The sequence below is a fragment of the Dysgonomonas sp. UBA7710 genome (genome assembly GCF_002482385.1).
Taxonomy (GTDB): Bacteria; Bacteroidota; Bacteroidia; order Bacteroidales; family Dysgonomonadaceae; genus Dysgonomonas.
In genome coordinates this window covers 1-57,671 of the sequence record NZ_DLFW01000024.1, presented here as the reverse complement: position 1 = coordinate 57,671, position 57,671 = coordinate 1, and the positions used below count along the sequence as shown (strand labels likewise).

General features: G+C 41.5%; 45 protein-coding genes, 1 tRNA gene and 1 riboswitch (1 of these 47 running past the window's edge). Of the genes, 17 read left to right on the top strand and 29 right to left on the bottom strand.

Annotated features, from left to right (window positions below):
* The 14 genes from dnaG to B3317_RS08025 all read right to left on the bottom strand — a co-directional run.
* Positions 1–3,286 carry the 5' portion of a DNA primase gene (dnaG, locus tag B3317_RS08090; protein ID WP_291110437.1) on the bottom strand. 767 nt of this gene lie to the left of the window's left edge, so the window shows 3,286 of its 4,053 coding nt (coding positions 1–3,286); the start codon lies at positions 3,284–3,286; the stop codon falls past the left edge of the window.
* A 3-nt stretch (positions 3,287–3,289) separates the two neighbouring features.
* On the bottom strand, positions 3,290–4,105 hold the full coding sequence (locus B3317_RS08085; protein ID WP_291110435.1) for a DNA adenine methylase: 816 nt from the start codon (positions 4,103–4,105) through the stop codon (positions 3,290–3,292).
* An 11-nt stretch (positions 4,106–4,116) separates the two neighbouring features.
* Positions 4,117–4,434 carry a hypothetical protein gene (locus tag B3317_RS08080; protein WP_291110433.1) on the bottom strand — a complete coding sequence of 106 codons (318 nt, stop codon included), beginning with the start codon at positions 4,432–4,434 and terminating at the stop codon, positions 4,117–4,119.
* On the bottom strand, positions 4,406–5,404 hold the full coding sequence (locus B3317_RS08075; RefSeq protein WP_291110431.1) for a reverse transcriptase/maturase family protein: 999 nt from the start codon (positions 5,402–5,404) through the stop codon (positions 4,406–4,408). The genes B3317_RS08080 and B3317_RS08075 overlap by 29 nt, the downstream gene beginning before the upstream one ends.
* Before the next feature lie 116 nt (positions 5,405–5,520).
* Positions 5,521–6,453: a phosphoadenosine phosphosulfate reductase family protein gene (locus B3317_RS08070; protein ID WP_291110430.1), complete on the bottom strand. Its 933-nt coding sequence runs from the start codon at positions 6,451–6,453 to the stop codon at positions 5,521–5,523.
* Positions 6,454–6,761: 308 nt separating this feature from the next.
* Positions 6,762–7,157 (bottom strand): hypothetical protein, encoded by a 396-nt coding sequence (locus B3317_RS08065; RefSeq protein WP_291110429.1) that lies wholly within the window; start codon positions 7,155–7,157, stop codon positions 6,762–6,764.
* A 27-nt stretch (positions 7,158–7,184) separates the two neighbouring features.
* Positions 7,185–7,658, bottom strand: coding sequence for a hypothetical protein (locus tag B3317_RS08060; RefSeq protein WP_291110428.1), 474 nt, complete (start codon positions 7,656–7,658; stop codon positions 7,185–7,187).
* 18 nt (positions 7,659–7,676) lie between these two features.
* Positions 7,677–8,057 carry a hypothetical protein gene (locus B3317_RS08055; protein WP_291110427.1) on the bottom strand — a complete coding sequence of 127 codons (381 nt, stop codon included), beginning with the start codon at positions 8,055–8,057 and terminating at the stop codon, positions 7,677–7,679.
* Positions 8,058–8,087: 30 nt separating this feature from the next.
* On the bottom strand, positions 8,088–10,157 hold the full coding sequence (locus B3317_RS08050; RefSeq protein WP_291110426.1) for a DNA cytosine methyltransferase: 2,070 nt from the start codon (positions 10,155–10,157) through the stop codon (positions 8,088–8,090).
* Positions 10,158–10,568, bottom strand: a complete 411-nt coding sequence (locus tag B3317_RS08045; RefSeq protein WP_291110425.1) for a hypothetical protein — start codon at positions 10,566–10,568, stop codon at positions 10,158–10,160.
* Positions 10,569–10,570: 2 nt separating this feature from the next.
* Positions 10,571–10,849 carry a hypothetical protein gene (locus B3317_RS08040; protein WP_291110424.1) on the bottom strand — a complete coding sequence of 93 codons (279 nt, stop codon included), beginning with the start codon at positions 10,847–10,849 and terminating at the stop codon, positions 10,571–10,573.
* 108 nt (positions 10,850–10,957) lie between these two features.
* Positions 10,958–11,164 (bottom strand): hypothetical protein, encoded by a 207-nt coding sequence (locus tag B3317_RS08035; protein WP_291110423.1) that lies wholly within the window; start codon positions 11,162–11,164, stop codon positions 10,958–10,960.
* Between the two features lie 288 nt (positions 11,165–11,452).
* Positions 11,453–11,866 carry a helix-turn-helix transcriptional regulator gene (locus B3317_RS08030; RefSeq protein ID WP_291110422.1) on the bottom strand — a complete coding sequence of 138 codons (414 nt, stop codon included), beginning with the start codon at positions 11,864–11,866 and terminating at the stop codon, positions 11,453–11,455.
* Positions 11,863–12,117: a hypothetical protein gene (locus B3317_RS08025; RefSeq protein WP_291110421.1), complete on the bottom strand. Its 255-nt coding sequence runs from the start codon at positions 12,115–12,117 to the stop codon at positions 11,863–11,865. Before B3317_RS08025 ends, B3317_RS08030 begins: the two co-directional genes overlap by 4 nt.
* 160 nt (positions 12,118–12,277) lie before the next feature.
* Here B3317_RS08025 and B3317_RS08020 point away from each other — a divergent pair, with 160 nt between their 5' ends.
* Positions 12,278–12,709, top strand: coding sequence for a hypothetical protein (locus tag B3317_RS08020; protein WP_291110420.1), 432 nt, complete (start codon positions 12,278–12,280; stop codon positions 12,707–12,709).
* Between the two features lie 13 nt (positions 12,710–12,722).
* On the top strand, positions 12,723–13,061 hold the full coding sequence (locus tag B3317_RS08015) for a hypothetical protein (RefSeq protein WP_291110419.1): 339 nt from the start codon (positions 12,723–12,725) through the stop codon (positions 13,059–13,061).
* A 253-nt stretch (positions 13,062–13,314) separates the two neighbouring features.
* Here the strand turns inward: B3317_RS08015 and B3317_RS08010 are convergent, their stop codons facing one another.
* A complete protein-coding gene (locus B3317_RS08010; protein WP_291110418.1) occupies positions 13,315–16,206 on the bottom strand; it encodes a PD-(D/E)XK nuclease family protein in 2,892 nt (963 codons plus the stop codon).
* A 653-nt stretch (positions 16,207–16,859) separates the two neighbouring features.
* On the opposite strand from B3317_RS08010, the gene B3317_RS08005 reads away from it, so the two are divergent.
* The 3 genes from B3317_RS08005 to B3317_RS07995 all read left to right on the top strand — a co-directional run bounded on the left by B3317_RS08005 (position 16,860) and on the right by B3317_RS07995 (position 18,657).
* Complete coding sequence (locus tag B3317_RS08005) at positions 16,860–17,117, top strand: lipoprotein (RefSeq protein WP_291110417.1); 258 nt, start codon at positions 16,860–16,862, stop codon at positions 17,115–17,117.
* Between the two features lie 290 nt (positions 17,118–17,407).
* The gene (locus tag B3317_RS08000; RefSeq protein WP_291110416.1) at positions 17,408–17,674 is read left to right on the top strand and encodes a hypothetical protein; all 267 of its coding nucleotides are present in this window, start codon (positions 17,408–17,410) and stop codon (positions 17,672–17,674) included.
* Positions 17,675–17,997: 323 nt separating this feature from the next.
* Complete coding sequence (locus B3317_RS07995; protein ID WP_291110415.1) at positions 17,998–18,657, top strand: suppressor of fused domain protein; 660 nt, start codon at positions 17,998–18,000, stop codon at positions 18,655–18,657.
* 107 nt (positions 18,658–18,764) lie between these two features.
* Here the strand turns inward: B3317_RS07995 and B3317_RS07990 are convergent, their stop codons facing one another.
* Both B3317_RS07990 and B3317_RS07985 read right to left on the bottom strand, forming a co-directional pair.
* Positions 18,765–20,885 carry a S46 family peptidase gene (locus tag B3317_RS07990; protein WP_291110414.1) on the bottom strand — a complete coding sequence of 707 codons (2,121 nt, stop codon included), beginning with the start codon at positions 20,883–20,885 and terminating at the stop codon, positions 18,765–18,767.
* Between the two features lie 40 nt (positions 20,886–20,925).
* Positions 20,926–22,449, bottom strand: coding sequence for a lipopolysaccharide biosynthesis protein (locus tag B3317_RS07985; protein ID WP_291110413.1), 1,524 nt, complete (start codon positions 22,447–22,449; stop codon positions 20,926–20,928).
* A 225-nt stretch (positions 22,450–22,674) separates the two neighbouring features.
* Between B3317_RS07985 and B3317_RS07980 the strand changes: the two genes are divergently transcribed.
* Complete coding sequence (locus B3317_RS07980; RefSeq protein WP_291110412.1) at positions 22,675–24,486, top strand: AMP-dependent synthetase/ligase; 1,812 nt, start codon at positions 22,675–22,677, stop codon at positions 24,484–24,486.
* 58 nt (positions 24,487–24,544) lie between these two features.
* Positions 24,545–25,672, top strand: coding sequence for a radical SAM family heme chaperone HemW (hemW, locus tag B3317_RS07975; protein ID WP_291110411.1), 1,128 nt, complete (start codon positions 24,545–24,547; stop codon positions 25,670–25,672).
* An 80-nt stretch (positions 25,673–25,752) separates the two neighbouring features.
* On the opposite strand, the gene B3317_RS07970 is transcribed toward hemW, so the two are convergent.
* From B3317_RS07970 to B3317_RS07960, 3 genes are all read right to left on the bottom strand, one after another.
* Positions 25,753–26,343: a 30S ribosomal protein S16 gene (locus B3317_RS07970; protein WP_291110410.1), complete on the bottom strand. Its 591-nt coding sequence runs from the start codon at positions 26,341–26,343 to the stop codon at positions 25,753–25,755.
* A gap of 183 nt (positions 26,344–26,526) precedes the next feature.
* Positions 26,527–26,781, bottom strand: a complete 255-nt coding sequence (gene rpsT, locus B3317_RS07965; protein ID WP_006799499.1) for a 30S ribosomal protein S20 — start codon at positions 26,779–26,781, stop codon at positions 26,527–26,529.
* Between the two features lie 40 nt (positions 26,782–26,821).
* A tRNA-Glu gene (locus tag B3317_RS07960) sits at positions 26,822–26,893 on the bottom strand.
* 386 nt (positions 26,894–27,279) lie between these two features.
* Between B3317_RS07960 and B3317_RS07955 the strand changes: the two genes are divergently transcribed.
* Entirely contained in the window at positions 27,280–28,965 is a 1,686-nt protein-coding gene (locus B3317_RS07955) for a M23 family metallopeptidase (protein WP_291110409.1), read from the top strand.
* Positions 28,966–29,050: 85 nt separating this feature from the next.
* On the opposite strand, the gene B3317_RS07950 is transcribed toward B3317_RS07955, so the two are convergent.
* Positions 29,051–30,505, bottom strand: a complete 1,455-nt coding sequence (locus B3317_RS07950) for an NAD(P)H-hydrate dehydratase (RefSeq protein WP_291110407.1) — start codon at positions 30,503–30,505, stop codon at positions 29,051–29,053.
* Positions 30,506–30,858: 353 nt separating this feature from the next.
* Positions 30,859–31,521 carry a B3/B4 domain-containing protein gene (locus B3317_RS07945; RefSeq protein WP_291110405.1) on the bottom strand — a complete coding sequence of 221 codons (663 nt, stop codon included), beginning with the start codon at positions 31,519–31,521 and terminating at the stop codon, positions 30,859–30,861.
* A gap of 71 nt (positions 31,522–31,592) precedes the next feature.
* Positions 31,593–31,887: riboswitch (cobalamin riboswitch) on the top strand.
* A gap of 67 nt (positions 31,888–31,954) precedes the next feature.
* Between B3317_RS07945 and B3317_RS07940 the strand changes: the two genes are divergently transcribed.
* The 6 genes from B3317_RS07940 to B3317_RS07915 all read left to right on the top strand — a co-directional run bounded on the left by B3317_RS07940 (position 31,955) and on the right by B3317_RS07915 (position 38,064).
* The gene (locus B3317_RS07940) at positions 31,955–33,526 is read left to right on the top strand and encodes a cobyric acid synthase (protein ID WP_414647475.1); all 1,572 of its coding nucleotides are present in this window, start codon (positions 31,955–31,957) and stop codon (positions 33,524–33,526) included.
* Positions 33,519–34,535: an aminotransferase class I/II-fold pyridoxal phosphate-dependent enzyme gene (locus B3317_RS07935; RefSeq protein ID WP_291110857.1), complete on the top strand. Its 1,017-nt coding sequence runs from the start codon at positions 33,519–33,521 to the stop codon at positions 34,533–34,535. The genes B3317_RS07940 and B3317_RS07935 overlap by 8 nt, the downstream gene beginning before the upstream one ends.
* Positions 34,536–34,576: 41 nt before the next feature.
* Complete coding sequence (gene cbiB, locus B3317_RS07930) at positions 34,577–35,527, top strand: adenosylcobinamide-phosphate synthase CbiB (protein WP_291110403.1); 951 nt, start codon at positions 34,577–34,579, stop codon at positions 35,525–35,527.
* A 269-nt stretch (positions 35,528–35,796) separates the two neighbouring features.
* Entirely contained in the window at positions 35,797–36,399 is a 603-nt protein-coding gene (locus tag B3317_RS07925; protein WP_291110401.1) for a cob(I)yrinic acid a,c-diamide adenosyltransferase, read from the top strand.
* Between the two features lie 23 nt (positions 36,400–36,422).
* Positions 36,423–36,986 (top strand): bifunctional adenosylcobinamide kinase/adenosylcobinamide-phosphate guanylyltransferase, encoded by a 564-nt coding sequence (locus tag B3317_RS07920; protein WP_291110399.1) that lies wholly within the window; start codon positions 36,423–36,425, stop codon positions 36,984–36,986.
* A gap of 22 nt (positions 36,987–37,008) precedes the next feature.
* Positions 37,009–38,064, top strand: a complete 1,056-nt coding sequence (locus tag B3317_RS07915; protein ID WP_291110397.1) for a winged helix DNA-binding domain-containing protein — start codon at positions 37,009–37,011, stop codon at positions 38,062–38,064.
* Positions 38,065–38,068: 4 nt separating this feature from the next.
* On the opposite strand, the gene B3317_RS07910 is transcribed toward B3317_RS07915, so the two are convergent.
* The 6 genes from B3317_RS07910 to lepA form a co-directional block, all read right to left on the bottom strand.
* Entirely contained in the window at positions 38,069–39,028 is a 960-nt protein-coding gene (locus B3317_RS07910; protein ID WP_291110395.1) for a DUF3667 domain-containing protein, read from the bottom strand.
* 61 nt (positions 39,029–39,089) lie between these two features.
* Positions 39,090–39,842 carry a hypothetical protein gene (locus B3317_RS07905; RefSeq protein ID WP_291110393.1) on the bottom strand — a complete coding sequence of 251 codons (753 nt, stop codon included), beginning with the start codon at positions 39,840–39,842 and terminating at the stop codon, positions 39,090–39,092.
* A 64-nt stretch (positions 39,843–39,906) separates the two neighbouring features.
* Positions 39,907–41,799 carry a biosynthetic arginine decarboxylase gene (speA, locus tag B3317_RS07900; RefSeq protein ID WP_291110391.1) on the bottom strand — a complete coding sequence of 631 codons (1,893 nt, stop codon included), beginning with the start codon at positions 41,797–41,799 and terminating at the stop codon, positions 39,907–39,909.
* A 21-nt stretch (positions 41,800–41,820) separates the two neighbouring features.
* The gene (locus B3317_RS07895) at positions 41,821–42,285 is read right to left on the bottom strand and encodes a GyrI-like domain-containing protein (protein ID WP_291110389.1); all 465 of its coding nucleotides are present in this window, start codon (positions 42,283–42,285) and stop codon (positions 41,821–41,823) included.
* Positions 42,282–42,788: a flavin reductase family protein gene (locus B3317_RS07890; protein ID WP_291110387.1), complete on the bottom strand. Its 507-nt coding sequence runs from the start codon at positions 42,786–42,788 to the stop codon at positions 42,282–42,284. Before B3317_RS07890 ends, B3317_RS07895 begins: the two co-directional genes overlap by 4 nt.
* A gap of 10 nt (positions 42,789–42,798) precedes the next feature.
* Positions 42,799–44,586 carry a translation elongation factor 4 gene (lepA, locus tag B3317_RS07885; protein WP_291110385.1) on the bottom strand — a complete coding sequence of 596 codons (1,788 nt, stop codon included), beginning with the start codon at positions 44,584–44,586 and terminating at the stop codon, positions 42,799–42,801.
* An 848-nt stretch (positions 44,587–45,434) separates the two neighbouring features.
* Here lepA and B3317_RS07880 point away from each other — a divergent pair.
* A complete protein-coding gene (locus B3317_RS07880; protein ID WP_291110383.1) occupies positions 45,435–46,265 on the top strand; it encodes a Spy/CpxP family protein refolding chaperone in 831 nt (276 codons plus the stop codon).
* A 68-nt stretch (positions 46,266–46,333) separates the two neighbouring features.
* Here B3317_RS07880 and B3317_RS07875 read toward each other — a convergent pair whose 3' ends face one another.
* Positions 46,334–50,314 (bottom strand): hybrid sensor histidine kinase/response regulator transcription factor, encoded by a 3,981-nt coding sequence (locus B3317_RS07875; protein ID WP_291110381.1) that lies wholly within the window; start codon positions 50,312–50,314, stop codon positions 46,334–46,336.
* 444 nt (positions 50,315–50,758) lie between these two features.
* Here B3317_RS07875 and B3317_RS07870 point away from each other — a divergent pair, with 444 nt between their 5' ends.
* Positions 50,759–54,010: a S41 family peptidase gene (locus tag B3317_RS07870; protein ID WP_291110379.1), complete on the top strand. Its 3,252-nt coding sequence runs from the start codon at positions 50,759–50,761 to the stop codon at positions 54,008–54,010.
* A 487-nt stretch (positions 54,011–54,497) separates the two neighbouring features.
* Positions 54,498–57,242: a hypothetical protein gene (locus B3317_RS07865; protein ID WP_291110377.1), complete on the top strand. Its 2,745-nt coding sequence runs from the start codon at positions 54,498–54,500 to the stop codon at positions 57,240–57,242.
* Positions 57,243–57,671 lie beyond the last annotated feature (429 nt).

Here is a 57,671-nt window from a genome sequence, read left to right as displayed (position 1 = left end):
CAAATACGGTAAGATATTCTTTCTCGAACAGGTCTCGCAAAGAAAGGATCTCTGTAAGTGCATTACATAATCCAATATGCTCATGCTTTTTTAACCGCAGATATATTTCAGTCTCATGTTCTGAGAATTCTCCTTTATCCACATAAGGAACATCGCGCAATATGGACCTGTTACCGAGTGATCCGTCATCTTTCTGCGGTGCCTCCTGGCCAAGCAATACCAACGGAGAATTTATTTCCGTGCTTGTAGTTGTCTTGGTAGCCGTATCGGCAACTTTAGTACGTCCGACTCCATCCAATACGGCCGCCTTGAGTAACTGAAACTTTGTTTCATCAATCTTATCATTATATTCTTCCAGTACCACAGGTACATTTCGGAACTGTTCCATGATCATTGTAAGAGAAGCAAACGAGCCTGTATTGAGATTGAACAAAGGCATATCCGGGCTTACAAATAAGCTGCGGATACTGGTTGCAATCTGAGATTTACCGGAAGAAGTAGGTCCGATAAAGAACGGAGCTGTAAAGAACCGCCGTTCCCTGAAAATAAAGTCACGGAAGGCTGATGTGATGGCGTATAATATAGCCCACTTACCGTTGTTATTTATCTTGTATACTTCATCCATCAGGGCCGTCCATTGTGCAAAATCGATACGGTCTTTATCTGGTATTTCCTTGTATTTGAAATGCACAGCCTGTTTGTAGCTATCATCTTTGTCAAAGTCGGAAATACGGATTTCGGAGAATGCCGGCAGGTAAAAGTTTTCATTTTCATGGCTTACAATACCAATTTTATCAGCATAGGTGACCTGATATTTAGGTTTACCGGTTTCCGGATCTTTCACTTTGTGGAAAATGGCGTTACCAAAAGCAAACACATCGGATGTATGCTGCCCCATGATACGCAGTTCACGGCAGTATGTGAAATCGTAAGACATAGCTGCCCAGATATCGTTCCACTGGTTGTTTGTTCCCCTGAAATTGTACGGGCCTTCCTCTATCAGTTTTTCTTTCACCTTGGTGAGATTAGCCAGTGTGTTACTTTGCCATTCTACATAACGATTGTATTCAGGACGCATATGGCGAAGAAACACTACACGCTTGTTTGCCTGTGATATTTTATCATATACATGCAGCATAGGATCGATAACGAAGTCGGTGATACGGGTATAACCGTTTCCGGCCGTATTTTTATACATATAAGCTACATCTTCTCCCTGCTTATTCCGTAAAGGGTAATGATTATATAAAGAGTGTTTTTTGTTCAGTATATCATCCGTAATAACATACTCAGGTAATTCGGACGGGTCTACCGATGCAATGTCCGCCATCTCGGCCAGGCGTTGTTTTTCGAATGTGGAATTATCCTTTTTTGTAGCCAGGATAGGCTTTAAAATCTTATCGAGAGCTGTTTTATCTACACCCAGGCGTTTGGCATAGCTTTTTATCATTACTTCCCGTGCAGCAGCTTTGAGTTCGGCGATAACTTCGGCGCAGCGCTCTATCATATCCGATTTTAGCATACCGTTTGTTTCCCCGGCAATGAGATAACCATAGCCAACAATATAGAAGTTACAGAAATCATAATAAGAATCAGACGATACGAAACTCTCGCTATCTTCGTCCTCTTCATCATGCCGGTTCGAATTATATACAGATGCATCTATCTGAATATCAAAACCCTCTTTAAACAGTGTTTTTAAAACACTTATTTCAAGACTTTCATTAAATGAGGGAGTAATGTTTTCTTCATCGGCCGACAATCGGAAGCGGTTAACCTTAGTACGCAACGATTGGATATCGTATGTAGACGGATTGCCAAAAACATAGATCAATGGCCGTTCGTGGGATTCGGACATAAATAAATCACGGTTGAAAGTCAGTTCGCAAACAATAGACTTATCTTTTGCCAATAACGTAACAGCTTCTTCCACTCCATAGAATCCGGGCTTCCATTCTTCAACAACAACCTTATTTTTATTCTGTGCCAGAAGGCGCTTCTTTATATCCAAGCCTGACATCTTAAATAGTGAAGCTAAAGACGAAATATATTCTGATTGGAGATCACTATCCGGCATACAGGCAATGCATTCGCAGATAGCATCTAACCCTTCGATACGTTCCTCCTTTTCTTTATTTTCAATATCGAGAACGTCAAACATATATTTTTCGAACGATTGCTCGCCTTGTTGCATCTTCTGAGGCAGATATTCTTTACCCAGTTTCTTGGCCAGATCGTCGGGATCCATTCCTTCAGGGAGCCGGAAGCAACGTACAGTCATTCCATAGGATAAGAGTGTCTGTATTCGTTTCAGACTGGCTTTTACACCCGCTTTATCACCATCATAAACCAAAACAGCAACATCTGCAAATCGGTGTAGAATCTTGATCTGAGCTTCGGTGAAAGCTGTACCGGAAGCGGCTACTGTGTTTTGCAAACCATTCTGAGCAAAACTAACCGTATCCATTTGTCCCTCTACAATATAGACTTTACCAGTTTCGGAGATACGTTTCTTTGCCTGCCACAACCCCCATATGGCCGTGCTTTTGCTAAACAGATCAGTTGTGGAAGTGTTGAAGTACTTCCATTGATCTTCCACCTGCCCGGTCAGATCGCGTCCGGTGAATCCTATGACACGTCCCTGAAGATCATAATAGGGGAACATGGCCCGGCTACGGAAAGTGTCATAGTGCTTGCCGGATTCGTTTTGCTTGATGATATCTGCGGATAGCAGCACATCCGTTTTATATCCTTTAGATGGCATTAGCTTCATTAACTGGTTGCCTGCCGGTGCATATCCGATACCATACAGCTTACGGTAAGGTTCGGATACCTGACGGACCGTAGAGATATAATGCTGCGTGTCCTGCGAAGCAAGATAATTATCTTCGAATTGTTGCTGAGTAGCTGCCAAAGCTATATAAAGAGATTCGCGGCGCTTATCTCTGGCCTCTTCTTCGGGAGACAATTGTATCTCCGGTATATCGATATTATATTTCTTTGCCAGGAAGCGCACAGCCGCCGGAAAAGAAATATTTTCCATTTGTTCTACAAAATGGATTACACCACCTTCTCCTTTATCGGGTCTACCACAGGCAAAGCATTTACATATCTGTTTGGATGGTGACACATAAAACGATGGCGATTTGTCAGTATGGAACGGGCAAAGGCCAATCCAGTTGACACCGCTACGCTTGAGGGTAACATATTCGCTGACAACTTCTACAATATCGATATCGCTTACCTGATCGATTATATGCTGGGGTATGGTAGTGTTTTGGGACATAATTTATATAGAGAAGAGGGTTTTCTGTAACTCGTAATTATAAATGAGAATTTCGGTGCGGTATTCCGTGTGGGACTTCCCCAAATGAGTCAATTTTAAATTGAGTCTTTCGGTCCGGAAATTCCAACTGTATTTCATTACATGATATTTGAGTGTATGCGTGAAATACTGTGAAAGGATGAATTTTCCTTTAATTTTGGATAATACTTGTAAAAGATTAAATAAATCATTGTGGGTATAGCCTCTGTAATGACCCTGATAAGAGCCCGGATAGGGAGGATCTATATAAAACAGCGTATCAGGAGAATCCCTTTCTAAAATAACACGAATTGCATCACGACAAGAAATTTGCACATCTGACAATCTGATATGTAATTGCTCCGAGAATTCAAGACGTTTGTTTCTTACCATTATTGCCGAATGTGAACCTGACGAACCATTACACCATTTCCATCCGCCATGCATACTTCCTGCGAATGATCCGTTTGTTATCAGCCATATTGCCCAAGCTTTTTGCAGATCGCTGGACTCTATACGTTCATTCCAAATATCTTTTGCATGAAGATACATTGTTTCGGAATGGAGGGTGCTTTTAATAAGTTTTTGCAGTTCCGAAAAATTATTTTGTGATTGGAGGTAGAAATTAATAAGGCGGTTATCGATATCATTGATGATTTCTACTTTAGATTTTGGCTTATCAAAAAACACAGCTCCACCGCCGAAAAACGGTTCACAATATATTTTATGACTTGGCATCATTGATATTATTGTTTTCGCTAATCGCTGTTTCCCTCCGTAATATGTTATTGGTGTACGCATTCTATTGTTATTTATGTAAACACAAATGTCTTAGCACTTCCGGAATCAAACCGTTGCTGCTTTATTGTTGTCGTAAAAGGAAATTCTTCTTTCGGTATCTGATCCAGTATGCTTTTTATCCGCTTGGAATCGGTAAAGAACTTACATTCTTTGCCATCGCACCTTACTTTGACTATATACCGGTTATCTCCGTTGATCGTTTTTATACCACCTATGTAATCGAGCACCTCGATATTACAATTCAGGATATCGGTTATAGACACTCTGGGAACCATAAATATTGCTTTATCATCGATAGGCTTAACGCCAAGCTCCGAGAACTTCTTCATGTTTAATTATTGTTTTAATTAAGTTTTTAGAGTTGCAGTACTTACACCATCCTATCCAGGAACATATCTTTATCCTGTATTCCTTTGCCGTCAATGCCTTTTTGTTCAGTTTGGCTACACACCTGCAAAAGTTCTTTTTTATGCGTTTTCGCAGCATTGTATGTGTATGATAGAATACATAGCCTAAAAAGTCTATTCCGCGGGATGCTATAGGAAATACCTGATAGTTTTGTTTGAGTCTCAGATTAAGGTTTTCGGACAAATAATTATCTATGTCTGTCCGTAGCTGATGCAGGGCCTCTTTATTATCGCAAAGGATCACCAGGTCATCGGCATACCGGTAATAATATTTTACCCTTTTCACTTCTTTGAGCCAGTGATCGAAATAAGACAGATACAGGTTAGCCAGGAACTGCGAAAGATAGTTTCCGATAGGCATGCCCGGAGCAGAATCTACTATACCATCCAATAAGACCAGAAGCTTTGTATCTTTTATCTTCTTCCGGATGATCCGCTTCATAATGCTATGATCGATCGACGGATAAAACTTTGTGATATCCATCTTCAGACAATACATTGTTTTTTTCCGGTTCTTCAAATCCCGCCTGATATGTTTCCATGCACCGTGAATACCTTTCCCCTTGATACTGGAATATGAGTGAGAGATAAATACTGACGTCCAGATGCTTTCCAGTATATTCATAATGGCATGCTGTACAACCCTGTCGTGGAATGGCAAACTATAGATGGTACGTTCTTTAGGATCGCGGATAACGAAAATTTTATATTCTGATGTCGTATATGTTTCTTCCATCAGTTCTTTTTGTATCCGGAGTATGTTTTCGTCCAGATCCTTTTCGAACTGCAATACACCTTTTGTTTTAGATTTACCCTGCTTTGCTTTACTGTAAGCCAGATAAAGGTTATCCAAGTTGTATATTTTGTTGTATAAATTACTTATTCGCTTCATAATATTTATCTGTTATTCGCATAATCCGTAAAAACTCATACAACTTGTTGCTGTATTATCATCATATAGTTCTCCAGCATCATACTTACCCTTAGCATACTTTACTACATCGGTTATCAAAGGATACCCCCCCTATAGAATTTACGTGGTATCTTATCCGGGCCAAAGAATGAACTTTTGATTTCTAATTCATAATTTGCTATTTCGGCTATCCTTTCCGGGCATCGTATCGCAATCTGATGTATTTCCGATAATCCACTCATTATACAAGGAAAACAGCCTACACGCTTCATTCCCATAGAGTATAGAGGGTTTACATCTATTCCGTTTTCTAGAGAATATTCTATAACCGTCTGTGCACTCCAGTCAAAAACAGGACGTAAAACATCAGTAGCAAACTTTTTGCAATACGCTAATACTTCTTTTCTCCGGTATGTATGATATTTAGGGTCTTCCTTGCCTTTAGAGAGCCTGTCTTTAAGATGTTCTATTTGCTCTTTTAGCTTTAATATATTATCTTCCTCAGAATCTTCAAATTCTGAATCGGAGAAAATATTTAATTGACAACCAACACCATCCGAGTCTAAAGCGTTTAATTTATTTTCTAATTTTATAAGTCTTGTAGCATTAGTTTCAACCGGTTCCAGATAATACTTGAAGTAATTACACTGGGCTAGCATCTTTGAACGGCTTTCACTTTCCGCACCTCTTATGCCCTGAACAACAATAAAATCATCCTTTACTTCATCCAGTATATAATTTATCATTGGAATGGATTTTAGTTCAGAGGTGCAGAACCTGCGTTGCGATGATGGGAAACGCTTTTTCTTGCGTGCCAAATCTATCAGTCCGTCAAACTTATCAGACTTTAGAAACCTGAATTTAGTACCTGTTTTCTGTTGCAGATATTCTAAATAACTATATGTTATATCAGACTCCCAATTGGTATCACAAAAAACTATGTCACAGTTTTTATATCCGTGGTTTCTCATCCATATTAATGCAGCTACACTGTCTTTACCTCCTGAGCAGGTTATTATAATTCTCATTTTTATACAGCCTTTGTTTCTTATCGGAGCGTTCGGCTTCCCTACCAGCACCTTTTGAATTTTTATTTTTCGCCAAGTGGCGCGGTCTTTACCCTGATTTATTATTTTACAATTGTGGGAACCCGAGCCCGCATTCGCGTTCGTATTATCGTAATTCGAGTTCTTGAAAGCGAAGCCGGAAGGGCTACGGGTTCAGAGCAAACAACCTTATTTAATTACTAATGGTCTAATATGCCAATGTGCCAATTAAATACCTTGTCGCTTCGCGCCAATTGGCATATTGGCACATTTTCACATTGGCTAATTAATTACTTCAGTTGTACAGCTTCCCAAACTTCTAGGAACGTTTTGCCGATATGATCGGCCGCGATCTCGGTCAAAACGCGCAGGCGGGAACCCGAGCCCGCACCCGCGCGCGTAAAAACGTAACCCGAGCTCTCGAAAGCGAAGCCGGAAGGGCGCATCCAAAACCATGGTGCCCATTTTCGTTGGCTAGGATCTGCCCAGTCTATTTCACCAAGGCCACATTCACGTTCTATTTTGCGTGCAGCTTCTACGATCACTTTTGCATTATAGTCGCCTTCCTCATGTACCCGCATATTTTCCGGATATACTGTAAAATCCACTTTCGGGCGTCCTGCCTCATTATATGCAGCCTCTATAGAGGTTAATCTTTCTTCGAGTTCTTTCTTTAAATTTTTCATTGTATGTGTTTTTTTACTGATTATTAGTTATGATTCAAGCCATTCCCGGTATATATCTATATGCTTTGTACCGACAACCTGGGCCCGCTTATCGCTTTTTAAGGCGAGGCGGGAACCCGAGCCCGCACACGCGTCCGCATAAACGTAATCCGAGTCCCGGAAAGCGAAGCCGGAAGGGCCACCATTTGTTCTGAATACAGGATAATGACGGGCTACTTCACTGTTATAGATATTCATTCTTTCGCCTTCGTTATAGGCTTCTGTCATAACCACTACCCGATAGTATTTCTTAAAATGATCGCGTAGACGCTCCGGAAGTTCTGTGAATTCAGGTACGTCAGGTAGTCCGGTTTCTGCCATCATATCTTCCCATCCATCTATTCTTTCTGTAATATCCTTAGTAAAGAAATCCTTACCCAGTGCTGTTTCTAAAGCGGATTTAACTTCGTCAGATGATTTATGTAAACCTCTGATCTTCTGTTCTAATTCTTTTTGGTTCATTTTGATTGATGTATTTAGTTATGATAAATATTCTTTCCACAGTTCAGTAAACTGTCTACCCGAATAATCGCTCACCGCTTTATCGTGGTACGAGTGGCGGGAACCCGAGCCCGCAGCCGCGTGCGTAAATGCGCAACGCGAGTCCTGGAAAGCGAAGCCGGAAGGGCCTTCATACGTCCAAAACACAGGGTAGTATCTTGGTTCTCCGTTATAGATATCAGTAGGTTTACCTTCATTGAGGGCCAGTGTGATTTCTTCGAGTTCTATGCCTGCTATTTGTTTGGGCGTAACACCCGCCTCCAGTAGTTTCGATTCACTCAATGGTTGTTTGCCGTTGTACTTACATGCGTCTAGGTAAGACCTGATCTGATCGGTGATGTTGAGTTTCTTTTTTGCCATGATTTTTTTTTGTTTTTTAGTGATTAATATTTATGCTACATTTAAAAGTTTATCTACTGCCATGCTGAGACTTTCGCCGTTTACCTGGGCCTGTGTACATTCTACTGCATTGCCTATGAATTTCTTCTGATCTGCCTGCGTACCTATCAAAACATAATCTTCCGGAAACCCCATGATTCGCAATAGCTCTATGATCTTCAGCATACGCATCTTTATATCTACGATACCATAGAGTGCCATAAATTCCTTTATCGCCTTTGTCATAGGGGTATCGCTTTCATAAATTTCGTATATGTATATACCGTTTTCGAACCGGATAAATGAAGGTAGCGCATCGGTGTCACTTGCGGCTTCGACCAATGAAGGCGGCTTTTTATCCATTCGGGCAATCAGTGTAAAGCATGGAGCGTCTACACTTGCACCTTCTGAACTGTATTGAGGATTCACCAGATAGTGCCATTTGCGTCCGGCAGTAATAACCGGAGCAGGAACTTCCAGAGAAGTACCGGGGTTACTGAAATGCGGAGAAAGAAGCCAGTTGCACGAAATCAGGTTAAATTTCGGGTTTGCCGTCAATGATCCGCATGGCTGTAATACTGAGGCGGGCTTTGAACATCCGTATTGCTGATCAAGAAACTGCGGTTGCACCAAAGAAAAGTGATCTTTCGTCAGGACTGTCGGACATGGTTTATCTAAAGGCTTAGATCCTTTTTTGTCATTATAAGAACATAAAAAATAGGGGCTTACTAAAGAAAACCTGTCTTTTACTGTTACCGTTTTAGCCGATTCGTTTACTGGTGAGCAAAATCCGTTACCATAATATGCCGTTAAGAAACGCGGGCTAACCAGTGAAAAACAATCTTTTGTCCGTACTGTCGGTATCGGTCCTTTCACCGGGGTATTTATACCCGGACTATAATATGCGGAAATAAACTGATGATGATCTACCGTAGTAACCGAAGCTGCCGGACCATTTACCGGAATGTTTTTACTATCCGGATGTCCGGAAAAGGCTTTGGAAAGGAAACATACACCCAGCCTGTTTTGTGTGGCTACAGTAGGACATGGTTCATTGACACCGGGAGCGATATATTTACCACTGCGATTCATTGAATTATATTTCAACAGAAAAGCGTCTTTTCCTCCTGCTACAAAGCGAACCAGTCCGGAATGAACACGCGACAGAGTCGGTTCTTCATATGGTTTTGTACGTGCGAAGATGCTTGTTCCTTCGTCCGAAAAATCCAGTACATCTTTCACCTCTTTATATTTCTTTGTCCCTTTTCGTCCGTCCTTAGTGTGTGTTATGGCAGGGAATACGATCAGGCTGGGATCGGTAGCAAAATACCCGAAATAGCGGATACGTGAAGTGTAAGCACCATAATCGGCGGCATTTAGTAAGCGGTAGTCGTAATGATATCCGTATGATTTTATTTTGTCACGCCAGGCATTGTAAAATTCCGATACACATTCTTTGACCGGCACCCATACCGGAAGATAGCCATAGCGTGTTTTCTTCCTTTCCTTGCGGGCTTTACGCGCTTGTTTTTCAATCTCTGTTTCTTCGCGTTTCTTACGTTCCAGCGGACAATATAGTTCGTTCCCCTGCTTATCGGTTATAACCTTTATTTTCAGAGGTCCCCATTTTATGAACTCTTTTACATTCTCTACGCTGATAATATCCGGTTTCAATATCTCAATATAGCGGTATGCAGCTTCGGGCAGTGAACGGCTGTCAGCATCACGGCTCATTCCGCCTTTAGCAATGGAATGATGCGTACATTCGGCCGACATATGAAACATAAGCTTCGCATTGGGATATGAACGGCGTGCCTCTTCTATTATAGGTAAAAGCTGTAGTACATTTACCGACCGGAAATCTTCTATAAAACAGTGCGTATCCGGATGGTTTTCTTTAAAACTGAGTATCGCGTTCCTGTCGTGATTGATACCGATAATTACTTTTATACTCTGCTTACCGTTTACCTTGGCATTGCAGAAGCCGTAAGTGACGCCTCCGGCACCGCAGAAGCTGTCGATCACGATCAGGCGGACCTCAAGCGGGTTGATAGTATGTATGTGGCGTTGATCAGATTTCATCTAAAATCCCCCCCCCTCAAATGTTAACTGCAAAGAATCTACAAAGTCTGTATAGCGCAGTCCCAGATGGCGACAAACACGCTGACATTCTTCACCTGTCAGTTTTTCTAATCCTTTATATATCATCCAAAAGCGTTTCTGGCCGATACCAACAGCTTTGAAAAATACTTTGTTAGGCGAAAACAGAGCCGGATCCGAAAAACGTGCGGTAAGTATTCGTAGCAATACATTGTCTTTTACTATAGATTTAGGATTCTGGCGCTCACGGTGCATTTTTAGTTTTATAGCATTCTCATTGCGTCCGAGGTAAGCGCAAAGTTCCGTCATTGGCTTTGTGTGCATATTTTTTAACAGCCAGTCTTCTTCAGCCGCCGACCAGGGGCGTATATTACGTTTCGTTTCTTTTGCCATGGTTATATTCGTTTTATTGTTGTAAAATCGGGAGAGAATTGGTAATCTCCGTTTCCTTCCGAGATGAACAGACATACGGTTTTGATAAATAAGTCTCGTATGATGTCACTATTCAATAACTTGCTTAGTTCGAGGTTATATATCCATCCTCGGGGTTGTTTCATCAGCCATTTGTATCGTTCATTCAGCAGTTTCCAAAAAGCCTCTTTTCCCAGCCTTGACGAATACTCTTCCACCCATTGATAATTAGTCATTCGCATATGTCTGTAGTCCGCGTTCATAGCAATTCTATTATAAATTTTACAAGCAGATAAATACAATAATCAAATGATAACCCAAGTATAAGTATCATAGACCATACAAATACGTTGCAGGGCCACAGGCCATTCTTAGCTTTCATTACGATCAAAATTAAGATCGAGCCGGGAACATCGCGTTCCACTTCCCGCATAGCAAATACCGGACGCTAACCAATAATATTTTTGTCCCATATGGGACCCGAATGCGACAGAAACTTCTTTGCCGGTACTCCTGATACGATTCACCGTCACATTTTTGCCGAGTAAAGCTTTTTCAAATTGTTTTAGTGATGCCATAAAGTTTAAATTTAGCAACCCTCATGTTGCAGTTAATAATCGCGTGGTAGTGCAGCATTAGCTGCGAGTCAATATGTTTAATGAATTTCTCCCGACGCTTCGGGGAAAGGTTTTTAAGTTTCTTTACAAGCCGGGAGTTTATCGTATTCTTTGCCCGAGATCAGATATGTTTTAAAAAAGAAAGCATATGTGTGCTTATGAAAACAATACATTCCACAGCGTGCGCAATGATCAATCTTATACACACTATCGGGCATATGTCCGGGCCATTCTACATTTTTATTCCATTTATGCCGCATGATCAATTCCATTTTGAGGTATATAAAATATTGAGATTTCTTTGCGACGCCTGCGAGTCAAAGTTGTCGACAATTCAGTCCTTGATGTTTCTTCAGCTATAATTCGCCTGGTGCGTATCTGGGTATTGTGAATTCCGTCTATCGAAAACAGGGCTGTAATAATAATTGCCATGACCGAACTTTTGAATGCAGACACTTCGCTCGCTATTCCAAACTTGACGCCACAAAACCATAGGGTGAGATCAGATATTTTATTAAGCCCCAAATGGTCATATACATTCTTTATAGTGGTTTCAACCGTATACAGACTACGGTTGAGTGCGTCGGCAGCTTCTTTTTTAGAGCCATAATAAATTACCGACTCTACAATTTCAAATTCCCGGTCAGATATGCAACTTTTCATTTAGATACTACCCTTAAAGCCTTTGAAAAAATAGATTCTGAATTTTCCATCATAGAGATCGCTTTTTGCCATATGATTCGCTGACGCGGCGTAAGCTGATCTTCGCTAAGTATAGATTCATCAAAAGCATTATAGAATGTCGTTCTTGAAGAGAACTGAGCGTCGACCATCAACTGCGGCAGCAAAGCATTATCCATGATATAGGCTTTAATCTTGTCTCTGACTTTTTCAAATTCCGAAGATTCTGTCATTTTACCCATTTTTTTGTATTGATTTTGTTTATATTTACAGGTTACTTTGTGCAATAATTGTTCATCACTGAACTATTACGATACAAATATGGCATATATATTTACCATTTCAAAATATAATGGCATATATTTTATTCATTTTTGATAAATATTTTACACAATGCTGAAAGACAGGATTTTAGCGATAATAGATCATTACGGCATAACGGCAAACAAATTTTCCGAAAAAATAGGTATGAGCAGGGCATTTGTAAAAAACATGAATGATGAGATTAGCACAAAGCCATTGCGTAATATTTTACTCATGTTTCCTGATATAAATATTAAATGGCTTATAACCGGAGAAGGTGAAATGCTATTAGAAAACGCAAACCTAGACAAAAAAATAGAACTCACCGAAAGAATCCCCCCAAACATATTAATCGACTATTTAAAAGAAAAAGATAAAATTATTGGTGACTTAAGGGAAGAGATAGGGACTTTAAAGCGTGATCTGGAATCAGCCCAACAAGGAAAAAGAATCGATCCTATGGATATTAATATTAGAAATGTGGCGGAAGAACCAATAAATTACTCTCGGAAAAAGAAATGAAAAGATAGACAAAATGAGATTAAGAGATTTATTGAAAAAATATAACATCCAGCATAAAGTTATAGCAGATGCGCTTGGTATGAACCGGATCAATATTGATAGGTATGATAATCTTTATGAGCGAACGGTCAACGAAGTAATGTTAATATCAAAAGCTACAGGGATTAGTATTTCGGAGTTATTAGGACTGAACGACCAGGAGATAAAAAGAATAGATAAATTAAAATTCCCTGATTCACCAAAAGAGAAGGATAAAAACTTGATTACTTCCCTTAAGAAAACAATAGAAGTACAGGAAGAGACTATAAAAGCTAAAAACGAATTAATTGAAATGCTGAAAAATAAAGGATAGAAAGCTCTTTTACCCTGGGCAGATACGCGCCAAAGAATTCATTTTTCACATAAATGTAACATTGACTTACTGACACTTATGAACCGGATTTCGTGTAAATAAAATCCGGTCTCCGCAACTAAAGAAAAGCAATCAAAATATCGGTTGCTTTTTTCTTCCCATTATACTTGCTAAAACATGTACTTACTAGGATAAATCAGGAAACTCTGTCCCGGAAGAAAAAAATACCAATATAAAAGGAGCACTTATAATCCTACTTCTTGCATATATTCGTAAATATACACCATTTGCATGCCTCGCCTGTCGGTGTCTGACTAAACGGTACCTGCGGATCGAATATCTCTTCAAGACAGGCATCAAAATATTCTGTAAACTCCGCCCTGTATTCAGCAAAGTCCGTGATACGCCCGTCTCCCCTGTCCGATTTACTGATTACATCCGGGTCGAACTTAGTATCGAAAAGGTTTCGCAAATAATAAATACCCGGCTCCAGTATCTTGTCCGGATGGTCGAGCAGATATAGATGCGAATACATAAAGACCTGCATTACAGCTTTGGGACGGTCTTTCATTTCCTTGTCGAACAAATCCTTCATCTTCTTATAGCGGAGAACACCTTTTCCTGTCTTATAATCGATAATACGGGTATGACCTTTTACCTCGTCCACACGGTCGATAATACCTTTCAGCGAAACTACCTTACCCGAGGGCAAAAGATAGTCTTTTTTTACGCGTTCCTCAGAGTCGATATAGATGAAAGGTGTAAGTTTAGCGTCAGTGGCTAATACCTGCCTGATATATTTGCGTAAAACTTCTCCTGTCAGATAGTTCTGGCCTGTCAGCCGTTTTACTTTTTCGCTCTTAAAATAGTTTTCGGCAAACGACCGTTCTATCATTTCTGTCAGCAATTTATTGTTTTTGCTGATGTTGTGAAGCAAATCGGCTGTTATCATTTTACCTTTAAACGGCTCGTACAACCATTCCATTATAGAGTGAAATATAGTACCGAATGTACTGGCTTCAATCGTTTCCGCGATCTCGTCTTCTTCCTCCATGTTCTCCACTACGGAAAAATAGAATTGTAGCGGGCAATTCAGGTATGTATTAATAGAGCTGGCTGATAACCGTTTATCCCTACCTTGCAGAAAGACATTCATCTTCTCCATTATCCGGGGTGTTTTCTGTATGGAAATAGCAAGGCTTTCGGTAGACGATACTTTATATACAGCGAGTTTCTCGCGGATATCGAATGAGTCGTTATATAAATGCTTTATCTGGTTATAGTAGCGGCTGACTTCACCTGTCTGTAAACCTTCGGTACGGGTATCATAAAGCAGATAAATACGCTTTGCCCGGTTTATCATCCTGTAAAAGTGATAGGAAAAGATACTGTCCTGATGCTCGTATGTAGGCAGGTCAAAACCTTTGCGCAAATTATACGGGATGAACGAGCTGGCGGCTTTCTTCAACGGGAATATACCTTCATTCATCGACAGGATAATCAGGTTGTCGAAGTCGAGGGCGCGTGTCTCCAATACACCCATTATCTGCAATCCCGACAGAGGTTCCCCCCTGAAAGGTACGCTAATACCGACAATCAGTTTTCGCAACAGTTTGAAGTAAGTATCTACCGACATTTCGGGCGAAACATTTTTAAGAGCTTCGTCCATCTTGTTTATCGTTTTATAATACTCTACAATAAACTCGCATTCGATGTCGATGGAACGTGCATTTATGTTCTCTTCTTTTCCTTCGTTTTGCTCATTCACGGATAATGTCCTGTTTAATGCCGACAGTATCGACTGTAAATAATCAGGTATATCCTGCCAGTTGAACACCGGCCTGAAAATTAGCCGGAATAACGAATGACCTTGTAAGTCCTGAGATGAAACCGTTGTTTTATTATATTGGATAATATTTGTCCGTAACGCTTTGGCTTCGTCACTTGCCACATTGGTTATATAACGATGATTGAGTATCGCCAGTACCGGCTTGTAATAAAAGCCTGTATAATTTTCCGACCTGCGTATATTACGCTGCAATTCAAACACATGCTCCATCAATCCCGAAATAGAACTATTGCCGAGGTTGTAGCCCATTGTTACATTAATCTTATCTATCTCTCCGGGGATGGAATACAATGCCGGAAGCAGCAGGTTTTCGTCAGGTAAGACCAAAGCTGTATTCATGGCTTGGGTAGACGAAGTGATCTGTTTTTCATCCATCAGCGACCTGATGATGGAATGCACATATTTGGCCTGCCCTACAGCCGAAGGAATGCCTATCACCTCAACTACGGGCAGATCCATGCTTAATTCTTCGGGCTCTAAAGTCAGCTGTGTAGGGAAAAGCATCTTATTCCTGTCTATAAAGAATGAGGCTTTGTTTTTCGGGTCACGGACCAAAGGGGAGGAATAGTCCCAGTAGAAATCGGCAATTTTACGTTTATGCAAATACTTCAAAAGTGTTTCTTCCGATTTACTATGCCCGTTCAGTCCGACAAAAATCACTTTTTCGAAGGGTAACTTATAATCTGTATCATTCGCTAAACGTTCGGTCACATCACGGAAAATCATTCCTTCATAGGCCATTCCCCTGCTATGGAGCTGCTCGCGCAAAGAGGTGTACAATTGGAAAAGTACCTCCCACATCTCCAAAAAGTCCTTTTTCTTATCATTCTCCCCGATTGGCAGAAAGTTCGACCAAAAGCGGCGGATAGCTTCTATCTGGCTTTCGGTAAGATAATCGAATCCGGCATCAATCTCTTTCAGGTCATGTATATTACGAAATAGTTGCTGTGCGTCTACCAGATATTTATCTACATCGTCGAAGTCATTTAACAGCATTTCGCCCCAATAGAGGAACTCATCGAAGGTCTCGGTGGACGAGCTTACCCGTATATAAATATCATATAATAAGAAAAGCATCTCGATCCGGTCGGCTTTCTTATATGGGCTCAGTTTTTCGAAGAGGTCTGTAACAGTCAGGATTTCGGGCGAAAAAATCGGACGCCCTGCAATTTGCGACAAATAGTGCTGAAAAAATATCCCTGCCCTGCGGTTAGGAAATACAAACGTATAACGGCTTATCTCCTGTCCGTAAGATTTGTAATATGCCTGAGCAACATTATATAGAAATGGAATCATTTAATCAACACTGTTTTTATGAGTCATACAAAGGTAAAATTAATGTGCTAATTATCTAATATGCCGGTGTGCCAATTAAATTAGCAAATACGAAAATTAGCAGTTATAATTAAGTAACCAACAAAAAATGATGTAACAATTTTTCCCCATTACTTATCAGTTAGATTTGTATTTATTAACTATATAGTGTTAAAACCTGACACATCTGACAGTTTTTTCATTGTTTTTATCTTGTTATTTTTGTATCCGTTAACTATATATAGTTAAAAAGTAACAAAGGTAACAGATATATCAGTTAACAGTAAACAGTAAACAGTCATCAGTCAACAACTTGTATCTCGTGTCTTGTCTACCCGTATCTCATATAACTTTCAACTTACTACTTATCCCAATACTTCAAGGCCCTATCAGCTAACAGCTAAAGTTTATCAGCTCTAACTATATAGATAATTATTTTCAAGTCTGTTGACAAATTCCTTAGCAGTTGCCGGAGGACTTTAACAATAAATCCTTTATAATTCCGTTTCTAACTTAATTGAAAAAACAACCGGCCTATCGGTTTTTAGTGTAATTTTATATCTGAAAAAGTTTCGGTGAACTTATACCCGTTAATGGTTGTTTATCAAGTAAAATAAATACAAACTATATCGATTATGAAAAAATTCCTTTTCGTTTTATTTGCAGCGGCAATGCTTACAGCATGCGGGACCGCTTACAACACTCAGCTCAAACAAGTTCAGTTGGGCATGACTCCTCAGCAAATTGTGACATTGATGGGTGACAAATACACTGTGGTTGAACAGAAAGATAACAACAACCAGACTATCATGTACAAAGACAAATTCAAAAATGAATGGTATTTCCAGTTTGTAGACGGAAGCCTGTATAAATGGTATAAAGAAAAAGAATAAGCAGAAACTATTAATGCCAATGAGTAGTTGAAGTGATTATTGTAATATAAAATTGTTGGATTGTTTAATGCTACTCGCAATCACAGATTGCTTGTGTTCCTTTTGGCCAAAGCCCCAAAAGGAACCAAAAATGCTTTGACGCCCACTTTATAGGCCGACCCATAACGGACTCAAAGACTAAACGAAAAAACTCGCTCCGAATATTGTCTGATACGAATCGGCCGATAAGCTCAGACACGTTTTCGTTTTTTAGTCTTTTTCGCCCTATGGGTACCCCGTCCATAAAGCCTATGGCGTCCGCTGACGCACGACAAGGCTGGCGCATATTTGATCTAAGGGCTTTGCCTTCACTATGGCGTCAGCCTCTGCGCATTAGTTCCGCAGGCGGGGCACCCACACGGTACAGCCGGCGTAGAAAGGGACGGGGCGATAGCCCGTTCGTCACTTTCAGCCGGCAAACCGGTTGTGGGTCGCTGAGGAACGGAGCGCTAGCCTTTTGCTTACTTTTGGGCAATGCCAAAAGTGAGGGCAAGCCCGGGAGGGCGCGGCAGACATGAACCGAATGATAAAAGTTTTTACAAAGAACACTTACTAGGATTAGAAAAATCCAACATTTAAATCTAACTACTGATTCGCATTATTTATTATGAGGATTAAGGGTTAATATTCTATTCTTTTTGCATAATGACTATCCTGACTTGTATCGGAAACTTTCACCCATACCGGCTGCGCCCACCCGGGTTTGTCCTCATTTTTGTTCAAAAAGGAATGCAAATAATCCCTGATTGCGCATAGCTTAACAGATATCAGTTATCCTTCATAACTACAACTTTCAGAAGGCTATTATTTTTTATATCTTTAAACCATCAATTAAACGCACATGACACAGAAAGAATACAAAAAACTCTTCGACGAAGACGATGCCGTAGGCTGGTGGGAAATAGACAAAGCAATAGAGAAACTATACGGAGATGTTGAACCTCGTCATTATGCTCCCCAACTGCACTATATGGTCGGAGGGGAAGACCCTTTGGACGGAGTCAGTATTTTCGATTCCCGTAATCAGGAATTTCACCGTCATCTGGTGAGTTATGGTATGTCGGAGCTTTACTATAATGAAGAAGCTGCGGGTGGTGAGTTTAGTAAATGGGGTTTCGAATTTACTCTTCGTCTCAAGCCTTTCGAAGAAGACGGGGAAGACCCTACATGGGTTGTCAACCTGATGAATAACCTGGCGCGTTATGTGATAAAAAGCGGCCGCTGGTTTGAAGAAAATCATGTAATTCCTGCCAACGGTCCTGTGCGGGTAGGAGGGAAAAAGGAGATAGACATTGTGGGGGTTGCTTTTACGCTTGATCCCGAAATGGGGAAAATACAGACTCCGCATGGAGAAGTGGCTTTCTTGCAGATGGTAGGGCTTACCTCCAAGGAGATGGACCGGATAAAATCGAGTGGTTCGGCTTATGAAGAAGTGAAGAAAGTACTGGAAGAGATGAGGAGCAATAATCCGTTGATGATAACAGATTTAGACCGGAGATAGTAACGTGTATTCTCAGAAATGACATAAAACAGTCAAAACACCGGTTTGTATAAAATAGAAATGGCTGCCGATCATTTTCGGCAGCCATTTTTATCTTAGTATATCCCTTATTTTATAATTTTCAGTTCCTGAATCAAACGGGGACATTTCATTACTTTATCTATTGTATAAAGTACATAGCGAATATCCACGCTGATAGTACGTTGCACTTCCGGTTCAAATACAATGTCTCCGCTCAGTGCTTCCCAGTTACCGTCGAAAGCCAGACCGATAAGTTGAGCTTTTCCATCGAAAACAGGGCTACCCGAGTTACCTCCGGTTATATCATTGTTAGATAAGAAGTTTACATGCATCTTACCGTCCGCGTCAGCATACTGGCCAAAGTCACCTGCTTTCAGGTCGTTAAGGATATATTCCTGTACTGCAAACTCGGGATCATTCGGATTTTCTTTTTCCAGAACTCCTTTCGATGTAGAATAGTAATCGTATGTTACGGCATCGGCAGGCTTGTATCCGCCAATGGAACCATAGCTGAGGCGTTGGGTGAAGTTGGCATCCGGCGAGAATACTTTATTTGGTTCCATTTCCATCAGCCCGGCCATAAACAAACGTTCTCCTTTTTCTATTTGCACATGATATGGCGCAGAGTCTTTCTGAAGCAATTTCAGGCATGGTTCAAGCGATTTTGCCAGTTCTATCGCGGGATCTTTTTCTATATCTTTAGCTTTACCGCTGGTAATAAGGCTTACTATTCCGTCGAGGCTTGTCAGCTTCGTATTTTTATAGAACCAGTCGGCGTATTTATCATAATCGCCTTTGAACTTCTTGTTGATGGTTTCATATATGGCCGGTTGGTAAGCAGCAGGCACTCGTTCCGCGTATAGTTTCAGCAATACAGGCATTACCTGACGGTCGAGAGACGGCTCATAGTCTTTGTACGCATTAGTCATGCGGCTTCTTAATTCTTCGCCTTTATCTCCTTCGTCCATTTTGCCGACAAACAAGGCTGTATTGGCAAAACGGGTTATTTCTATACCGTTGTAGAATGTTTCGAACAGGTATGTCTGTATTTTTGCAGCATCCATTGTAGAAGTATAACCTTCTTTCAGCATCGGTAATACATCTCCGTATTTAGCCGGGTTGTTCGATGAGGATACCCATTGGGCAAATCTCGTTTCAAGGTCTTCTTTATCTTTTATTACATCCAGTTTTGCGATGGCTTCGTTCATACCCATTGCATTTTTCCAATAGTTTGAACTACCTGCATATTTGGAGGCATATTTGATGCGTACGGCGTCACTTGCGTTCATCGCTTTTCTCCAGATATCCTGTTTTGCTCCGCGTACTTCGATACGTGGCTTATGTTCCGATTCTACCATTTGGTTGATACCCCACGATGACATGTAGCGTTCAGTACTTCCCGGATAACCGATAGTCATGGCATAATCCTTATCCTTGAATCCCTGTATGGATACAGGAACGGAATATTTAGGCTTGTAAGGAACATTATCGGCGCTGTAGCGTGCGGCCTGATTGTCTTTGTTCGCGTATACGCGAAATACAGAGAAGTCGCCTGTGTGGCGCGGCCACATCCAGTTATCGGTTTCCCCTCCGAATTTACCTACGGATGAAGGCGGAGTAAAAACAAGTCTTACGTCGCGGAAGACATCATATATAACTGCATAATATTTGTTGTTGGAATAGAACGGTACTACCTGCGCACGTATGAATTCATTCCCTTTATATTTTTCTAAATATATATTCGATAACGAATCTATCTTCTGGTCGCGCACATCTTCGCTGTCATCAGGCAGTAAAGTGGAGGTCACGAAATCTGTGATGTCCTCTGTCTTTTGCAGGAAAGCAACCATTAATCCTTCTGCCGGTAATTCATCGGCAAATGCCTGACTGACAAAACCGTCTTTCAGGTAATCGTGCTCTACCGAACTAAGTTTCTGAATGTTTCCGTAGCCACAGTGATGATTTGTGAAGATCAATCCCAGATCGGAAACGGCAACTCCGGTACATCCGCCACCGAAGATTACCACCGCATCTTTCAGCGATGGGTTTGTCTCACTGTAAATACTATCGGCCGGGAATGAAAAACCCAGTTCTTTCATACGAGCCAGACTTTGTTTGTTCAGCTCTTTCAGCAACCACATACCTTCGTCAGCCTTTACTAACAGGGCCGAGAGGAAGAGGATTGAAAATAGAAATATCTTTCTCATTGGTTTATAATTATTATTGATTTATTGATTGTATTTTGTTTTATTTATTTTTCTTGAAGTATCTGTTGATAAGAGGTATTTCACTCAAAGGCAAATCCTTTTTAATCACAATCGCCGCAAAAGCGATGAGGAACAATGTACGGTATCCCATACGCAGCAATTCATTGTCTATCTGCGGATACATGGCGGCTATATAAAATACGGTTGCCAGAATGAAATAAAGGAATATATTTTTCAGGTCATATTTTATAGGGAAATACTTTTGCCCTATGAAGTACGATATGGCAGCTATTACCAGGTTGCACGCGAACGTAGCCCATGCACTGGCTATATAGCCGTAAACGGGAACAAGTACAATATTCATTACTACCTGTATGATGCATCCCAGTATGGAGAAATATGCTCCGTATTTGGTCTTGTCCGTCAGTTTGTACCATACCGAAAGGTTGAAATAGATACCGAAAAATATCTCACCCATCATGGCATACGGCAGAACGTCCAGCCCTATGGCATAATTACGGCCGATTTTATGCATAATGTACTGGATAATATCTATGTAGAACATCACTACCAGAAAAATCAGCAGCACAAATATGATGAAATATTTCATTGCGTCCGCATAAGACCTGGTATTGTCCTTCCCATCCTTGTTTTTCCCGAAAAAGAACGGCTCATAAGCGTAACGGAAGGCCTGGATGAACATAGATATTATGACCGAGAATTTGACACAGGCGCTGTATATTCCCAACTGGCGGTCGGCTTCTTCGACACTGTCAAAAGGAAGATAAGGATACACCAGTTGCGCTACGGTCTGGCTGATAACCCCTGCCAGTCCCAGCATGAGCAGCGGAAAAGAATATTTCAGCAGACGGCCCAGCAGGCTTCTGTCAAAGTCTATTTTCAACCCCTTCATTGTTGTTGGTATCAACAGGATTAATACAGCCAGCGTAGATATAAGATTAGCCAGAAATATATACCCTATACCTATATCCTGATGATAAAACTTATTGAGTATAAAATCGGGGTAAGCCTCTTTTATCCAGGGGCAAAATACTAAGAAGAACAGATTGAAAAATATATTGAAGAAAATAAAGGCGAGTTTCAGTGCGGCAAACCGTTTCGGCCTTTTTTGTTGTCTCAGGTATGCGAAAGGAATAGTCATAAAGGCATCCAGGGCAACCACGATTGCCATAATCATTATATGTTCCCTGTGATCCGTATATCTGAGCCATTCGGAAATAGGCGTAATGAAGCAGATACAGAACAATATAAAGAGCAGTGAGGTGCAGCCTATGGTTATCAGTGAGGTAGAATATACCTTATCCGCATTTTCTTCCTTTTTATTCATAAATCGGAAGAAACCCGTTTCCAGTCCGTAAGTCAGCAATACCAGAAACAGTGCCGTAAGCCCATATATGCGGCTAACTTTCCCATATTCTATAGTATTGGTGAAAATGCTGATGTGCAGTGGCATCAGAAACCAGTTGAGAACACGGCCGAGAATACTACTCAATCCGTAGATTGCAGTATCTTTCGCCAAACTCTTCATTCCACTACCTGCCATAGAAAATTATTTGGCTACAAAAGTAGTAAAATAAGTTATGAGTTATAAGCTATAGGTTATAAGTTTTTACCATGTTAGGGAAAACAAGATGTCAAACTGTTTATGGGTCTTAATTTGATTAATCTGACAATGGGTGTTTGTGCAACTATAAAAATTGCAATTACATAATATATTTTCCATATTTAAGACTACCTTTGCAAGAATTACGAATCAAAAAGAATTTCCATGAACTATTATCATTTATCTATTTTGGTGCATCGCCAAGCCATCAGATATGGGAAAAGAACCGCCCTGAAGTATAGGAACCCTTACGAAAAAAAATGGAAGAGTATTTCATGGAAGAAGTTTTCGGATAACGTAATGAAGACGGCATGGGCTATGGCCGAAATAGGTGTAAATGAAGGCGATAAGGTCGCGGTTTATTCCCAGAATATGCCTCAGTACCTTTTTGCCGATTTTGCTTCGTATGCCAACAGGTGCGTATCGGTACCTATATATGCGACCTCTTCACCTACACAGGTGGAGTATATAGTCAACGATGCGAATGTGGAATTGTTGTTCGCCGGAGAGCAGTTCCAGTATAATAATGCGTTTAAGGTGCAGCAGAGCGGATCTTCCGTCCTGAAAAGGATAATTGTATTCGATAACAAAGTAAAGTTCCATCCCGAAGATAAGACATCTATTTATTTCGATGATTTTATCGCCTCGGGAGAGAACTCCAATACGGAAGTTATTGTGCGTGTACGCATGAAATCGAGACAAGAAGACGATATCGCCTGCATAATATATACTTCAGGTACAACAGGCGAGCCTAAAGGTGTTGTGATACCTCACTCTTGCTTCTTGCAAGTATTCCGTATTCACGATATGAGGCTGGCTATGACATCCAACAAAGATGTATCGATGAATTTCCTGCCACTGGCACATATCTTCGAGCGGGCATGGACATGTTATGCACTTCACAAAGGTATGACTATTGCCATCAATCAGGATGCGAAGGAGATACAGAAGTCTATACAACAGATCAAGCCTTCGATTATGTGTAGTGTTCCCCGTTTTTGGGAAAAGGTATATGCGGGGGTGCAAGAGAAAATTTCTGATTCCAAGGGAGTCATGAAGTGGTTGTACACTCATGCGATCAAAACAGGCAAGAGGTATAATCTCGATTATAAGAACAATGGAATCCGTGCGCCTTTTGGTCTGAGGATCAAATTCTTCTTATATAATAATACTGTATTCCGCGTGTTGAAGATGGTGGTCGGTATCCAGAACGGTAATATATTTCCATGTGCCGGGGCACCACTGTCAGACTCTATAAATGAGTTCCTGCAATCGGTAAATATACCTATAATAATAGGCTATGGATTAACAGAGACCAGTGCGACAGTTAGTTTTTATCCGGAAAAAGGATTCAGAATAGGTTCCATCGGTACTATTATGCCGGAGGTGGATGTAAGGATAGATCCTGCAAACAACGAGATACTCGTGAAAGGGAAAACCGTTATGCGCGAGTATTATAAGAAACCGGAAGAAACGGCTAAAGTGTTCACCGAGGATGGGTATTTCCGTACAGGTGATGCCGGACGACTGGAAGGAAATGTCTTGTTTCTGACCGAGCGTATAAAAGATCTTTTCAAAACAGCTAACGGTAAGTATATTGCCCCTCAGGCGATAGAAACAAAAGTGTCTGAAGATAAGTTTGTCGACATGATAGCTGTTATAGCGGACGAACGTAAATTTGTGAGCGCCCTGATCGTACCGGATTATAAGGCCTTGGAAGATTATGCAGAGGCTCACAATATCCGGTATGATAAACTGGAAGAACTACTCTCCAATGTAGATATCCTGCGTATGCTCGACGGCCGTATCGAATTGTTACAGGCAAATTTTGCTCCTTACGAAAAGATTAAGAGGTACTGGCTGCTGCCCGAACCATTCACAATGGAAGGCGGTGAACTCACCAATACATTGAAGGTTAAACGTAAGTTTGTAGCAGAGAAGTATAAAGATATCATCGACAAGATGTATAAAGAATAACGCTGTTAGCTTTTAGCTGATAGCTATCAGCTAATGGCTATCGGCTATCGGCTAAAACATGGCAGGCATTTATATACACGTTCCTTTCTGCAAGACAAGGTGCATTTATTGCGATTTTTATACCCGCACCGATATGTCTCCAAAGCATAACTATGTATCGGCTGTATGCAGGGAAATAGAGTTGCGCAGAGACTACATCTCAAATGAGATAGTAAAGACAATCTATTTCGGAGGAGGAACGCCTTCCCAATTATCATACGGGGACTTCCAAAGAATATTTGATACCATCCGGGCTAATTTTACGGTTGCCTCTGATGCTGAAATAACAATGGAGGCCAATCCGGACGACCTGGATGCAAAATATATAGAAACGCTCCGGGGATTACCTTTCAACCGCCTGGGTATTGGTATCCAGAGTTTCGATGACAATGAGCTGAAATTCCTCAAGCGCAGGCATTCTGCCGAAAGGGCAATAGACGCGGTCAGCTTATGTAAGTCGTCAGGCTATAACAATATCAGCATCGATCTGATGTATGGCCTGCCAAATCAGACAATGGATATCTGGCAACGAAATCTGGAACAGGCTATAAATCTTGATGTACAGCATATTTCGTCATATCACCTTATTTATGAACAGGGAACACGGCTGTACCGTTTGTTCAGATTGGGCGATGTAAAGCCTGTGGATGAGGATTTGAGCGTGCAGATGTTTTCTACGATGATTGACAGCCTGAGCGATGCCGGATTCCAGCACTATGAGATATCTAACTTTGCCCGGAATGGGCTATATTCGAAACATAATAGTTCGTATTGGCTTGGAGAAAAGTATCTTGGATTAGGACCCGCGGCGCATTCTTTTGACGGGCAGAACCGCGCATGGAACATTGCCTCTATCTCTAAGTATACGGAAGGGATAGGGCAGGGGAGTCCGGCCGTAGAAACGGAATATCTTGATAAGAATACCGGTTATAATGACTTTATACTGACTGGCATGCGTACCATGTGGGGAGTAAACCTTGTTGTGCTGGAAAACCGTTTTGGTACATCAATGAAAGATTATTGCATGAAGAATGTACGGAAGTATATCAATCAGGGATTTGTAACCAATAATGATAATGTATTGAAACTAACCCGCGAAGGCATCTTTATCTCGGATGGCATTATGAGCGACCTGATGTGGGTATAATAATCTGCTATAATTATACCGAATAAAAAAGCTCCGGATTTCCGGAGCTTTTTATATGCTGTGATATTTCTTTCAATATATTATTCAGCACTTTTTTCTTCAGCCGGAGCTTCTGTTTCAGTAGCCGGAGCTTCTGCGACTGGCGCTTCTGTTTCAGCAACTTCTTCAGCCGGAGCAGCCTCTGCTTCAGCTTGTGCCTGAGCAGCATTTTCTTCAGCTTTCTTTTGTGCTACTGCTTCTGCTTTAGCCTTATTTGCAGCTTTTTCAGCATCTAAACGGGCTTTTGCATCAGCTTTAGCTTTTGTTTCGTTTTTGTTGATGACAGCCTGGGTTCCTTTTTCTTTCTCAGCTTTCCATGTTTCGAATTTTTTCTCTGCATCAGCTTCTGTAAATGCACCTTTAGCAACACCACCAAGAAGGTGTTTCTTTAACAATACTCCTTCTTCAGAAAGTATGTTACGAGTAGTGTCGGTAGGTTGAGCACCAACTTGTAACCAGTACAAAGCCCTGTCGAAATTTATAGTTATTGTAGCAGGATTTGTGTTCGGGTTATATGAACCAACCTTTTCAATAAATTTTCCATCACGTGGAGCTCTGCTATCTGCAATGACGATGTGATAAAAAGGATAACCTTTACGTCCTCGTCTTTGTAAACGGATCTTTGTAGCCATTTTTCTTTCTTTTGTTAATTATTAATTAATACATAATTGTTATTAGCGGGTGCAAAGATAAGAATAAGTTTTTGGAATACAATGGAATATTGTCTGTTTATTCTGCCGGGTGTAAATTTAAAAAAGGCCAAACTCCGTAGAGCTTAGCCTCTGTTTTATATTGACAGTTCTTATATTAGTATCTTATGCTAATGATTTAACGTGAGCAGCTAATTTAGATTTCAGGTTACCCGCTTTGTTTTTGTGGATAACGTTCTTTTTAGCCAGTCTGTCAAGCATAGAACATACCGAAGGATACAATTTTTGTGCTTCAGCCTTATCAGTCAGCGTACGGAACTTTCTAACTGCATTACGGGTTGTTCTTGCTGAATATCTGTTTCTCAAGCGTCTTACTTCTGCTTGTCTGATTCTCTTTTCTGCTGATTTATGATTTGCCATGTTGACTAATCCTTATTTTTTAATTTTTTATTTTATTTTGTAGCCCATAGGGGAGTCGAACCCCTCTTTCAAGAATGAAAATCTTGCGTCCTAACCGATAGACGAATGGGCCATCCTGCGGAGTTTCCGTTCTGTTTTTACAGCTGCTTTCTCCTTTGATTGCGGATGCAAAGGTAATTCATTTTTGATTACTTGCAAATGTTTGATACTATTTTTTTGAAATTAATTTTAGTTATTTTATTATGATATTGATTTTCAATGCTGTTTATTTATCGCGAAAATACAAATTCATTTGTGCAAAAACGAAATTTATTTAAAATAAAATTGTCAAAGAACGAAGAAAGGGGCTAAAAGAGTAAAAAACGAGAATAAGTTTAGAGATCTTACCTTTCCATATATAGATAAATGATAATTGGCTTTATGCAAAAAAAGGCTATTTTTGTATCTCACTTTTAGTAGCCGTTTAAATCCGGCCCTATTTTTTAATACGATTTACAAATGAAAAAGATTCTTTCGGTTTTACTCATTATATATACTTTTAACTTAAATGCCCAGAATACATACCGTTCACCCCTCGATATCCCGCTTATTCTTAGTGCAAATTTCGGGGAGTTGCGTCCTAATCACTTTCATTCGGGCATTGACCTGAAAACTCAGGGTGTGATTAATAAGCCTGTATATTCTATTGCAGACGGATACGTATCACGTATATCCGTCTCTCCTTTGGGCTACGGATTGGCAATTTATGTGGCTCATACCAATGGGCAGACAAGCGTGTATGGTCATATTGAGAAATTTGCTCCGAAGATTGCCGGGTATGTAAAAGAGAAACAATATGAGCAGGAGTCTTACAGGGTAGATCTTTCATTGGATCAATCGGTATTTCCCGTTAAGAAAGGAGATCTGATTGCTTATAGCGGTAACACCGGTTCTTCCGGCGGACCTCATGTACATTTCGAGATAAGAGATACAGAAAGCCAGTTGGCCCTCGATGCACTTGAGTATTATAGGGGTCAGATAGAGGATAATGTTCCACCTGTGGTAAAAGGCTTTGCTGTTTATCCCGTAGAGGGCAAAGGTGTGGTCAATAATGGTTATGAACCCTTTCGTCGTATTGTTGGAGCAACACCGGGGAAGAAAGGCGCGAAAGTAGTTCCCGATTCAATAAAGGTATGGGGAAAGATTGGTATAGGCGTTTATGCAAACGACCGTATGACGGGAACAAGCAATATATACGGGGTAAAGATTGTACGCCTGTTCTGCGACGGAAAGGAGATATTCTCTTCGGATATATCATCTGTAGACTTCAGAAATACGAGGATGATAAACAGTATGATCGATTTCGACTATTGGTCCCGTAAAAAGAGTTTCTATCAGAAGTCATTTATTGAGCCGGGCAATAAGCTGTCTATATATAAGACCGTCAATAACGGTTATATCGACATAAACGAGGAAAAGGTGTACAAGCTGAAATACGAACTCGAAGACCTCTATGGCAACAAGACGACTCATTCTTTCGATGTGTACGGCAAAAAGCAGGATATCCCCCGGCGGAAAGACTGTACACAACTAATGGCATGGGACAAGGATAACCATTATGAAGGCAATATGTTCTCTATTTCCATTGCCGGCGGGTCACTGTATAAAGACCTGTGCTTCAATCTGAAGAGAGCCGTGTCAAAGAATTATATGTCTGCCATCTATGAGGTCAGCGATAGTTATGTCCCACTTGATAAATCCTGCGATATAACCATCAAGATGACCAAAGACAGTATGACCAACAAATCTCAGTACGGTATCGTACGCATCACCGGCAGCCGAGAATCCTGGATAGGTGGTAAGTACAACAATGGCGCTGTTACCGTTCGTATCAGGGAATTGGGTGATACCTATGCTGTCGCCATTGATACCGAGGCTCCCACCATCACTCCTGTACTCCCTGCCAAATGGGTAGCTAAAGGAGAAATAAAGATAAGACTATCAGATAATAAAAGCGGTATTGCTTCTTATCGTGGAACTATCGACGGAGCGTTTGCACTGTTTGAGAATGATGTGAAATCTCCTGTTTATACCTACAAATTCGATCCGAAACGTTTGACACGGGGGCAAACCCATAAATTGGTATTCACCGCTACCGATGCCTGCGGGAATGAGAGTAGTTATGAATATGAATTCAAATATTAAGGGTTAATTTCAAGATTTCAAGTTTCAAGATTTCAAAATTACAGAAGAACTAATCTTGAGATTTTGAAACCTGAAATCTTGAGATTCATAAATATTTTATCAAATCCCTGCTATTCATTCCCTCCGTTCCATATTTTTTAGCCGCTTTATCTCCGGCCAGACCATGCATATATACGCCTAAGATAGCAGCGTGCTCACTACTATACCCGCGTGCCAGCAGGCCTGTAATATAACCGGTGAGTACATCGCCGCTACCGCCTTTTGCCATGCCGCTGTTGCCTGTAGAGTTGAAATAGCAGTTACCGTCCGGCAGGCAGACCATGCTATGCGCCCCTTTTACAATGATGACGGATTTAAGATTGGCGGCAAGCCTTTTCACCTGTTCTATTTTTTCCTCTTCACTGGTCCATTCCCCGATCAGCCTTTTCAGTTCTCCGATATGCGGCGTAAGGATAGAATCGGCGGGAATATGGTGCCTCATTTTGTAATGCTCCGATATAATATTCAGTGCGTCGGCATCTATTACAACCGGTTTATAAACCGAAACCAATAGTTGCTTGAGGGCGTCGGCTGTTTGCGGGGCTTGCCCCAATCCGCAACCGATCCCTATGGATGAATATTTGGAAGCATTTGCAGGCAGGCCGGAAAAATAAGATTCGTCATCCAGGCTTAATATGGCAGATGGATACACCATATTTACGGCATACCGTTCTTCGGCAGGAATGTGTGTGGTTACCAGTCCGCAACCTGAGCGCAAAGCCGCGCCTGTCGCCAGTATTGCGGCTCCGGCCATTCCTCTCGCCCCACATATGAGCAAAGTATGTCCGTAAGTTCCTTTGTGAGCGAATTTATCCCTTGTCAATTTTATTTTACCAATGAAACCGGGCGTTATATAATGATAGGAAGTTTCTTCATTGGATATGTATTGTGAACTGAGTCCAATCGGTAATATATTGATTTCTCCGCAGTATTCCCCGGCTTCGGGCAATAACATCGCCAGTTTGGGAAATTCAAGGGTCAGGGTTATGCCAGCTTTAATAATCTTTTGGTTTTTGTTTCCGTATTCACTTATCATACCGGATGGTAAATCAATAGATATAACCTTGCTTTGTAGAGAATTAACTTTGTCTATAATGGATAATAAGGGCTCTTTTATCGCTCCTTTTACTCCCGTACCCAGCAGGGAGTCGATAATGACAGTATTCCTGCTTATATTTTCTAAACCACTGCTGGCGACACCGGAGGGCAGGCGCTCCAGATTATATCTGCACTCCTCGGTGAGTTGTTCTTTATCAAATGCCATAGACACAGAACAGTTATACCCTGCATGGTATAATATACGGGCTACGGCCAATCCGTCACCTCCGTTGTTACCTTTTCCGATAAGGAAGAGCAGGGGATAATCTTTCTCTACATTGTTGCATATCCATTGTGCGATGGAATTGGAGGCTCTTTCCATTAATTCTATCGAACTGATAGGTTCATTTTCGATAGTATAGCGGTCAGTTTCTTTTATTTGTGCGCCTGTTAGTATTTTCATATATCAAAGGTTTATATTATCGGTTAACAGTCAGCAGTTAACCATAGCTGATGACTTATTATTTAAAATTTACGACTTGTTAAAAGCTGACAAACTTTACACTTTTTACATACTTTTGTACTTGTTCTTTTTATAAAAGGTAACAAAAGTAACACAGAAAGCAATTAATAATTAAGAATGAAAAATTAATAATTAGCTTGTCATGCTGAGCAGAGCGAAGCATCTCGTCAGTCATCAGGGAACAACTTGTATCTCGTGTCTTGTCTACTCGTATCTCATATAACTTTCAACTTTTATTTATATAACTTATTTAGTATAGATAAAGTTCTAAATGATTCCTTACAAAAAAATGACTAAAAGAAAATAACTTCCCCGCCATCCGAATCTGCAAAATCTTTCAGCAAAGATTGCATATATTTTACGGCTTCATCCAAACCCTCTTTTCCGCTATATCCGTTTATAATAGCCAGAAAACTTATTGTGCTTAGTTCTATCTTTGTCCGCTCATTGTCACTTGTCGGTGTTCCCACACCGCCGATAGCATCGCGATATACCGGGATTCCTTCAATATTCAGCATACCCCGCCCAATCCCTTCATAGGGTTCATCGGTCATCCCGACACCTAATGTCAGCGTGTTGCCTTTTATCTTATCGGCATCGAATCCTCCGATAGAATAACCTGTATGGATAGAAACCAGATTAATGAGGTCTACCAGTGTATCTATCTGATACAAGGGCAATTCTCTGACTATTCGGCGGCAAAGGGCTTCAGACGATGGACGGTAGCGGTTCGGGTCTTTTCCGAACTTTTTATATGCCGAACGGGTAGCGGCAATAGCCGGATTCTTCTTTATATCTTCTATCTGGTGATTTGCCTTGTATTCAGCGACACAGTTATCTATGAGCTTCCATAATTGCTCATTGTGAGGGGTATTCTTTACTTTGGCACAAATGGCTGCTCCGGCAAAAGCGGGGCAGGATTTCCTTATTTCCTCCGATACCTTTATTTCTACCATTTTAATAATATATCTCGATTAACAGAATTTCAAAGTTACAATTTTCGTATTGTATAACCTCAATAAAAAGCTATCTTTGTAACTGTTTTGGTGATGTAAACAGACACTCGTCTTTTACATGAAAAGGGAATCCGGTCAGAATCCGGAACAGTGCCCGCTACTGTGGTCTCTATTCAGTTAACAATGTTTCTGAAAAAAGTCTTTGAGCAATACCAAATACCACTGTTTCACAGTAATCAGTGATACAGTAATCAGTTAACAGTTTTTTTTGACTGTTTACTGATAACTGCTAACTGTTTACTGAAAATGGGAAGGCCGTTCAAAGATGGAGCAAGTCAGGAAACCTGCCGGACAAAATATTCGGTTTTTATATCCCCGGGGTCAGGGATATATTAAAATACATAAGAACTAAAATATCAGAGGATTTAAAATAATGACGAAACGGCTCAATCCCATCATGTTTGCGGGAACAGGCAGCGATGTAGGTAAAAGTATTATTACATCGGCCTTTTGCCGCATATTTCTGCAAGACGGTTATCAGCCGGCTCCATTCAAGGCGCAGAATATGGCTCTCAATTCATATGCTACCCCCGAAGGGCTTGAAATAGGACGTGCTCAGGCCGTCCAGGCCGAGGCTGCGGGTGTTCCCTGCCATACCGATATGAACCCTTTATTGCTGAAGCCTACGACTGATAAGGTCTGTCAGGTTGTGTTGAATGGCAAACCGGTGGGAAACCAGCATGCTTATGAGTATTTCAGGGTGGAAGGGCGCGAAGAATTACGGAAGGAAGTAAATGATGCATTCGACCGTCTGGCCCGGCGGTACAACCCTATTGTAATGGAAGGGGCAGGCAGTATCTCCGAAATCAATCTGCGGGCTGTAGACCTTGTGAATATGCCGATGGCGATACATGCCGGGGCTAATGTAATATTGGTAGCGGACATAGACAGGGGCGGAGTATTCGCTTCGGTGTATGGTTCTATAATGTTACTTACCGAGGAAGAGCGCAGGTATGTGAAAGGTATTCTTATCAATAAGTTCCGGGGTGATATCAGGCTTTTCGAATCGGGAGTGAAAATGATTGAAGACTTGTGCGGTATCCCTGTTATCGGGGTGGTACCTTATTATAAGGATATATATATTGAAGAGGAAGATTCAGTGATGCTGCAAACCAAGAATTTGCAGGCAACACATGGCAAGGTGAATGTAGCTGTTATCCTGCTTCGTCATTTATCCAACTTTACCGATTTCAATGTGCTGGAACGTGATCCCCGCGTACATCTATATTATACCAATAATACGGATGAAATAGAAAAGGCGGATATTGTGCTTGTTCCCGGAAGCAAGAGTACTCTATCCGACCTGTACGAACTGCGTCGCAACGGTGTAGCACAAAGTATTGTGAAAGCACATAAGAACGGAGCTACAGTAGTAGGTATCTGTGGTGGTTATCAAATAATGGGGCAGGAGGTATGTGACCCTCATCATGTGGAAAGCAATATTGAGCGTTTGCCCGGATTGGGCTTGCTACCTGTAACTACGCAGATGGAGGGGGAAAAGGTGACCCGTCAGGTGAAGTTTTCTTTTCTTGGTTCTGACACTGTTTGCGAAGGATATGAGATACATATGGGGGCGACTGTCCCTGTCGGGAATGCAGGTCTTTCGCCGCTGAATAAGTTGGAAGACGGCCGTACTGACGGCTGTTTCCTGAATGAGAAATGTTTTGGTACATATATACATGGTATTCTTGATAATGGGGCTGTCATAGATTATCTGTTAGCTCCTTATGCCGCAAAGTTGTCCGATGTGCCATTCGACTTCAAGGCGTTTAAGGAAGAACAATATAATAAGCTTGCGGACTATGTGCGCAACCATGTGGATATGGAGCTGATGTATAAGATAATCACCCCCTCCTGCCTCCCCCAAAATGGGGAGGTAACAGAGGATGGTATTGACCAAAAGCCCCCTCTGTCGGAGGGGGTTGGGGGAGGTGGCAATGATTGACGGACACGGCGATGATATATATACTCACGGAAAGAAGATTGTAAGCAATTTCAGTTCCAATATACGCAGCGGGCAGGATTTATCCGCCTTGCAGAATCATCTATGTGCTCATATCAGTGCTATACATTCTTATCCCGAACCCGACGCATCCTCTCTGGTTGAATTGTTTGCTGAGAAATACAAGGTTAATACGGGTAATATATGTGTAACCAATGGAGCGACAGAAGCTATTTATCTGATCGCCCAGGCGTTTAATAGCGTCAGGTCGGCTATAATATACCCAACATTCAGTGAATATGGCGATGCCACAACTATCAACAATCATACAATATACTGGTCTGCATCTCTTGATAAAGTACCTCAGGATGCCCGTTTGGTATGGCTTTGCAATCCGAACAATCCGACGGGTACGGTAACTGATAAAAATATATTGAAAGCATATATTGAAAATCATCCGTCTCAATATATTATTATCGACCAGTCATATGAGCATTTCACAATCAGGGACTTATTTAATATTGAAGAAGCTGCGCAATATAAGAATGTGATATTATTGCATTCCATGACAAAGCATTTTGCCATACCCGGACTGCGGCTAGGATATATTACGGCACATGCGGATACTTTGGCTCAGGTAGCAAAATACCGTATGCCGTGGTCTGTAAACGGATTAGCGATTGAAGCCGGAAAATTCTTGTTGAATCGTGGTCTGGAAACAATAAATATCAATGAATATTTGTATGAAACAAAACAATTGCAAGAATCTTTGAGGAAAATAGAAAAAATTGTTGTTCAACCTACTGATACACATTTCTTTTTGTGTAAATTTGAAGATGGGAAGGCATTCATCTTGAAAAAGTATCTCATAGACAAGTATGGAATACTTATCCGCGATGCTGCTAATTTTTATGGATTGGATGAATCTTGCTTTCGTATTGCCACACAGTCATTTGAAGAGAATATAATATTAATTAATGCAATAAAAAATGCCCTTACAGACCTCTCTTGAAGAGGGGCTTCCCCCTTTGGAGGCTAGGGGCCGTTACTTGTATGGATTTGAATCTGCTATATATTCTGCTCCCCCTGCTTTTGGGATGGATTATCGATAAACTTATCGGTGATCCTGCCTGGTTGCCGCATACAGTGGTCGCAAAGGGTAAGATAATAGCATGGGGCGAAAAAATATTGAATAAAGGGAAAAGCAAGATGCTGAAAGGAGGATTATTTTCCGTAGTCCTTATTCTTTCCTGTTATTTCCTTATTTATTTTATAATTGGGGGCCTAAATGATATTTACCCCTGGCTTTCCATCGTATTTTCTACAATCATTATGTTTTATTGCCTTGCCGGAAAAACGCTCATTGATGAAGTAAAGAAAGTGTTTATCGCAGTAGATTCATCAGTAGAAGAGGGCAGGATGCAGGTTGCACGTATTGTAGGACGCGATACATCTAACCTGTCGCCGCAGCAGATCCGTACGGCAGCATTGGAGACTCTGGCCGAGAACCTGAGCGATGGAGTTATAGCTCCACTATTCTGGTATATGATACTGGGAGTTCCGGGTATGTTTGCCTATAAGATGATAAATACGCTGGATTCGATGATAGGTTATAAGAATGAGCGATATAAGCGATTCGGTTGCTGGGCTGCACGGATCGACGATGCCGCCAATTATATTCCCGCCCGTCTTACCTCTCTACTGATGATTATAGTTAGCGGAAGACTTTCATTGTTTCCGTTTATCGAAAAGTTCGGAGGACAGCATGCCAGCCCCAACTCGGGTTATCCCGAAGCCGCTTTGGCTGGGATTCTGGATTGTCGTTTCGGGGGGCCCAATACCTATTTTGGAGAACTGGTAGATAAGCCCTATATAGGTTATAAAGAAAAAGAATTGACTACTGCCGATATGAAAAAGGCCGTACAGGTAAATATATGGACTGAAATATTGATGGTGGCTTTGATTGCAGCGATTGAAACTATTTATTATATAAATTTTAAGTAATTTAGTTGCAAGTTCAGAGTTGAAAATTTAAGGGCTTTGCCTGACTAAGGCGTCAGCGGACGCGCATTAGTGACGCAGGCGGGGCACCCAATCCGTTGAAGATGGCGTAGAATCAAACGGGGCGTTAGCCTATGTGTTTGATTCAGCCAGCGAAGCGGTTTTGGGTCGCCGAGGAACGAAGCGCTAGCCTTTTGGTTCGTTTTGGGCGATGCCAAAATGAACACAATAAAAAAACATATAGATCAGATAATAAATAAAACAATATAATTATGAAAATATATACCCGCGGGGGAGATAAAGGCAAAACCGGAATTTTTGGAGGGCAGCGTGTCGATAAAGATGATGTGCGCATCGAAGCCAACGGCACAATCGATGAACTCAACTCGGTAATAGGAATTGTAAGAGCCAATCTTCCGGCAGACCATGAATGGCAACCTCTTTTATTTAAAATCCAAACCGAAATGATGTCTGTAATGTCCCAGGTGGCAACCCCTTCTGCGATCAGGGATACTAATACAAATACATTGGATGAGAATTTGGATAAACTTTGCGAGGAATGGATGGATAGAATGACCGATGAGATGGGGCCCAGCGAAACTTTTATCCTGCCGGGTGGCACTATTGTCTCGGCACACATACAACTGGCAAGGGCTGTTGCCCGCCGGGCAGAACGCCGTCTGTGGACATTGAATAAGCAGGATGAAGTTCCGGCTGTTGTTATGCGATTTATTAACCGCCTGTCCGATCTTTTCTTTACTATGGCTAGATACGATATGTATAAGGCCGGAAATATAGAAGAACGCTGGAAAGACTTTTTGTACAAAAGAAAGAAAACACCCCCTCCAACCTCCCCAAAAAGGGGAGACATTTGATACATCTCCAAATAATATCTATAATGAAACAACAAATATCCCATTCGGACGCAGTACCCCCTCTTTTGGAGGGGGCAGGGGGAGGTGCCATCCTTATTACCGGAGGGCAACGTTCGGGAAAAAGCAGTTACGCGCAGAAGCTGGCATTGTCCTTGTCCCCAAATCCTGTCTATCTCGCTACTTCCCGTGTATGGGATGATGAACATCGTAAGCGTATCGAACGGCATAAAGCCGAACGGGGCTGTGAATGGACTAATATAGAAGAGGAAAAAGAACTGAGCCTGCATGATTTTACAGGACGGGTTGTGCTGTTAGATTGTGTGACCTTGTGGGCAACAAACTTTTTCTTCGATATGCAGGCGGATGTTCAATCCTCTTTACAAGCATTAAAAACAGAATTCGATAAACTGATAGGACAGGATGCCCGGTTCATCATTGTTACCAACGAGATAGGTATGGGTGAAATGTCGCAGAATGATGTGCAACGCAAGTTTGCTGATTTGCAGGGATGGCTGAATCAGTACATTGCGGAAAAAGCAGACAAGGTTTACCTGATGGTTTCCGGTATTCCATTGATGGTTAAGTGAATAAAAAGATAATAGGCAAACAATGAATATAGCGGATATCACTACTATGCGGCTTGCTAACCAGCAACTTGTTAAGACCAGATATAAAACTCCACGTGAAATAGTATCATGGATGGGCGCCATGCAGGCTCAGGATTTCAATATGGCAAAATGGGGTGTTGGAGTGCGGCTCCCCGGAATAACCGATAAGCAGGTGGAAAAAGCTGCGGATGACGGCGAACTTATCCGTACTCATATTTTACGTCCTACATGGCATTTTGTGTCACGCGATGATATACATTGGATGCTTCAATTAAGTGCACCCCGGGTAAAGTTGGCTATTCGTTCAAGTGATAGAGATTTGGAGCTTTCCGATGATTTGCTGAGGAAGACAAGCGCTATTATCCGTAAAGCATTGGAAAAAGAAAGTAACCTGACTCGTCAGGAACTTGGCACAATATTGAAAAAGGCGGATGTTGAGTGTGATAGCCGCCGTTTGAGTCATATTATGTATCATGCCGAATTAGACGGTTTGGTGTGTAATGGTGCGGTAAAAGATAAGAAACAGACATATGCCCTGCTGGAACAACGTGTGCCAAAGACTTCGAACTATAATGTCGATGAAACATTGTACCGTTTAGCATATAAGTATTTTCAGAGCCATGGTCCGGCAACAATACAGGATTTTATCTGGTGGTCGGGATTGACGGCTTCTGAAGCAAGAAGTGCTTTAGCATTGATAAAGCCGGATTTTATATTCGAAACGGCGGGTGAGCAAACGTATATATTTCATCAGTCTTCATTGGATTACAAGCACAAAGACCATGTTGTGCATTTCCTTCCGGCATTCGATGAATTACTGGTCAGTTATAAAGACAGGAAAGAAATTCTGGCTCTTATTCATCATAAAAAGGTGATAACAAGCAATGGTATATTCAAACCTGCTATTTTCTATAATGGAGAAATAATAGGTGTGTGGAAGAAAGTTCCCGGTAAGAACGGCGTATTATCCGAGACCGACTGTTTTTCACAACCTGACAGAGCTTTGAGCAAACTGATAAAAAAAGCATCGGATGACTTCGATGCTTATATGAAATAGGGTCTTAGTGGTGATGAACAAAAACCATATAGATTCCCAGAATAGCATACAGGGTGGTTATCAATATAATCATGAAGCTGTTTATCAGAACCAGAATTCCTGATTTCAGATTGGATATAAACCTGTTTTCGTCATAGAAACGGCGACATCCCCTGAAGAAATAGAACGTGATATAAAAGATCATAAATGTCCATAGCAGGCCTGTGGGCCATTCTGTACCTATCCAGTCAAAAAGGCAGGTGAAAATGTTGCAAATAGTAATAGATAACAATACTACAGAAAAGAAATGGAGGGTAAAGACACCACTATCGAAATAGAAGCGTTTTCTTTTATTATGAAACAACCACAGCCAGAAGGCAAATATAGGCATATAGATAAATAAAACCTTTGGCATATTGTGGATTAGAAATTCAATCGCCTCTTTGTTTTTTTGTTTATCCTTGGAGTTTTCTACTATTGCAAGCCCTGTTTTATACATTATGCCGTCAGGGGACAAGAACTGTTTTTCCTGAGGCAGAGCCTTGTATTTAGCATCTATTTTCTCTGCTGTAAGTTTACCTTGCGTATCGGTGGCGATAAGGCTGTCTCTCAGTTTCATTGCTTCATCCACTTCGGCTTCCACTAATATATTTTTATTGCTTTTGGAGGCATCCGGTAAAACAGATGGTATAAAAAACGTGATAAAGCTGATGAATATATAAAGGGTAAACGGATTGACATAAGATTTCCGTTTGCCGTTCATATATTCTATCGAAAGTTTTCCCGGGGACAGAAACAGGTACTTAACCGTTCTCCAGAAAGAACTGTCGTAATGAATAAAGTCGAATACGAAATGAGTAAACAGATGGTGAAAAGACTGGCGGCTTTCACTGTTCTCCTGCCCGCATTTAGGGCAATAATGAGTTTCTACAAAAGCTCCGCAGTTTAAACAAGTCTTCTTATGTCTGATTTTATGTTTACCCATATTCTATCCCAAAAAATAAGTAAGTAAAGGAATATCTGCCGGAAAGGTTGCAGCCCGTGTTTTATTTCTCTGTTGTTATCTCTACCGAAAACTCGTTTGTAGGTTTGGAAAAGATGGAGCCGCTATATTCAATTATGGCTGTTTTCCCATCTTGGGAGAATACAGCATCCGGATTGCTTATCTTTTCTATTTTCTTAGGAAAGTGATACTTAACGACCATCTTTCCTTTTTCTAAAAACATGCCGAACGGATTATTGCCTTTCAGTAGATTATCCATCTCACTTTCCGGCTCTATATCGTTATTTGGTTCTACCGTTCTTGTCATAACCGAACCATCCCATGTAAGTGACGTTAGGTTATATAGTTTATCAATAGAAAGGTTTTGGCTCAGGGCTTGTGCTTCATCATCTCTCGATTTAATCTTATCTTCCAGTTTTTTCATAGAAACGAAAGCCTTATTGAAAGCCCCGGCATCCTTGAAAGTGCCCGACAAGGAGATCCCAAGTTTCTTGTTTGCCACATCATTCTGCATTCTGATAGCTAACGGAGCAATATTTATCATGTCTTCTTTCATATCATCTGTGATATTCAGCGTATCTTTAATGATGTCGGACAGATAAATGACACTGTCTGCCGGTATTTTGTCAGCCATATTCATGTTCATATCCGATGTCATGGATAATATTTCACTGGCGTCGATAGACATATTATATTTTACACTTCCGTCTTCCTGAAAATATATATTTTCGTATACGGCACAGCCATTAAATAATACAGTAATGAGTAGTAAAAGAATTGATAAATATCTTTTCATAGTTTCGGTTTAAAAAACAATCCCCCTCCACATACTGATGGAGAGGGAATATAATAAAAATTGCTTATTCCAAATATGTGTATCCGTAGAGACCTGAGCGATAGTTGGACAGGAATTCCTTCCCTTCTTCCACTGTTATGGAACCTTGCTTCACACAGCTGGTAACCCATGTTTCCACCGTGCGTACAAGTTTCTTGGCATTGTACTGAGCATAGTCGAGGACTTCGGCCACAGTTTCGCCGTCTATCATTTGCTCTATCTTATAGCCTCCTTCGTCTACCGATATATGTACGGCATTGGTGTCGCCGAACAGATTATGAAGGTCTCCCAGTATTTCCTGATACGCACCTACAAGGAATACGCCCAGATAATACGGTTCGTTCTTTTTCTTTGTATGTACGGGCAGATAAGAAGACTGGTTGCCGTTAGAGATGAAATTATCGATCTTGCCGTCCGAGTCACAGGTTACATCCTGTAATGTGGCTGTACGTTCGGGCTTTTCATCCAGACGGTGAATAGGTATAATAGGAAATACCTGGTCTATCGCCCATGAATCGGGTAACGACTGGAATAAAGAGAAGTTACAGAAGTACTTATCCGGCAACAGTTTCGATAATTGCTTCAATTCTTCCGGCGCATGCTTCGACCGCCCTGCGATATGGAATATTTCGCGGGCAATGGAGAAGTATAAGCGTTCGACCTGCGCCCTTGTTTTCAGAGTAAGCAGTCCCAGACTGAATAAGTCCAGCGCCTCTTCACGGATTTGCTGGGCATCGTGCCATGCTTCCAGCATGCGTGACTGGCTGAGGTCGTCCCATATCTGGTAGAGTTCGCGAACCAGTTCGTGGTCATCGTCCGACAACTCTTCGTCTTCGTCCCATTCGGGCAAAGTAGCCGTTTCCAGAACTTCGAACACCAGTATAGAGTGATGTGCGGTAAGTGAACGTCCCGATTCGGTAATGATATTAGGGTGGGGGATATCGTTCTTGTTTGCGGCATCTACCATTGTGGCGATAGAGTCATTCACATACTCCTGTATGGAATAGTTGACGCTGCTTTCGTTGTATGATGAACGTGTGCCGTCATAGTCTACACCAAGTCCGCCACCGATATCTACAAATTCTACTTTGAAGCCCATTGAATGCAATTGCACATAGAATTGGGCGGCTTCTCGCAGAGCTGTCTTGATACGGCGGATTTTTGTGATCTGGCTACCGATATGGAAATGAATCAGGCGAAGGGATTCCTGCATATTATTTTTCTCAAGGTAGGCAAGAGCTTCAAGTAATTCACTCGAATTCAATCCGAATTTGCTGCCGTCACCTCCCGATTCTTCCCATTTGCCGCTGCCGGAACTGGCCAGTTTAATGCGGATGCCGATATTCGGCCTTATTTTTAATCGTTTGGCAACCTTGGTAATGAGAGTCAGTTCGTTCAGCTTTTCAACAACTATAAAGATGCGCTTGCCCATTTTCTGCGCCAACAGGGCCAGTTCAATATAGCTTTCGTCTTTATATCCGTTACATATAATCAGCGAGTCAGAGTCGGTATTGATGGCGATAACGGCATGGAGTTCCGGTTTAGAACCGGCTTCGAGGCCGATATTGAATTTTTTACCATGGCTGATAAGTTCCTCGACCACAGGGCGCATTTGATTTACCTTGATGGGATAGATGATATGGTTCTGCGCCTTGTATTCGTATTCTTCCGCAGCCAGCTTGAAACACGTCGATATCTTTTCAATCCTGTTATCCAGAATATCGGGAAAACGAATCAGTACGGGAGCCGATACATCGCGAAGTTGCAATTCGTCCATCAGTTCTTTTAAATCAACAGCCACTCCGTCTTTACGAGGAGTTACGACAACGTTACCTTTCTCGTTGACAGAAAAGTAATTAATTCCCCATCCCGGGATGTTATACAGCTCGGATGAGTCTTCGATGCGCCATTTTCTCATTCTTTCTTGTAAAGTGATAAATTATTTAATGGATAAAAATGTGGTGATTTTAGCATTGGCAGGATCTTTTGCTTCCTTACCATATACGTCAAAATCAGCCAGGTATCGTCTGTCTATATCCGATTGCCAGATGTGTGCCCATGTTTTACCAACGGCATATGGCAACTCACCTTCGGATATATATTTATAATATTTGCAGGAAGGTATCTCTTTGATAGTCAGGCTCAGGTTGGTAGGGATGCTTCCGGCGTCCGCGACCTTATAGCCCAGTACAGTGGTGTATTCACCTGTATAATCACTCTCGTAATCGGTGTAGATACAATAGATATCATCCGATACCTTCGGCATCGACTCCAAATAGCCGTTTCTCAGGAATATTTCCCACAATTTGGCGATATCATCCTGTGACTTGTAATCCTGATTGGTAGTCCTTACGGAGATGCCAACAACAGAGAATTTATCTAAGACTACTTCCTCTTGTTTCATTTTTCCAAAACTTTAGTTATTTCGGCAATATATAAATAATGGAAATCTTTTTCGGGATACCATCTGTCTATTATCTTTTTATCAAGGAAAGCCGCTTCTTCGATACGCTGTACGAAAAGTTTCTTTGCAAAGATTACCTTTTCTGCTTCTTCGAAGTAAGGTACTTCATTGTCCATAACAACGGATAGTCCTGCTTTTGCTATTTTGTCCTCATCTCTTCCCGATGCTTTTCCCAGATAAGCAAGAGCTTTTTTATAGCTGTCGTCGAAGAATGTCAGCGACAATGATTCTGAACTCTCTATGAATTCCCTTGTAAAACGCTGAGGACGTATAACAACAAAAACCACTTCTTTGTTCCACATGATGCCGAAACTGCCCCAACTGGCAGTCATTGTATTTACCGAACCATCGGGTTTGGCAGCGGAAATCAGCATCCATTTGTCTTTTATTTCAAATGGGTTTGGGGAGAAGTCTTTTATGTTTATTTCTTTGAAATCACTCATTATTATGCTCTTAATCCAGTTTTAATACTGCAAGGAATGCCTTCTGAGGCACTTCCACATTACCCACCTGCTTCATGCGTTTCTTACCTTCTTTCTGTTTCTCCAGCAATTTACGCTTACGGGAAATATCACCGCCATAACATTTGGCAGTTACATCCTTACGAACGGCCTTTATTGTCTCACGGGCTATAATCTTAGCGCCGATAGCCGCCTGTATGGCAATGTCGAATTGCTGGCGGGGAATCAGTTCTTTCAGTTTTTCGCACATGCGGCGTCCGAACGTTACGGCGTTATCCACATGAGTAAGTGTAGATAAGGCATCCACCGATTCGCCGTTAAGCAGGATATCCAGTTTGGCAAGTTTCGCTTCGCGGTAATCATGCATATGATAGTCGAACGAAGCATAGCCTTTCGATATGCTTTTCAGTTTATCATAGAAGTCGATTACAATTTCGCCCAGAGGTATATCGTAAGTGATTTCCACACGGTCGCCCGATATGTAATCCTGTTTCAGTAAGATACCACGTTTACCGAGGCACAATGTCATAATAGGGCCTATATAAGTCGTGTTTGTAATTACGGAGGCGCGTATATAAGGCTCTTCTATATAGTCGATCAATGTCTGGTCGGGCAATCCTGCCGGATTGTGCACCTCTTTCGTATTTCCTTTTTTATCGTGTACAATGTAGGATACGTTCGGCACGGTGGTTATTACATCCATATTGAATTCCCTGTCAAGACGCTCCTGTATGATTTCCATATGCAGCAGCCCGAGGAATCCGCAACGGAAGCCAAAGCCGAGAGCAACCGATGATTCAGGCTGGAAAGTAAGGGAGGCATCATTCAACTGAAGTTTTTCGAGTGAAGCGCGCAAATCTTCAAAGTCTTCACTTTCGATGGGATATACTCCGGCAAATACCATCGGCTTCACTTCTTCGAATCCGTCGATAGCCTCTTTACACGGGTTCTTGACATGAGTAATGGTATCACCCACTTTTACCTCTTTCGATGTTTTAATACCGGATATGATATAGCCGACGTCTCCGCATGTCACTTCATTGCGGGGCGACATTTCCAGTTTCAGGACTCCGACTTCATCAGCGTCGTATTCTTTGCCGGTGGCGAAGAATTTAACCAAATCTCCTTTACGGATTGTACCGTTTACCACTTTAAAATATGCGATAATACCACGGAAAGAGTTGAATACCGAGTCGAAGATCAGGGCCTGCAACGGCGCTTCCGGATCTCCTTTCGGCGCAGGAATACGTTCGATGATGGCATCGATTATATCATATACCCCTTCTCCGGTTTTTCCGCTGGCACGGATTATTTCTTCACGCTTTACGCCAAGTAATTCTATAATCTGGTCTTCCACCTCGTCCGGCATTGCGCTGGGCAGGTCTATTTTATTCAGAATCGGTATAATCTCCAGATCATTTTCTATAGCCATGTACAGGTTGGAAATGGTCTGCGCCTGTATGCCCTGTGCGGCATCTACGATAAGCAACGCACCTTCGCAAGCCGCTATGGAACGCGATACTTCGTATGAAAAGTCGACGTGTCCGGGAGTATCTATCAGGTTGAGGATATATTTTTCGTCTTTATATGTGTATTCCATCTGGATGGCATGGCTTTTGATCGTGATACCGCGTTCACGTTCCAAATCCATATTGTCGAGTACCTGCGCCTGCATATCTTTTCCCTCGACAGTGCGAGTGTATTCCAGAAGCCTGTCCGCAAGCGTACTCTTACCATGGTCGATATGTGCTATAATGCAAAAATTCCGTATTTTATTCATCTATATAATTTGATTCTTTTTAATCCTCTTCAAACCGGGATAGAAACACTATCCCAAATTAGAGTGCAAATATACAAAAGAAATATCAACTTTTAATTATCGGACATTGCAAGCTTAGGGTAAATGCATGAAATTTAATCTTTTTGAAAAAACTTTATCTATGTATATAGCTGATAGTCTTTAGCCGGCTGAAAGTTATATGAGATACGAGATGCAAGTTGTTGACTGATGACTGATAACTGTTGACTGTAAATAGTGTTACTTTTGTTACCTTTTGGGGCAGGGCTGTTAAGTTCTGATTTCTTATACCCTCTGTGTCATGTTGAACGAAGTGAATTGAATTGAAAATCGACGGAGTCAAAATCGCCGAAGCGAAGGCGAGGCAAACATCTCGTTTTTCAGGGTCGAGATCCTTCGTTACACTCAGGATGACAGCAGAAAATAACAGAACACAGTGGAGAACTTAACAGCCCTGCCTTTTGGGGAAGATACGAGTAGACAAGATACGAGTTGTTAACTGCTAACTGCTTACTGAAAAACTGTCAGAAGTGTCAGGTTTTAACATTATATAGTTAATGAATGCAAAAATATAACAGGTGAAAATAAAAAATGATGACACTGAGATACAGCGGGAGAAATCCTGTGAGACCAAAAAAAATAACAAGTGAAAAAACAGGAAAAAGTGTAAACTTTGTAAAGTTTTTAAACTCCTAAACTCCCCAAAGTCCTGTCTGCAAGGAGAGTATAATATGTATTCAAAATGTGATGAAAAGTTAAATAATAAGTATAAATTAAACCCCGGCTTTCTAATTGTATCTAAGCACTATAAAACATTTAAAATAAAGATTATGAAAAGATTACTTTTATCATTGGCTATAATAGCATCTATTTCCCTTACAGCATCGGTTAGTGCGCAGGGAGAAAAAAAAGACGGGAAACGTAGGGCGGATTTTCAGAAAGAATTGAATCTGACTGCAGAACAGAAAGCAAAAGTGGAATCTACCAATAAAGACTTTAAGGCTAAAATGGCAGAGCTAAAAGCTAAGTCCGATTTGTCGAAAGAGGATAAGCAGGCAAAAGCAAAGGAATTGAGGGCACAACATCAAACGGCAGTAAATAATATACTGACTCCCGACCAACAGACCAAAATGAAAGAACTCATAGCTAAGAGAGGAAACAGAGACATGAAAAAAGGAGGCAAGGAGTTGAGCATGCGTGGCAAAAAAGATGGACGCAACAAGGACATGAGAGCAGACAGAAGAGTCAACCGCATGAAGGATCTAAATCTGACAGACGATCAGAAACAAAAAATCAAAGCATTGAATGAAGACTTTAAGACAAAGTCGAGAGAACTGGCTAAACAACATCGTGAGGAATTGAATAAAGTATATACTCCCGAACAGCAAAGCAAACTGAAGGAATTCAGAAAAGATTTTAATAAAGACCGTCGTTTTGCATTTAATGGAAGGAGAGGGATGGCCAAACTTGATGAAGCAAGCAAGACTAAATTGAAGTCATTACGTGAAAACTTTGAAAAAGAGAAGAAAGCTGTAGAGTTGAGCCGTATTGCTCCTGATGCCCAGAAACAAAAAATTGCCGATTTACGTCAGAATTTCCGAAAGGAAAAGCAGGAGATAATCAAAGAAGCGCGTAAAGCTCAAAATAGCAAACCGGCATAACATTATATATTTTTAAGAAGGCTGTCATCAAAAGTAGGACAGCCTTTATTTTTATATTTATGGAGATTCTACTGTCTGCTTTGCTTTTCAAACTCTTTTGGAGTCATACCATATTGATTCTGAAATAATTTGATAAAATAGGATGGAGAGTTTATTCCAATAAGATAACAAATTTCATTTATTCTGTATTTCCCTTCCTGAATCAGTTGAGCTGCTTTTTGTAAGCGGACCAGCCGGATAAAATCGGTAGGAGTAGTATCTATCGTCGCTTTGATTTTCCGGTGGAGGCTCGAGCGGCTCATATGGATACGGTCGGCTAAGCCTTCAACATTGAAATCGGCATCTGTTATATTATCATTAATGATTTCTATCACTTTATTCAGGAATTCTTCATCGGCCTTATTCATGTTTGATTGGTGAATAGGCAGGAATGGCTTTTTCAGGAATAGCTCTATCTCCCGCTTCCTGTTGTTCATCAGGGAAGTCAACAGAGTTTGCAGGTATTGGAATGAAAATGGTTTCTCTACATAGGCGTCGGCACCTATTTCAAGACCTTTGATTTTGCTTTGCAGGTCGTTCTTAGCCGTAAGCAGAATGACAATTATATGGCTGTATTCTATATCGGATTTTATAAATTCGCATAACCCGAATCCGTCCATTTCCGGCATCATTACGTCGCTGATTACAATGTCGATACTTTTTACCTTTAATATCTTTTGAGCTTCCACCCCGTTTTTCGCCCGTTCCACAATGTATTGTTCATCCAGTTTATCGGCAATGAAATTGAGCATATCCGTATTGTCTTCAACAACTAAGACCGATTCTACATATCTTTTCCTGGTCGCGGTTGTTTCATGCTCTATAATATAGTCTGATTGAGATTCCGGTTCCGGAGGTAATTTGTCTTCTATCCCGGATTTCTGATGCAGAGGTATTTTTAATATAAATGTATTCATTCCCGATTGCGAACTATAGAATAAATACCCATCATGAAGCTCTGCCAGAGAGCGTGCAAGAGAGAGACCGATTCCGGAGCCGGAGGTTTCACGGAAAATAGTTTTTAGTTGGAAGAACGGTTCAAATATCTTCTCTTTTAATTCTTCAGGAATTAACGTTCCGTCATTTGATATCTGAAAAGTGAAATATGTTTTGTCACTGGAGAGGGAAATATCTATTGATGAGTCTGAATACTTGAAAGCATTTGACAATAGATTGGTTAATATTTTAGTTAATCCTTCTCTGTCTACCGATGCAAAAACAGGGTTATTGTCCGATAGTTGTATGTTGATCGATTTTTTAGCTGAAGAAAATTGTTCATCAAAGCGAGACAGTATTTCGTTTAATAACAAGGTTATATCTGTATTTCTGAAACTCAGCAGGAACTTATTGCTATCTACTTTTCTAAAATCCAGTAATTGATTGATAAGGTTGAGTAATTGCTTGGTGTTCTGCTCGATAATTGTAAGGTTTCGTTTAACTGATTCATTCGGAATGTCCATTTCTATAATAGATTCCAGAGGGCCGTTGATGAGAGTGACAGGAGTTCGTATCTCATGGGCTATATCAGTGAAAAAATCGACTTTGGCTTCATAAAGTTCCCTTTCTTTTTCTATTTCAAACAGCTTCTGCTTTTCGTTATTTCTTTTCTGATATTTCTTCAGAGAAAATCTCATGGAAAAATATAACAAGGTTATGAATAGTATGAAATATACGAGATAGGCAATATTTGAGGCCCACCACGGTGGTAGTATCACAATTTCCAGTGAAGCACCTTCTTCATTCCACAGGCCGTCGTTGTTTGTACCTTTGACTTTGAATATATATTTACCCGGAGGAAGTTTGGCGTAAGATGCGCTGTGATTATTCTTAGTATAAATCCATTCTGTATCTATATTCTCCATTTTGTATGCATACATATTGGCTTGGGGCGCAGTATAACTGAGCGATACGAAGTCGAGGATGATATTGGACTGGTTGTATGATAATTCTACCTTATCGGTATATAAAATGCTCTTTTTCAGCGGTGAACCTTTCATGTTAGAGTCTACTTCCTTATTGAATACCGAGAGCTTGGTAATATATACGGGAGGAATAAAATTGTTTGTTTTAAATTCTTCCGGCTTGAATGCGATCATTCCCTCCATACATCCAAAGTAGAGTTTACCCGAATTACTTACCAGCCCCGACTTATAATTGAACTGGTTGGATAATAATCCCTCATTCTGGGTGAAGATTCTTATTTCCTTCGTTTCAGGATTAAAGCATACCAGCCCCGAATTAGTTCCAAACCAGAGGTTATAATGCTTGTCTTCCAATATTTTATATGCAACGTCGTCGGGTAATCCTTCTTTTATCGAGTAAGATGTAAATCTTTTGTCTTTCTTATTGTAGACACAGATACCACCCCGGTCGGTAGAAAACCAGATTTGGCCCAAATGATCTTCAGTTATGCTGCTTACCGAATTGGAACTTAATTTGTTCTCTCCTTCTGCTTTGTGACGGATAATAATATCTTGTTTTGGGTCATATTGGAAAACCCCGTTACCCATTGTAGCGATCCATATATAGCCATCCGAATCCTCCATAATGTCGTATATGTAGCAGAGGCCAAAATCCGTCATATGCCTGAATTTCATACTTCCCTTGTCAGCAACAAATACGCCCCAGGCATTGCCCAGCCATATTCTGCCATTGCGGTCTTCACACAGGGCGTATATACTTTCTTCATTCAGTCCCATATCGAGGTGGGAGTAATGTTGTACATTATTTGACGGGCGGTGGATTATATCCAGTCCGTTTTTAAAGAAACCAACCCATGTTCTTGATTCCTGAACCAATAAAGCCAGGGTCTTATTGTAAGAAAGATTATTTACCGGTCTGAATTTTTGTATTTCCGGATTGAATATGGAGACGCCTGCATCTTCAGTCCCTATCCATATAGTTCCGTTTTTATCTTCTTTTATTTCCCGTATCCGTTTCGAGTTGAGAGAGCCGGATTCGCTGGTAGGGAAATATTTCTCGAATTTATTATTCCTGTTCGGAAGATAATTCACTCCGCCGAAGTTAGTTCCTACCCATATGCCACCCTCCTTGTCCTTATATATCTTTTCCACTATATTGTCGGAAAGGGAATGGCTGTTCAGAGGATCTTCTTTCACATGGTCTACAGTTTGCAGTTTTTCGTTGATAATGTATAGGCCGGCTTGTGTACCTACCCATATTTCCCCGTCATTGATCGTGGTCACATGCCTGATTATTTTATAGTTCACGTCGGGTATATTCATATCTTTCAGTACGTTCCGGCGTTTGTCGAGTTTTAATAACTTTTCTTCGTGTATACCGATAATAATATCATCATTATCATGGCAAATCGTATATATGTTTTTCCCGGCAAGGGTTACATTATTAACTCCATTACCCAGATACTGGGTAAAAGTATCATCGGAATCATTATATAGAAATACCCCGGACCCGTTAGAACCGATCCATACTCTTCCGTTTTTTTCTATGGCAATACATTGCGGATTGCTTATGCTGGGCTTAAATTCTTTCACAACCGTATACAAATATAATTTTCCGGTGGTGAGTTCATATCTGAATACACCCTGATTGGGTACTACGATCCAGATATTATTATTCTGATCCTGCTGTATGTCTGCGACCCATTCATCGATACCTGCTCCCTGTGGTGTTGTTAAATCAAAAGAATTGAACCTTTCTGTTACAGGATCGAATATGAAGACACCCTTATCTGTTCCCAGCCATAGTTTTCTGTCCTGGCTTTCAAATATTGCACTGATATTATTATTCCCTTTTTTAGTTATATGATCATAGCAGTTATATACTTTAATGGAAACTCCGTCGTAACGGTTGAGACGGTTCCGTGTGCCAAACCACATAAATCCGTGACTATCCTGATAAATGGATTTTACATTGTTTTGGGATAACCCCGTATTACCGTCGATTATAGAGAAGTAATAATCGCTTGCAGATATATTTATTGTGAAAGAAAGGAATATAAATATTGTAGCTAAGACTAAATTTTTCATGGGATAATATATGTAAAAGAAAGTATTTAATGGCACATTATTTAACCGTAACCGGGTGTTTTTATTACAGATACTAAAGAGAAAGACAGGTCTGCGACCAGAATAACAGATATTGTATTTGTAGCAAATGTACATATTCTAAAAATTACAACCGTTGCAATAAATATAACAAATGTCCGATTTTGGGTAAAAATGCTTTACTCCGAAAAAATGTCTTTCTTAGAGACTCTTTTTATTTTTATCCTATCACGAACAAATTTTTGTAACATTTTCATTTTTCTTTCGTCATATAGCTATATACTAGCTATATTTGATACGTTAAAATATAGGATATTCAGGTTTGGTGTTCTTTTTATTTTGTTTCAATACTATGATAATATCTATTGGACATAGTGGACCGCTACAATATTAAATGCTTATTATTACTTATTTAATTAAAATATTATGAGAAAACTTTTATTCATTGCTTTTTTCCTCTTTTTCATAGTTGGACTGAAAGCGCAGGAGACTCCTTTGTGGCTACGGTATTGCGCTATATCGCCCGATGGTAATCATATTGCGTTTTGTTATAAGGGAGATATCTATAAAGTACCTGTTACCGGAGGTCGTGCCATGCAGATTACAACTCATCCCGGATACGATACCCGCCCAGTATGGTCGCCAGATAGTAAAAGTATTGCCTTTGCTTCCGACAGGGAGGGCAGTCTTGATGTGTACCTCGTGCCGGCCGAAGGGGGTGCGCCCAAGCGTCTGACTACACACTCCGCGGGTGAATACCCCGTCGCTTTCCGCGATAATGACCGATTGCTTTATTCGGCCAGTATCATACAGGATGTGAAAGACGGAGAGTTTCCGTCAGGACTTTTTGCCCAGATTTATGAGATTAGCACGTCGGGAGGGCGTCCGTCTCTATTCTCATCACTGACAATGGAAGATTTATCTATAGACCCCAGCGGGACAAAGATTCTTTACCATGACAGGAAAGGATACGAAGACCCGTGGCGTAAACATCACCAATCGTCTATAACACGCGATTTGTGGTTATGCGATTTGAGTGGTGAGAGAACATATAAGAAACTGACTACTTTCAGGGGAGAAGACCGTAATCCGGTTTGGGCTGCGGACGGACAAAACTTTTATTACCTGAGTGAGCAAAGCGGCTCGTTTAATATTTATAAAAGCGGTTTGAACGTATCTGCACCGGCAAAACTTACGAGTCTGGAGAAACATCCGGTACGCTTTCTTTCATCAAGTAAGCAGGGAAAGCTTTGTTTCTCGTATGATGGTGAAATATATACGATGAATGAGGGACAACAGCCTCAAAAGGTGAACATTCAGATTGCTACCGATAACCAGGAAAATAAATTGAAATATATCAATTTCTCTACGGGAGCAAGAGAAATGGCAGTTTCTCCGAGTGGAAAGGAAGTTGCCTTTGTGATACGCGGCGACGTATTTGTTGCTTCAGTAGAATATGGTACAACAAGACGAATAACCAATACACCCGAACAGGAACGCAATGTATCTTTTAGTCCGGACGGACGTTCAGTGCTGTATGCTGCCGAGCGAAACGGATTGTGGAATGTATATCAGTCTACACTCACACACAAAGAAGACGAATCGTTTGTTTATGCAAAGGATTTTAAAGAAGAACAACTGACAAATTCCACTTTGGCCTCTTTTCAGCCATTATATTCGCCAGATGGAAAGGAGATAGCATATCTCGAAGATCGCACGACTTTGCGGGTGTTAAATCTGGCCAGTAAAGAAATACGCACAGTACTGGATGGTAAGTTCAATTATTCGTACGCCGATGGAGACCAGTGGTTCAGGTGGGCACCGGACAGTAAATGGCTTTTGACCCAGTATATAGGTATAGGAGGCTGGAACAGTACGGATGCCGCTTTGGTGAAAGCGGACGGCAGCGGAGAGCTTACCAATCTGACAGAGAGCGGCTATAGTGATGCTAATCCACGCTTTGTGCAGGACGGAAAGGCTATGATTTGGTTCTCAGACAGGGCTGGATATCGCAGTCATGGCAGTTGGGGTGCATACATGGATGCATATATTATGTTCTTCGACGGGGAAGCATATGACAAGTTCAGGATGAGCAAAGAAGAACTTGCTTTGCAAGAAGAGTTGGAAAAGAAAGATAAGAAAAAAGAAGAGGGAAAAGATAAGGATAAGAAAGACAGCAAGGGAAAGAAGGATGATAAAAAGGATGACAAGAAAGATAAAGAAGTCAAACCTCTGAAATTCAATCTGGATAACAGACGGGACTGGGTTATCCGCCTGACGCCGAATTCTTCGTCTCTGGCAGATGCCATGCTCAATAAAAAAGGCGATAAGCTTTATTACCTGACCCGATTCGAAAAAGGCTATGATCTGTGGGTTTATGACCTGAAAGATAAATCTTCGAAGATATTGGTAAAAGAAGCAGGAGCCGGCGAACTGAACACAGACAGCATCGGAAAGAATATCCTGTTGCTGGGAGGCGGCCAGTTGAAGAAAATAGATATGGAAAACGGAACCGTGACTCCTATTAAAATCAACGCGCAGTTTGAATATCAGCCCGAAGAGGAACGCAGCTATATTTTCAACCATGCATGGAAGCAGGTCAAAGACAAGTTTTATGTAACAGATCTTCATGGTGTGGATTGGGATGGATATAAAGCTGCTTATGAACGTTTTCTTCCTCATATCAATAATAATAATGATTTTGCTGAAATGTTGTCGGAAATGCTGGGAGAACTAAATGGGTCTCATACCGGGGCACGAAGTTCCGGACAGGGTTCTCCGATGCCTACGGCTTCTCTGGGGGCATTCTTCGATGAAGCCTATCTTGGAGATGGTATCAAGATTAAGGAAATCATTAATCAGGGACCGTTAACCAATGCGAATACGAAAATAGGAGAGGGGACAATTATATTGAAGATAGACGGCAAGCCGATAGTGAAGGGACAGGATTATTATCCTTTGCTGGTAGGAAAAGCCGGAAAAAAGGTGCTGCTTACATTTAAAACATCCGAATCGGGTAGTGAGATAGAAGAATGGGTAAAACCTGTTTCGTACGGGGAACAAAACAACCTGCTCTATAAGCGGTGGGTAGAACAACGCCGCCAGATGGTAGATAAACTATCGAACGGAAGAATCGGTTATGTACATGTGCGTGGCATGAATAGCGACAGTTTCAGGGAAGTATATTCTGAATTACTGGGCCGCTGTCGCAACAAAGATGCCGTAGTGATAGATACACGGCATAACGGGGGCGGCTGGTTGCACGACGATCTGGTTACTCTCCTCAGTGGAAAAGAATATCAGCGTTTCGAGCCTCGCGGGCAATATATAGGCAGTGATCCGTATAATAAATGGACTAAACCGTCAGCCGTATTGATGTGTGAAGATAATTATTCGAATGCTCACGGATTCCCGTGGCTGTATAAAGAACTGAAAGTAGGTAAACTGATAGGAACGCCTGTTCCCGGAACGATGACCGCAGTATGGTGGGAATCGCAGATCGATCCGGGTATTGTTTTCGGTATTCCGCAGGTAGCAGTGAAAGATATGCGCGGGCAATATCTGGAAAATCAGGAATTGCAGCCGGATATTGAAATATATAATGATCCTGCTTCCACTTTACAGGGAAAGGACAGCCAATTGGAAAAAGCTGTGGAAGTATTATTACAGGGAAAATAAGGAATAAATACTATACATTATAATTACAGAGTTGCAAGTGAGAATTTGTGACTCTGTTTTTTTGTATCTGCTTATTGGTGCTAATCAGTCGTTAAAGCGATTATTGTAGTATAAAATTGTTCTATTTTTTCTACTACGCGCAATCCCCCGCTCGCGCAGACGTCCCGTCTGTGTGTTGCGTAGCAAACATTTTGCCCTGTCAACAAGACTCGTAACTGGAAGTCCGCGCCAGCGGGGGTTGACCGTTGGTTGTCAAATTTTGATAAAAAAACGGTGATAAATCACTATTTATATACAGTGCATTTTAATATACTTTTGCCGGGTAAAATAATAATTGTATCTAATCATTTTTTCCCTAAGAAAAAGAAAGTTCCGTTTTTAGGGATTTGCAATATGGTTTTATAGTTTTTATTTACCACATATTCAATATGTGATGTATTCTGTTTCTTCATTGCAAAGACCTATGAAACTAACATACTAATAGATTATGAACATTAAAAGAACTTTACAACTATTAACAATCACAGGCGCTTTATGCCTTACGACTTCGCAACTGCACGGGCAGGTGACGATAGGCGCGGGGCTTGAGCCTGTTAAAGGGGCTTTATTGGACCTGAAAGAAAAAGATTCTAACGGAGACGTAACCGCGACCAAAGGGTTGAATCTGCCCCGGGTAAATCTGACCGTCCTGACAAAGCTTACGGGAGGCCCGTCCGGTAGTCCTGTAATAACTGATGTAACCGATGCAGAACCGGATAAATCTACTCACATAGGACTGACTGTTTACAATGTGGGCTATTGCCCCGGTGTATATGTCTGGACGGGTACGGAGTGGATAAAGTTGGGAGAACCCTGCGCGCCGGTTTCTCCTCCTTCTGCCCCTGTGAACGGCAGTTTCTGCGGGCCATCAGGTACGGCCAACCTGTCGGTGACAGCAGGCACAGACGAAACTGCGGACTGGTATGCCAACGCTACAGGTGGCTCACCATTGCCAAACGGTACGGGAACGACAACCTTTACCACACCTACAGTATCATCTACTACTATTTACTATGCGGAAACACGTAATACTATTACCGGCGCGAAGTCTCCCACACGTACACCCGTAACGGCCACATTGGTTGCTCCGGCTACACTAATCAGGGATACCGGCAAAGGCAATGCCAGCCAAACCATCATTGCCGGGAACAGCATAACTCCTATTGTTTACACCTATGGCGGAGGTGCGACCGGAGTAATGGTCACAGGCCTGATGCCTGCTAACTATACAATTGATGCAACTGCCAATACTGTAACCATCTACGGACAGATCGCTTCCACCACCATCTATATGGTGACCGCCACGGCGATATCGCCTTGCTCTGATGTACAAATGTCGGGTGTGCTCGATCACCTTCCTGCGCCACCTAAATTATTTGGAGACGCCGACTTCTGCGGGCCATCGGGTACGGCCAACCTGTCGGTGACAGTAGGTCCGGGCGAAACCGCGGACTGGTATGCCAACCCTGCAGGTGGCTCACCATTGGCAAACGGTACGACAACATTCACTACCCCAACAATAAACGCGACCACCACTTACTATGCGGAAGCACGCAACACAACTACGAATATAAGATCGGCTACACGTACGGCGGTGACGGCCACATTGCTTGCTCCGGCTACACTAATCAGGGATACCGGCAAAGGCGATGCCAGTCAAACCATCGCTTTGGGGAGCAGCATAACACCTATTGTTTATACCTATGGCGGAAGTGCTACCGGAGCAACGGTCACAGGTCTGACGCCTGCTAACTATACAATTAATACAACCGCCAAGACTGTAACCATCAACGGACAGATAGCTTCCACCACCGGCTATACGGTGATCGCCACGGCGACATCGCCTTGCTCTAATGTACGAACGTCGGGTACGATCACAGTTAATAACCTTCCTGCGGCACCTAAATCAGGTGCAGACGTCGATTTCTGCGGGCCATCGGGTACGGCCAACCTGTCGGTGACAGTAGGCCCGGGCGAAACCGCGGACTGGTATGCCAACGCTACAGGTGGCTCACCATTGGCAAACGGTACAGGAAAGACAACATTCACTACCCCAACAATAAACGCGACCACCACTTACTATGCGGAAGCACGTAACACGACTACGAATATAACATCGCCCACACGTACGGCGGTGACGGCGAAAATCAAATCCGCAGCAGACTTTAGTGTCTCAATATCAACCAACAGTGAGGTGGTGGTCTATACAACCGGGCAAGACAATGATATAAGCAACGATAAATTTGTAGCAAATACCATTCCTACGCTCAGTGTTACAGGAACAGGGACAGGATTAACCTATAAGTGGCAGAGCAAGAAACTGGAAGACGCCGGTTATAGAGATATAAACGGAGCAACATCCGCCAGCTACACTCCGGGTAGTCCCGGAACCGGTCAGGCCGCCTATAACTATCTGGGGCTATACCAGTATCGGTGTATCGTTCGTGATGCTTCCGGCTGTGAGGCAACAACAGCAAATATTGAAGTAGCCTGGGGATGCGGCGCCAAAACAACCTCCGGCGCCTGGCTGAAATTCATGTGCCATAACTTAGGCGCTGACGAGAACCTCGATCCTTTTACATGGAAATCGAACGGCGATAATGTAGGCAATGATATTAAGGGTGACCTATACCAATGGGGCAGGCGGAAAGACGGGCACCAGCTTAGAGCCAGCGGAACGACAAGTACATTGGCAACGACAAATACACCCAACCATGCGTTTTATATAACTTCGACCAGTACTCCATATGACTGGCGTTCGGGCGGAGAAAACGTTACTCGCTGGGGAGATGGCACTCAAAACAGTATAATGCCGAAAGCGGCCAACGACCCGTGTCCTGCCGGATGGAAAGTGCCGAGCATGGGGCAATGGAATTCCGTCTCGGGTATATATTCCGGTACCGAAATAAGAGATAATGCCAGCAGGTTTCAAAATGGATACACAATCGCTCCTTCTTTATATTTGCCTGCCGCCGGCGGCCGGGATACCCGTGGTACTTTGAGCGTGGACAGTACTGGCCGCTACTGGACTAGTACTATATCTCAACCAAGCACAATCAACATACACAACCGATATGACATCTGCTCATATGGTATGACTTTCGGACACTTAAACCCTGAAAACTTCAGCATTACCCCATATTCCAATATGGATCGTTCACAGGGACGTTCAGTACGGTGTATAGCAGAATAAGAGGCGGATTGTGAAATCCGATTGGAGAGAAAAGGCCGGATAAATGTCCGGCTGATACCTGTGCAGGAATATTTAAATTTGACTACGAATTTGAATAACCAATAAATGTAAATAACATGGAGTATGGCAAAAGTATCTAATGCTATACTCCATGTTGTTTTTTTGCCTTCTGTCTGAGTATACGGGCTGGAAGTCCGTGTCTTAAAGATGTTTGCTACGCAACACACAGACGGGACGTCTGCACGAGCGGGGGGTAGTATAAAATTGTTCTATTATTTTCTGCTACACTTCGTTTCGCTTGAATGTTCATTTTGGCATTGCCCAAAACGAACCAAAAGGCTAGCGCTTCGTTCGACCTCACCCCCCGCCCTCTCCAAAGGGAGAGGGAGTCACAATCGGTTTGCCGGCTGAAAGTGACGAACGGGCTAT

Bases quoted from the DNA above. Each gene is read 5' to 3' on its own strand.
- B3317_RS07940 (WP_414647475.1), top strand. From the start codon at position 31,955: ATGACGAAACGGCTCAATCCCATCATGTTTGCGGGAACAGGCAGCGAT.
- B3317_RS08065 (WP_291110429.1), bottom strand. From the start codon at position 7,157: ATGAAAAATTTAAAGAAAGAACTCGAAGAAAGATTAACCTCTATAGAG.
- B3317_RS08070 (WP_291110430.1), bottom strand. From the start codon at position 6,453: ATGAGAATTATAATAACCTGCTCAGGAGGTAAAGACAGTGTAGCTGCA.
- rpsT (WP_006799499.1), bottom strand. From the start codon at position 26,781: ATGGCAAATCATAAATCAGCAGAAAAGAGAATCAGACAAGCAGAAGTA.
- B3317_RS08005 (WP_291110417.1), top strand. From the start codon at position 16,860: ATGAAAAAATTCCTTTTCGTTTTATTTGCAGCGGCAATGCTTACAGCA.
- B3317_RS07950 (WP_291110407.1), bottom strand. From the start codon at position 30,505: ATGAAAATACTAACAGGCGCACAAATAAAAGAAACTGACCGCTATACT.
- B3317_RS07970 (WP_291110410.1), bottom strand. From the start codon at position 26,343: ATGGCTACAAAGATCCGTTTACAAAGACGAGGACGTAAAGGTTATCCT.
- B3317_RS07895 (WP_291110389.1), bottom strand. From the start codon at position 42,285: ATGAAACAAGAGGAAGTAGTCTTAGATAAATTCTCTGTTGTTGGCATC.
- B3317_RS07905 (WP_291110393.1), bottom strand. From the start codon at position 39,842: ATGAAAAGATATTTATCAATTCTTTTACTACTCATTACTGTATTATTT.
- B3317_RS07995 (WP_291110415.1), top strand. From the start codon at position 17,998: ATGACACAGAAAGAATACAAAAAACTCTTCGACGAAGACGATGCCGTA.
- lepA (WP_291110385.1), bottom strand. From the start codon at position 44,586: ATGAATAAAATACGGAATTTTTGCATTATAGCACATATCGACCATGGT.
- B3317_RS08015 (WP_291110419.1), top strand. From the start codon at position 12,723: ATGAGATTAAGAGATTTATTGAAAAAATATAACATCCAGCATAAAGTT.
- B3317_RS07890 (WP_291110387.1), bottom strand. From the start codon at position 42,788: ATGAGTGATTTCAAAGAAATAAACATAAAAGACTTCTCCCCAAACCCA.
- B3317_RS07985 (WP_291110413.1), bottom strand. From the start codon at position 22,449: ATGGCAGGTAGTGGAATGAAGAGTTTGGCGAAAGATACTGCAATCTAC.
- B3317_RS07910 (WP_291110395.1), bottom strand. From the start codon at position 39,028: ATGGGTAAACATAAAATCAGACATAAGAAGACTTGTTTAAACTGCGGA.
- B3317_RS08045 (WP_291110425.1), bottom strand. From the start codon at position 10,568: ATGGCAAAAGAAACGAAACGTAATATACGCCCCTGGTCGGCGGCTGAA.
- B3317_RS07980 (WP_291110412.1), top strand. From the start codon at position 22,675: ATGAACTATTATCATTTATCTATTTTGGTGCATCGCCAAGCCATCAGA.
- B3317_RS08075 (WP_291110431.1), bottom strand. From the start codon at position 5,404: ATGAAGCGAATAAGTAATTTATACAACAAAATATACAACTTGGATAAC.
- B3317_RS08085 (WP_291110435.1), bottom strand. From the start codon at position 4,105: ATGCGTACACCAATAACATATTACGGAGGGAAACAGCGATTAGCGAAA.
- B3317_RS08025 (WP_291110421.1), bottom strand. From the start codon at position 12,117: ATGACAGAATCTTCGGAATTTGAAAAAGTCAGAGACAAGATTAAAGCC.
- B3317_RS07865 (WP_291110377.1), top strand. From the start codon at position 54,498: ATGAACATTAAAAGAACTTTACAACTATTAACAATCACAGGCGCTTTA.
- B3317_RS07880 (WP_291110383.1), top strand. From the start codon at position 45,435: ATGAAAAGATTACTTTTATCATTGGCTATAATAGCATCTATTTCCCTT.
- B3317_RS08060 (WP_291110428.1), bottom strand. From the start codon at position 7,658: ATGAACCAAAAAGAATTAGAACAGAAGATCAGAGGTTTACATAAATCA.
- hemW (WP_291110411.1), top strand. From the start codon at position 24,545: ATGGCAGGCATTTATATACACGTTCCTTTCTGCAAGACAAGGTGCATT.
- B3317_RS08020 (WP_291110420.1), top strand. From the start codon at position 12,278: ATGCTGAAAGACAGGATTTTAGCGATAATAGATCATTACGGCATAACG.
- B3317_RS08080 (WP_291110433.1), bottom strand. From the start codon at position 4,434: ATGAAGAAGTTCTCGGAGCTTGGCGTTAAGCCTATCGATGATAAAGCA.
- B3317_RS07955 (WP_291110409.1), top strand. From the start codon at position 27,280: ATGAAAAAGATTCTTTCGGTTTTACTCATTATATATACTTTTAACTTA.
- B3317_RS08000 (WP_291110416.1), top strand. From the start codon at position 17,408: ATGGCGTCCGCTGACGCACGACAAGGCTGGCGCATATTTGATCTAAGG.
- B3317_RS07920 (WP_291110399.1), top strand. From the start codon at position 36,423: ATGAAACAACAAATATCCCATTCGGACGCAGTACCCCCTCTTTTGGAG.
- B3317_RS07915 (WP_291110397.1), top strand. From the start codon at position 37,009: ATGAATATAGCGGATATCACTACTATGCGGCTTGCTAACCAGCAACTT.
- B3317_RS07875 (WP_291110381.1), bottom strand. From the start codon at position 50,314: ATGAAAAATTTAGTCTTAGCTACAATATTTATATTCCTTTCTTTCACA.
- cbiB (WP_291110403.1), top strand. From the start codon at position 34,577: ATGGATTTGAATCTGCTATATATTCTGCTCCCCCTGCTTTTGGGATGG.
- B3317_RS08010 (WP_291110418.1), bottom strand. From the start codon at position 16,206: ATGATTCCATTTCTATATAATGTTGCTCAGGCATATTACAAATCTTAC.
- speA (WP_291110391.1), bottom strand. From the start codon at position 41,799: ATGAGAAAATGGCGCATCGAAGACTCATCCGAGCTGTATAACATCCCG.
- B3317_RS08040 (WP_291110424.1), bottom strand. From the start codon at position 10,849: ATGAACGCGGACTACAGACATATGCGAATGACTAATTATCAATGGGTG.
- B3317_RS08030 (WP_291110422.1), bottom strand. From the start codon at position 11,866: ATGAAAAGTTGCATATCTGACCGGGAATTTGAAATTGTAGAGTCGGTA.
- B3317_RS08050 (WP_291110426.1), bottom strand. From the start codon at position 10,157: ATGAAATCTGATCAACGCCACATACATACTATCAACCCGCTTGAGGTC.
- B3317_RS07990 (WP_291110414.1), bottom strand. From the start codon at position 20,885: ATGAGAAAGATATTTCTATTTTCAATCCTCTTCCTCTCGGCCCTGTTA.
- B3317_RS07945 (WP_291110405.1), bottom strand. From the start codon at position 31,521: ATGGTAGAAATAAAGGTATCGGAGGAAATAAGGAAATCCTGCCCCGCT.
- B3317_RS08055 (WP_291110427.1), bottom strand. From the start codon at position 8,057: ATGGCAAAAAAGAAACTCAACATCACCGATCAGATCAGGTCTTACCTA.
- B3317_RS07935 (WP_291110857.1), top strand. From the start codon at position 33,519: ATGATTGACGGACACGGCGATGATATATATACTCACGGAAAGAAGATT.
- B3317_RS07925 (WP_291110401.1), top strand. From the start codon at position 35,797: ATGAAAATATATACCCGCGGGGGAGATAAAGGCAAAACCGGAATTTTT.
- B3317_RS08035 (WP_291110423.1), bottom strand. From the start codon at position 11,164: ATGGCATCACTAAAACAATTTGAAAAAGCTTTACTCGGCAAAAATGTG.
- B3317_RS07870 (WP_291110379.1), top strand. From the start codon at position 50,759: ATGAGAAAACTTTTATTCATTGCTTTTTTCCTCTTTTTCATAGTTGGA.